This window comes from Rhizobium grahamii, from assembly GCF_009498215.1.
Taxonomy (GTDB): domain Bacteria; phylum Pseudomonadota; class Alphaproteobacteria; order Rhizobiales; family Rhizobiaceae; genus Rhizobium; species Rhizobium grahamii_A.
Window position 1 is genome coordinate 1822327 of record NZ_CP043499.1, and the last position, 57098, is coordinate 1879424.

Here is a 57098-nt window from a genome sequence, read left to right on the forward strand (position 1 = left end):
TCGCCTCAACGCGCTTGATGACGTCAATTATGCCGAATTGAAGGTCCGCTCCGCTGTTCGAAGCGGCAAATCCAAGAAGGCGATCTCGCAGAAGCTGGCCATCAAGGGCGTGGATCGCGAAATCGTCGGGAACGCGCTTGAGGAAGCCGACGATTTTCTGGCCGCATTGAATTTCGCTCGTAAGCGTGGCTTCGGTCCTTATCGCCGGCTTGATGCCGATGACGCTCGGCGGAACAAGGAACTTTCCGCGTTTGCCAGAGGAGGGTTCAGCCTCTCCATCGGCCGCAGAATATTCGAAATGACCCGCGACGAGGCGGAAGAGCTTCTTCTGCAAAGCCAGTCGCTCTGACTTCCAGTATAATCACCCCACGGACAAAGCCGCGCTGAACCTAGGCCGGAGTTTCCGCGCGACCGGGCGATCGCGTTGCCTGGAGCACTGTATCTGCCCGTACGATCTAATGTCACAAATTTTGAAGAAAATTGGATTGTCTTGTGATGTAATGAGTGCTAAATAAGTGACCGATCGGTCGGTTAATCCATTTTGGGTTTGATTGGCGTTGCGGGAGCAGGAGGAATTCGCGCATGTCGGAAGCATTCATCTGTGATGCCGTTCGTACACCCATCGGCCGCTACGGCGGCGCGCTGGCGACGGTCCGCGCAGACGATCTCGCCGCCCTTCCGCTGGCAACTCTGATGGAGCGCAATCCTCAGGTCGACTGGAGCAAGGTCGACGATCTGATCTATGGCTGCGCCAATCAGGCGGGCGAGGACAACCGCAATGTCGGCCGCATGGCCGTGCTCCTGTCCGGCATGCCGATCGCGGTCCCTGCGACCACGGTCAACCGCCTATGCGGCTCCGGCATGGACGCCGTCGGCATGGCCGCAAGAGCGATCCGCGCCGGCGACTGCGATTTGGTGATCGCCGGCGGCGTTGAAAGCATGAGCCGCGCACCATTCGTCATGCCGAAAGCAGACAGTGCCTTTTCCCGTGCCAACGCCATCTATGACACCACGATCGGTTGGCGCTTTATCAATCCCAAGATGAAGGCCGAATTCGGCGTCGATTCAATGCCGCAGACGGCCGACAACGTCGCCGCTGATTTTGGCGTCAGCCGCGCCGACCAGGATGCCTTCGCAGCCCGCAGCCAAGCTCGCTGGGCAGCCGCGCAGGAAGCCGGCCTCTTCGCGGACGAACTCGTCGCCGTGAGGGTTGCGCAGAAAAAAGGCGATCCTGTTGTCGTCGATCGCGACGAGCACCCACGCCCGGGTACGACAGTCGAGCAGCTTTCAAGATTGAAGGGCGTCAACGGCCCCGATCTCAGTGTCACGGCCGGTAATGCATCTGGCGTCAACGATGGAGCCGCCGCTCTCGTCGTTGCAAGCGAATCCGCCGCAAGAGCGCAGGGCCTGGCGCCGAAGGCGCGCATCGTCGCGATGGCGGCAGCTGGCGTCGAACCTCGCATCATGGGTATCGGCCCGGCACCCGCCGCGCGACGCGTGCTGGAGCGCGCCGGTCTTTCAATCGGGCAGATGGATGTGATCGAACTCAACGAGGCATTTGCAGCTCAGGCGCTCGCCGTGCTGCGCGATCTGGACCTCCCCGATGATGCGCCCCATGTCAATCCGAATGGCGGCGCCATCGCGATGGGCCACCCGCTCGGCATGAGTGGCGCCCGCCTGATCACGACGGCAACCTACCAATTGCATCGCCAGGGCGGCCGTTACGCGCTTTGCACAATGTGCATCGGCGTCGGCCAGGGCATTGCAATCATTCTTGAGCGCGTCTGACGCGCGACGGCAAAGGAGACGAAACCATGTATGCACAGATGGTCAAGACCGACAGCGCCCGCGTCAAGACGCTCGACGAGATGGATCCGGTGGAACGTGCCTTCCAGGAGCGCGTCGATGCCGGGCAGAAGATCGAGCCGAAGGAATGGATGCCGGAAGGCTACCGCAAAACCTTGATGCGCCAGATCAGCCAGCACGCGCATTCCGAAATCGTCGGCCAGCTGCCTGAGGGCAATTGGATCACCCGCGCGCCGACGCTCGAGCGCAAGGCCATCCTGCTTGCCAAGGTCCAGGACGAAGCTGGGCATGGCCTCTATCTCTACTGCGCCGCCGAGACACTCGGCATCAGCCGTGACGAAATGTACGAGCAGCTGCACAGCGGCAAGGCGAAGTATTCCTCGATTTTCAACTATCCGACGCTGAGCTGGGCCGACATCGGCGCTGTTGGCTGGCTGGTGGATGGTGCCGCGATCATGAACCAGGTGCCGCTGCAGCGCTGTTCGTACGGGCCCTACGCCCGCGCCATGGTCCGCATCTGCAAGGAAGAGAGCTTCCATCAGCGTCAGGGCTTCGACATCCTGATGAAGATGGTCAAGGGCACGCCGGCTCAGAAGGAAATGGTCCAGGACGCTTTGAACCGCTGGTGGTGGCCGTCGCTGATGATGTTCGGTCCCTCCGACGATGCGTCGGTTCATTCCGCTCAATCCATGTCCTGGAAGATCAAGCAGAACTCGAATGACGAACTGCGCCAGAAGTTCGTGGACCAGACGGTGCCGCAGGCACAATACCTTGGCCTCACGGTTCCCGACCCGGATCTGAAATGGAACGAGGAAAAGGGTGGCTACGATTTCGGCGAACCTGACTGGACGGAGTTCTTCGCGGTCATCGCCGGTAACGGCCCCTGCAATGCCGAACGCCTCGGCGCCAGGCAGAAGGCATGGAACGACGGCGCCTGGTTCCGTGATGGTCTCGTTGCCCACGCCGAAAAGATGAAATCGCGTCGCGCTGCTGCGCGGATCGCAGCCGAGTAAGCCGGGCGCCTCGGCGCTCGCTCCAAGCAGTCGCACTCTTAACAATATGCGATTTCCGGGCCAGGGCCCGTGAGAAGCGCAAGACGGGAGAAATATCCATGTCCAGCGAATGGCCTCTTTGGGAAGTCTTCATCCGCGGTCAGCACGGCCTCAATCACCGGCATGTCGGCAGCCTGCACGCGCCTGATGCCGAAATGGCCGTGAACAACGCCCGCGACGTCTACACTCGCCGGAACGAAGGCGTCAGCATCTGGGTAGTGCGCTCAAGCGACATCACCGCTAGCGCGCCTTCGGACAAGGGGCCCCTCTTCGATCCTTCGAATTCGAAAGTCTATCGCCATCCGACGTTCTTCGACGTTCCAGATGAAGTGGGGCATATGTGATGAGTGCCTCCTCCAACACCGCTGTCAGCCAGACAGCACTTTTCGAGTTTCTGGCCCGCATGGGCGACAATACGCTCATCCTTGGGCATCGCGTTTCTGAATGGTGCGGGCATTCGCCGGCTCTTGAAGAAGACATTGCGCTTTCCAACACCGCGCTCGATCTGATTGGTCAGACACAGCTTTGGCTCGCCCTCGCCGGCGAAGTCGAAGGACGGGGCCGCAGCGCCGACAATCTTGCCTACCTGCGCGACGCCCGCGAGTTCCGCAACGTTCTGCTGGTCGAGCGTCCAAACGGCGATTTTGGCAAGACGCTGATGCGTCAATTTCTGTTCGATGCCTGGCACTTCCTGACGCTGAAGGCGCTTTGCGGCTCGACCGACAAGCGCATTGCTGAAATTGCCGAGAAGGCGTCGAAGGAAGTTGCCTATCACCTCGACCGCAGCCGCGATCTGATCATCCGCCTTGGCGACGGCACCGCCGAAAGCCATCGGCGCATGCAGGAGGCGCTGGACGATCTCTGGGCCTATACCGGCGAACTCTTCATCGGCGATGCATCCGACACGGAGCTTTCCGTAGCTGGCATTGCACCGGAGCCGGAGAGCCTGAAGGCCGCCTGGGATGAACTGGTTGGCGAGACGCTCTTAGAGGCAACCCTCCAAAAGCCAGCCGATGGTTTCATGCACAAGGGCGGCAAGCGGGGTCTCCATACTGAACATATGGGCTTCATCCTGGCCGAGCTGCAATTCCTGCAGCGCGCCTATCCGGGCGCAACCTGGTAACGGAAGGAGACGGTCATGATGGCCGTAACTTTGCCTTCGACAACAGACGTCTGGCAGTGGCTTGCCGAGGTTCCGGATCCGGAGATTCCGGTCATCTCTCTTGTTGACCTTGGCATCATCCGCGACGTCGCCTTCGATGACGACACGCTGGTTGTGACGGTAACGCCGACCTATTCCGGCTGTCCGGCAACCGCGATCATCAATCTCGATATCGAGCAGGCGTTGCATGAAAAAGGCGTCGAAAAGCTGCGGCTGGAACGTCGGCTGTCGCCAGCCTGGACCACTGACTGGATCAGTTCCGAAGGTCGCGAAAAGCTCAAGGCCTACGGTATTGCGCCGCCTGTCGATGGCACCGCGATAGACGGCCTCCTGCGCCAGCGCGTCGATCGGCTCTCCGGCCGTTCCAACCCGACGATCGCCTGTCCGCGATGCGGATCGACCAACACCGAAAAGATCAGCCAGTTCGGCTCGACGCCCTGCAAGGCGAGCTATCGCTGCACCGACTGTCTGGAACCATTCGACTATTTCAAGTGCATCTGACGCTTTGCCCAGTGAGGTCCGCAATATGGCACGTTTCCATTCCCTTCAGGTTACCGACGTCAAGCGCGAGACGCGCGATGCGGTGGTTGTCACGCTCGCTCCGCTGGCCGAGGACCGCAATGCGTTCGATTTTACGCAGGGTCAGTATCTGACGTTCCGCCGCAAGTTCGATGGCGAAGAACTGCGCCGCTCATACTCGATCTGTGCCGGGCGTGACGAAGGTGTGTTGCGGGTCGGAATCAAGCGGGTCGACGGCGGCTGCTTCTCGACCTGGGCCAACGAAGAGCTGCGGATTGGCGATACGCTGGAGGCAATGCCGCCCATGGGCGCGTTCTTCACGGCGATTGAGCCCGAGATCTCCAAGAGCTACCTCGGTTTTGCCGCCGGCAGCGGCATTACGCCGGTGCTGTCAATTATCAAGACCACGCTTTCGCGTGAGCCCCATTCTCGCTTCACGCTCGTCTACGCAAACCGGCAGATCAGCTCGATCATGTTCCGCGAAGAGCTGGACGATCTGAAGAACACCTATCTCGGCCGCCTGTCCATTCTGCATGTACTGGAAAGCGAAGCCCAGGATATCGATCTTTTCACAGGCCGGATCGACGCCGGCAAGTGCGCGGCACTGTTCAAGCACTGGATCGACCTGAAATCCGTCGACACCGCCTTCATCTGCGGTCCGGAACCGATGATGCTGACAATCGCGGCCGCTCTTCGCGACCACGGGATGCGCGAGGAGCAGATCAAGTTCGAGCTCTTCGCCTCGTCGCAGCCGGGCCGGGCCCGCCGGAAGACGGAAAGCTCGGCCTCCGCGGATCGCGGCGCGGCCTGCGAGGCGACGGTTACTCTCGATGGCGCAACCCGCGTCTTCAAGATGCCGAAGCAGGGCCAGACGCTGCTGGAAGCGGCTATCGAGAACAACATGGACGCACCCTACGCCTGCAAGGCGGGTGTCTGTTCCACGTGCCGGGCCAAGGTGATCGAAGGTGAGACCGAGATGGAGGTCAACCATGCGCTCGAGGACTACGAAGTGCGTCAGGGCTACGTGCTGACCTGTCAGTGTTATCCGCTGAGCGACCGCGTCGTGGTGAGCTACGACCAGTAAGGCGCGAAAGCGCGGGAGGAACTGCCAATGTCCGATACGATGCCGATCGAAGAATATCTGTTGAAGGGTGGCGTGCTGACGTCGCCTGACAATGTGACCCCGCGTTATCGCGGCGAGCTCCTGCGCCTGATGGCAAGTTTCGTCGACAGCGAGCTTGCGGGTGCGGCCGGCTTTGCCGACACGATCAACGATGCGCCTGGCATCAAGGAGCGCATCGCGTCTGCCAAGATCGTGCTCGAAAAGACCGACCACGCCGGTCGCGTGCTCGAGATCATGGGCAGCTTCGGCGCCGATACCGGCCGCTATGCCGTCCATCACCCCTGGGATGCCCGGCTGACGCGTGAGGCTGATATTGGCGCGGCACGTCAAGGCGGCGATATGCGCCTCTCGGTCTTCCACTATCCTCTGCATGGCTGGGTGGACGCTGTCATCATGAATGTGCTCATGGGCGCGGCAAGCACCATCCAGCTTCGCGAGCTTACCCACGTCTCCTATCAGCCGCTTGCCGAAGTGTTTCGCGCCATCCTACCGCGCGAGGCGCACCATACCGAGCTTGGCATCGAGGGCTTGAAGCGGATTGCCGAAACGGAAGCTGGGATGTCGCAGGCGCGGGAAGCGATCGCCTATTGGCGTCCGCGCGTCGCCGCGAGCTTTGGACACTCCGGCTCGGCTCGCTACGAAACATTGGCGCGCTTCGGCCTCCGCCATACTCCCAATGAGGCGCTGCTGACCGAATGGCAGGCAGCTGTCGACGCGCAGCTCATTGCGCTTAATCTGAACTGACCCGGAAGGATACGACAATGAACGTTCTGGTAAACCCGCCGCGCCGGCTCGAAAGCTACGTCTATGGCCGCTGGGTTCCCGGTACGAAGGATGGCGCTCTGCTGCTCGATGCGTCGACGGGCGCACCGGTGGCGACAATCGATTCCACCGGCGTCGACTTTGCCGCGTCTCTTGCATACGGCCGCGAGAAGGCAGGCCCGGCCTTACGTCGCATGTCCTTCCATGAGCGCGCGGCGATGCTGAAGGCTCTCGGCCAGGCACTGATGGATCGCAAGGAAGAGTTCTATGCACTTTCCTCGGCCACCGGTGCTACGAAAGCCGACAGCTGGATCGATATCGACGGAGGCATCGGCACGTTGCTGTCCTATGCCTCGAAGGGCCGACGCGAGCTGCCCAACACACGCGTCCTTGTTGACGGCGACGTCGAATCCCTGTCGCGTGACGGTACCTTCGCTGCCCGGCACATCCTGTCGCCGCTGCAGGGCGTTGCCATTCACATCAATGCCTTCAACTTTCCGGTCTGGGGGATGCTGGAAAAGCTTGCTCCGACCCTGCTCGCCGGCATGCCTGCTATCGTCAAGCCGGCCAGCCAGACGGCCTATCTGACCGAACTGGTCGTACGCCGAATGGTCGAGACGGGTCTGCTTCCGGAAGGAGCGGTGCAACTGGTCTGCGGCTCCGTGGGCGACCTGCTGGACCATGTCGACGGGCAGGATGCGGTCACATTCACCGGCTCGGCCTGGACCGGCCGCAAGCTGAAGACGCATCCGGCGATCATCGAGAATTCGGTCCGCTTCACCATGGAGGCAGACAGCCTCAACGCCTCCGTTCTCGGCCTCGATGCAGCGCCCGGCACGGAGGAGTTCGATCTTTTCGTCAAGGAAGTCTCCCGCGAAATGACCGCGAAGGCCGGCCAGAAGTGCACGGCCATCCGCCGGGTCATCGCGCCTAGAGCCTATTGTGACGCTTTGGTTTCCGCTCTGGGCGAACGCCTAGGCAAAACCGCGCTCGGCAACGCCGCCGATGAAAATGTCCGCATGGGACCGCTCGCGAGCCTTGCCCAGCGCGAGGAGGTCCGCTCCCGCATCCGCGATCTCCTGGCTGATGCTGAGATCGTTGCCGGTGATCCGGACACTCCGCGCGTCGTTTCCGGCGACGCCAAGGCCGGTGCCTTCCTCAATCCCGTTCTGCTATATTGCGACAAGCCGTGGGAGGCGCGCGCCGTTCACGACATTGAGGCTTTCGGCCCGGTCAGCACGGTCATGCCCTATGACAGCGCCGAGGAGGCCGTCGATCTTGCACGCCGTGGCAAGGGAAGCCTTGTTTCCTCAGTCTTCACCAACGATTCCGCCTTTGCCGAAGAGGTTGTCCTTGGAATGGCGCCCTTCCACGGTCGCGTTCTGATAGGCAACCGTGTCAGTGCCAAGACCTCCACTGGGCATGGTTCGCCGCTGCCGGGTCTGGTGCACGGTGGTCCGGGTCGTGCTGGCGGCGGCGAGGAACTCGGTGGGCTTCGCGGTGTGAAGCACTACATGCAGCGCACCGCCGTACAGGGCTCGCCAACGCTTCTCTCCGCTGTGACTGGCCGCTGGGTTTCTGATGCTGACGTCCGCAAGGATGCTGAGCATCCGTTCCGCAAGTCGCTCGCTGAACTCAGGATCGGCGACCAGCTTGTTACTGGCACGCGCACCGTCACGCTTGAGGATATCGAGCACTTCGCCAACTTCACCGGCGATACCTTCTATGCCCACATGGACGAGGAGGCAGCCAAGGCCAATCCGTTCTTCGATGGACGTGTCGCCCATGGCTACCTGATTGTCTCCTTTGCCGCCGGTCTTTTCGTCGATCCGGCTCCCGGCCCGGTTCTTGCCAATTACGGCGTTGACAACCTGCGTTTCCTGACGCCGGTCAACCCGGGCGATACGCTTCAGGTGCATCTCACCTGCAAGGAAATCAATCCCCGTATCGGCGCCGAGCATGGCGAGGTCCGCTGGGATTGCCGGGTGACCAATCAGAATGCTGCGACGGTCGCACAATACGACGTGTTGACGATGGTTGCCAAGACAAGGGACTGATCGAGATGGCGCAGGTCTACTCCTATGATGGCGTCGTGCCCGTCATCCACCCGGCGGCCTTCGTCCATCCGGCCGCGGTGGTGATCGGTGACGTCATCATCGGACCGGCCTGCTATGTCGGGCCTTGCGCAGTGCTGCGTGGGGATTTCGGACGCATTGTCATGGAGCGTGGCTCCAACGTTCAGGAGACCTGCGTCGTACACAGCTTTCCCAACGTCGAAGTTGTGATCGGCGAGGAGGGCCATATTGGCCACGGCGCCGTGTTGCATGGGTGCCAAATTGGCCGGAACGCCATGGTGGGAATGAACGCGGTTGTCATGGACGAGGCGGTGATCGGCGAGAATTCGATCGTTGCCGCCATGGCCTTCGTCAAGGCCGGAGCTGAAATCCCTCCAAATAGCCTCGCCGTCGGTTCGCCGGCGCGGGTCATCCGCGAACTCAGCGAGAAGGAAATCGCCTGGAAGCGGCAGGGCACGGGCGTCTACCAGCGGCTGGCTCTCGAAGCGAAAGACAAGCTGCAGGCTGTCGAACCGCTCACCGAGCAGGAAACGGACCGCCGGCGCATCGTGGCCCCGGAATATGACCCGTTGATCCTGGAACGATTGAAGTTTGACGAATGATGCCGTTCAGCGAACAGCCTTGACGCCTTCGAGGATCAATGTCGTCGCGATATCGGCATATTCGTCGCGGCTGATCGGGCCACCGGGGCGGAACCACATATAGACCCAGTTCATCATGCCGAAGAGCGACATGGTCACCGGCATCAGCAGTGGCTTGTCGGTGTTGAGATCCGGGTTGATCTCGATGATGGTGTTGGAAAAGCGCTTGACGATCCGGCGCTCGATGGCGCGGAGTTCATCGAGCTGTTCCGCGGATAGCGCGTCGGTGCCGTTGAGCTGCACCTTGTGCTCATTGTCGGCACCACGATAGCTCTCAAGCACCTGCCGAACCAGCTGTCGAAGTCGCTCCTGCGGAGCAACATCGGGGTTGTCGGCGGAGGCGACAGCCGCCTCCAGCTCTTCCAGGTGATTGCGGATGATATCGAAGATCAGCGCGTCTTTGCTCGGATAGTAGTGGTAGAGCAGGGCTTTGGAGACATTGCTGCGCGAAGCGATGTGGGCCATGGAGGCTTTCTCCATTCCCATCTCCGCAAAAACGGCAGCGGCGCTGCTTAACAGGCTGCGTTGTTTCTCTTCAAAGTCGATCGCGCGCGTTCTTGCCATACTATTCCTGCGTTCCTGTTTCGTCCGACGCGCCCTCCACGCGATGGGTACCGAGAGTCTTATGGGCGCTTCCCAGAATGATCGTCATCCCGGGAAGCGCCGTACTCATTCCTTTGGTCGGTTATCGACGACCCGTTTTGCCTTGCCCTCGGAGCGAGCGACTCCACCCGGATCGCGAATCTCGATCTTTGTGGTAACACCAACGACGCTCTTGATGTAGTGGGCGAGGGATTTTGCCGAGGTGGCGCGCGCAATTTCGTCGGCCGCGTCAGGCGTGCACTCGACGTGAACCGTCATCTGGTCCATGCGCCCGGCCCGGCTGAGCTCGATCTGGAAATGCGGCGCCAGCCCATGACACTTTAGGATCTGTTCCTCGATCTGGGTCGGGAAGACGTTGACGCCGCGAAGGATCATCATGTCGTCTGAGCGACCGGTGATCTTTTCGATGCGCCGCATGGAGCGCGCCGTGCCGGGCAGCAGCCGCGTCAGATCGCGGGTGCGGTAGCGGATGATCGGCAGGCCTTCCTTGGTCAGCGTCGTGAAGACGAGTTCGCCCATCTCACCATCGGGAAGAACTTCGCCGGTCGAGGGATCGATGATCTCGGGGTAGAAGTGGTCTTCCCAGATATGCAGCCCGTCCTTGGTCTCGACGCATTCGCTGGCGACACCCGGCCCCATGACCTCTGAGAGGCCATAGATGTCGACGGCATGCATGTCGAATGACTGCTCGATCTCCTGGCGCATGGCGTTGGTCCAGGGCTCGGCGCCGAAGATGCCGACGGCAAGCGAGCTTTCGCGGGGATCGATACCCTGCCTGCGGAACTCGTCGAGAATCGAGAGCATGTAGGAAGGCGTGACCATGATGATGCGTGGCTTGAAATCCTGCATCAACGTGACCTGCCGCTCCGTCATGCCGCCCGACATCGGCACGACCGTGCAGCCGAGACGCTCGGCACCATAGTGGGCACCAAGCCCGCCGGTGAAGAGCCCGTATCCGTATGCAACATGGACCATATCCCCGGGACGGCCGCCGGCCGCCCGGATCGAGCGGGCGACCATATCCGCCCAGGTGTCGATGTCCTTCTGGGTGTAGCCGACGACGGTCGGCTTGCCTGTTGTGCCCGAAGAGCCATGGATTCGCACCAGTTTTTCCCGCGGCACGGCAAACATGCCGAAGGGGTAGGTGTCGCGAAGGTCTTTCTTGGTCGTGAACGGGAATTTCGCCAGATCGGCCAACGACTTCAGGTCGGAGGGGTGGACACCTGCTTCGTCAAATCGTGCACGATAGAAAGGTGAGTTCTCGTAGGCGTGGCCCAGAGACCACTTCATTCGTTCGAGCTGGAGTGCTGCAATCTCGTCGCGCGAGGCGGTCTCGAGAGCGTCGAGATCGCCGGGACGGGGGGATAGATCTTCCATGTATGTCTCCTCCGAAATAAGTGGCCGGCGGCTTACGCCTCTTCCGGCAAAAGAGTGCCCTTGACGGTGCGCGAGTGGCCGCGGAACTCGGCAATGTGCTCGCCGTTCTGATTGGTCACGTTGATATCGTAGATGCCGCCTCGACCGCGCCGCGAGACCTCGCGCGCGGAGGCGGTCAGCCGGTCGCCTTTGAATGCCGGCGCGATGTAGGTTACGGAACAGTGCTGCCCCACCGTGCGCTGGTTGTAGGTGTTGCAGGCAAAGGCGAAGGCGGAATCGGCCAGCGCGAAGATGTATCCCCCGTGGCAGGTGCCGTGGCCATTGGTCATCTCGGGCTTGACGATCATGGAGATCACCGCCGTCCCGGGTGCCACGCGCTCCATCACCATGCCTAGGTGGCGAGTGGCATTGTCCTCGCGCCACATCGCATCCGCACAGGCTTCGGCAAGCTCTTGCGCAGTCAGAACGAGCCTATTCGTCATTGCCCCTTGAACTCCGGTTTCCGCTTTTCAAGGAACGCGGCCACGCCCTCGGCATAATCGGTGCTGCGTCCCGCTTCGCGTTGCAGATCGCGCTCGAGTTCGAGTTGCTCATCCAGCGAGTTGGTCGCTGCCGCCTGGATGGCGCGCTTGGTCATGCCAAGGCCTTTTGTCGGTCCGGCAGCGAGTTTGGCGGCCAGAGCCGTTGCTTCGTCGAGAAGCGTGGCATCATTGACCGTTTTCCAGATGAGGCCCCAATTGGCTGCCGTCTCTGCGTCGAGTGGTTCGGCTGTCAGCGCCAAAGCCTTGGCCCTCGCTTCACCGAGGAGGCGAGGCAGGCTCCAGGTGCCACCGGAATCGGGCACGAGACCGATCTTGGCGAAGGCCTGAATGAAGCGCGCTGAGCGCGCTGCCAGCGTGATATCGCATGCAAGTGCGATATTGGCGCCTGCGCCCGCGGCAACGCCGTTGACCGCACAGATGACAGGTTTCTCAAGTGTCCTGATCAGGCGGATCAGCGGGTTATAGAAGAGCTCGATCGTCCGCCCGAGGTCCGGCGCCGCTCCGCCCTTGCGCGGGTCGCGGTCACCAAGATCCTGTCCTGCACAGAAGCCACGCCCGGCGCCGGTAAGAAGCACTGAACGCACTGATGCATCCTGATGCGCGCGTTCGAAGCCGGCTCGCAGTGCCAGATGCATCTCTTCGTTGAAGGCGTTGAGCTTGTCGGGCCGGTTGAGCGTCAGCGTGAGAACGCCATCGGCAAAGGCCGATAGGACGGTGTCGGATTCGGACATATTTCCTCCAGTTCCGCCAGGATCGGGCGGTTCATGAAAAAACTCTTGCATAAACCGACCGGCCGGTCAATTATAAATCCACTGCATGAGAGGAACATGTGATGGATGCCCTTTTTGACCGCCACCAGCCGACGCTTGCTGCCGCCTTGAAGGCGGTGCGGGAGCGCGGTTATTGGTCGGCTTATCCTGAAATCCCAAGCGGAAAGATTTATGGCGAAACCGCCAAGGATGATGGTCTGGCATCCTATAGTGCCCGTCTCGGCAAGCCTTTCGCTCTGCCTGGTCACCCGGGGACAGCGCACATCGGCGCGGAAGTCTCGCCGTTCGGCCCAGCGCTGGGCATTACTTATCCAGCCGCCGATGTCGACACGCTGATTGCTGCCTCGCAGGCTGCTGGGTCCGCGTGGGCCGAGGCCTCGGCGGAAATGCGAGTCGGCATCTGCATCGAAGTTCTTGCCCGCCTCAATCGCATGAGCTTCGAAATTGCCAATGCTGTCATGCATACGACAGGGCAGGCTTTTGCCATGGCATTCCAGGCGGGCGGACCGCATGCTCAGGATCGTGGCCTAGAGGCGGTCGCCTATGCCTACGCAGAAATGACCCGCACGCCGGCACAGGCGATCTGGACCAAGCCGCAAGGCAAGGGTGAGCCGATCGTTCTGGAAAAGCAGTGGCGGATCGTGCCGCGCGGCATCTCGCTTGTCATCGGCTGCCAGACCTTCCCGACGTGGAACAGCTATCCTGGCCTTTTCGCCAGCCTGGCAACCGGCAACACCATCATCGTCAAGCCGCATCCGGCTGCAATCCTGCCGTTGGCGATCACCGTTTCCGTTATTCGTGACGTGCTCGCCGAACAGGGATTTGACCCCAATGTTGTGCTTCTGGCAGCGGATGCTCCGGCCGCTGAAGTCACCGTTGATCTCGTGAAGAATAGGGCCGTGTCGATCATCGATTATACGGGCTCGAATGCCTTCGGTGATTGGGTACGCCGGAATGCCGGCGAGGCGCAGGTCTACACCGAAGAGGCGGGTGTCAATTCGATCGTCGTCGCGGCGACGGACGACTTCGCTGGCATGTGCGCCAACATTGCATTCTCGCTCTCGCTCTACAGCGGCCAGATGTGCACCGCGCCGCAGAACATCTTCGTTCCAAGGAGCGGTATCGAGACCGATCAGGGCCACAAGAGCTTTGACGACGTCGCAGGGGGAATCGCAGCCGCGATCGACGAACTTCTTGCAGATCCGGCGCGCGCTGCCGGTGTCTGTGGCGCGATTGCCAATCCGGCGACCGTGGCACGGATCGAGGCAGCCCGCGGACTCGGAAGGGTCATTCGTGACTCCGCTCCCGTCACTGTCGGGGATGTGCGCACGGCAACGCCGCTCATCATTGCCGTCGATGACGATAAGACGGACGCTCATGAGGAAGAACGCTTTGGTCCGATCGCCTTCATTGTCGCGGTCGCTGATGCAGGCGCTGGTATCGAAAAGGCTGCAAGCCTTGCCCGCCGCAAGGGCGCGATCACCGCGGCGCTCTACGACAACGACGAGCACCGGATAGACGCTGCGGTCGACGCGTCTGCCAAGGCCGGCGTCAACCTCTCGATCAATCTGACGGGCGGCATCTTTATCAATCAGAGTGCTGCTTTCAGCGATTTCCACGTCACCGGCGCCAACCCGGCCGGCAATGCCAGCCTGACCGACGCCGCTTTCGTTGCCAACCGCTTCCGCACCGTCATGTGGCGTCGCCCGAAGGCGGCGTGAACGGCGGGTGGTCGCGAACGAAGCCCAGCAATAATATTCTATCGGGGGAGACGATGATGAACCTTGCCATCAAGAAGCGTGACGGAATCGCCGTCGTTACTGTCGATAATCCGCCGGTGAATGCGCTTTCGCAGGCACTGAGGCAGGATTTACTGACCGCCGCGGAGACGCTCGACCACGATAGCGATGTTCAAGCTGTGGTACTGATCTGCGCTGGCCGAACTTTCATCGCCGGGGCCGATGTCAACGAGTTCGGAAAGCCGCCAATGCCGCCGCATCTGCCTGATGTCGTTGCGCGGATCGAGGCATCCCGAAAGCCTTGGGTCGCCGCAATTCACGGCAGTGCGCTCGGTGGCGGCCTTGAAATTGCTCTCGGCTGTCGTTTCCGCGTAGCGGCCGCTTCTGCCACCCTCGGGTTGCCGGAAGTTCGGCTTGGCATCGTGCCGGGAGCCGGCGGCACCGTCCGGCTGCCGCGTCTTGTCGGCCCGGCGCTCGCCGCGGATCTTGTGACAACAGGAAAGCCGATCAGTGCAACGGAAGCCCGGTCGCAGGGTCTGGTGGACGCTCTTATTGAGCACGATCTCGAGGACGGTGCCGTCGCTTTCGCGAGGTCGACCTTGCAACACACGCTGCCGCTGCCGCTTCGAGAACGGGCGGTCGCTGCTGTCGACGATGGTTTCTGGGGGACGACGACGAAGGCTGTCGCGGCACGTTCCAAACGCGAGGAAGCGCCGCTGCGGGCACTCGCCTGCGTCAGGAAGGCAGCCGAGGTCGACTTCGATGCGGCAATGGCTTTCGAGCGGGAAACATTTCTTTACCTGCGCGGTTCATCCCAGGCGGCAGCGCTGAGGCACGTCTTCTTTGCCGAACGTGGAGCGGCGCGTCCGCCGGAGCTTGCCGGCGTCCGTGCGCGAGACGTCAGGTCCGCCGCGGTCGTTGGTGGGGGAACGATGGGAGCCGGGATTGCCGCAACGCTGCGGGACGCGGGCTTGCCGGTCATACTGGTTGAAAGAGATGAAAGTGCGGTCGCACGCGGTCTGGCCAATCTGAAATCGATCTACGACGGCGCGGCTAAGAAGGGCCGGATAAGCGCGAGCGCTGCGGCCGAAAAGATCGGTGGTGTGACAGGAACAACCGACTACCGGGCGCTAGCCGATACCGATCTCGTGATCGAGGCTGTTTTTGAGGATCTTGACGTCAAGCGGCAGGTTTTTGCGCTATTGGCTGACAACTGCCGCGAGGACGCAATTCTCGCAACCAACACCTCTTATCTCAATCCGCAGGAGATCGCCGCGGAGATCCGCGGTCAGGATCGCTTCCTTGGCCTGCATTTCTTCAGTCCTGCGCATGTCATGAAACTGCTTGAGATCGTGCCCACGGCAGGCACGGCGCCGGAAGTTCTCGCAACCGCTTTTTCATTGGCGCGCATTCTCGGGAAAATTCCAGTACGGGCCGGGATTTGTGATGGCTTCATCGGCAATCGCATCCTCAAGGTAACACGCGCGCAGGCAGAAAGGCTGCTGTTATCAGGAGCAACGCCGGCCGCAGTCGATGCGGCGATGCGGACTTTCGGATTGCCGATGGGGCCGTTTGAAGCGCAGGATCTCGGCGGACTCGATATTGCCGGCTTTCAGCGTCGGGCCGCGCGTGGTCGCGGCGAAACGCCGTTTGCGCCGATTGCCGACCGGCTGTGCGAAATGGAACGGTTTGGCCAGAAGACCGGCGGCGGATGGTACGATTACGCGAAGGGAGATCGAACCCCGCAACCTTCGCCAGTGGTGGCGTCGGTGATCGCTGAAGCTGCACGCGGATTGGCCCAACGGGACTGGAGCGAGGAGGCAATCGCGGATTGCATCATCCTGCCCGTCGTCAATGAAGCGGCCGCGATACTCGACGAGGGCATCGCACTCAGAGCTACCGATATCGACCTCGTGAAAATACACGGTTACGGTTTCCCCCGCTGGAGGGGTGGGCCGATGCACTATGCTGAATACCGCGGCCTGAACGATGTCGTCGATCGCCTTGAGCAGTTGTCGCGCGACGGGTTGGCGACGCCGCCATGCGATTTGCTGCGGCGCGCTGCGAAAGCAGGCGGGTGGGCGGAGATTAATCAGGGGTAAAGTGCTAGATTAGAGCAATCTGCAGAGACCAGGGAGGGGATGATGCAGTCGTTGGTCACACCGGTTCACACGCCGATGGCGGTGGAGGATCTTGAAGCCAGGATACGCAAGGCCTGCGGCGCGTTCGATTTGGAGCCAATGGCGCCAACCGGCATCGTCGCGGGCGACGTTTCCACGCGGCGGATCGGTTTTTTTGACACGGTCGTCGTCGCGCTTGACGCTCGCCATGTGGCGCGCGGTGCGCGGGCAATACGCCAGGATCCGGGTGAGCATCTTTTTCTGCTGATCCAGGATGAGGGCCACTGCCGGATCGATCAGGGTGAACGTTCCACCCGCCTGTCGCCCGGCGACATGTTTTTGGTCGATTCTGTCCAGCCATCGTCCTTTGTCTATGACGGTGCGCGCTCAAACCAGCTTTCAATTCACATGCCACGCGCCGAAATGGTGCACCGCTTCGGCGCCATGTGCACGGGCGGTATCGCCTTCAGCCAGAGTGACCCACTCTGGTTGGCGATGCGCGCGGTAATCACGAAGTTGCTTGAGGAGCCCCTGGCCACGCAGCAGTTGAGCGAGGCACTGCTCAGCCTGATGGGCGCATATCTTCAGGGAATGGAGAGAGGCGAACAGCCGCGCTCCGGGCAGACTCTTCTTTCCCGTGCTCTGGCGATGATCGACCTCAACTGCGCGGATCCGACGTTCGGTGCCAGCGAATTGGCGCGGCGCTTGAATGTGTCCGAACGCATGCTGCAGCGACATTTCGAGGCGCTCGGCGAGACACCACGCCATCGCCTCCTCAATCGCCGGCTGGAACTCGCCAGAACGCGCCTGACAACTACCAGCTCCAAGAATGGCATCGCCGGAATTGCCTATGACTGCGGGTTCAACGACCTTTCCTATTTCTATCGCGAGTTTCGGAAGAAATATGGTCTGACGCCGGGCAGCGCCGTCCGCTGTCATTGACGGAATTGTCCAACGACCTCGACGTTTGCGTCCAAGTCGCTGACCATCTCTTTGCATAGTCTCCCCTGTCGAATGACTGGCTTGCCGCCGGTCTCTGGAGGAGGAAGAACATGACGGTTCACACGGCGACGATCAATGGAAAGCCGATCACCGGCGAGCGCAGCTTCAGTGTGCTGAATCCAGCCACGGGCGCCGAAGTCGCTCGGGCGCCGAACATGGGACTGGATGAGCTCAATGCTGCCGTAGCCGCCGCCAAAGCGGCCTTTCCGGCATGGTCGGCCAAGAGCGACCAGGAATTGCAGGCCGCTTGTGCGGCTGTCACGGCTCGCATCGAGGCACATGCCGAGGAGATCGCACAGCTGATTACCCTCGAGCAGGGTAAGCCGCTGAACGGTCTTGGCTCGCGCTGGGAGATGGGAGGAACGGTCGCCTGGGCAGGATACACGACGGCCCTCTCGCTGCCGCCGAAAATTCTTCAGGATAACAGCGAGGGCCAGATCGAGCTTCACCGCAAGCCGCTTGGCGTCGTGGGTTCGATCACGCCCTGGAATTTTCCGGTGATGATTGCGATCTGGCACGTCATGCCGGCGCTGCGCACCGGCAACACTGTTGTCATCAAGCCTTCGCCGCTGACGCCGCTCGCGACCCTTCGGCTGGTCGAAATCATGAACGAGGTTCTGCCGCCGGGTGTCCTGAATATCGTCACCGGCGATGATGGCGTGTTCAATATCGGCGCGGCAATGTCCGCGCACCCCGATATCAGCAAAATCGTCTTTACCGGTTCCTGCGCTACGGGGCAGAAAGTCATGCGCTCGGCCGCCGAGACCATGAAGCGCCTGACGCTCGAGCTTGGAGGTAACGACGCAGGGATCGTTCTGCCCGACGCCGACCCGCAGGCGATTGCCGAGGGCCTGTTCTGGGGCGCCTTCATCAACAACGGCCAGACCTGCGCGGCGATGAAACGCCTCTACGTCCATGAATCGATCCACGACGCTGTCTGCGACGCGCTCGTCGCTTATGCACGCAACATTCCGGTCGGTAACGGCATGGAGGAAGGCAGCGTTCTCGGCCCGGTGCAGAACCGCATGCAGTTCGAAAAGCTGTCGCGCCTCGTCCGAGATGCCAGGGAGCGCGGCAAGGTGTTGCTTGGTGGCGAGCCGGGCGAAGGCCTGTTCTTCCCGCCGACCATCATTGCCGGCCTGAAGAACGGCGACCCGCTCGTCGACGAGGAGCAGTTCGGGCCGGCGCTTCCGGTCATCAAATACGCGAGTGTCGACGAGGCGATCGCATTTGCAAACGACAGCGCCAACGGTCTCGGCGGCTCGGTCTGGTCGTCCGACATTTCAGCGGCGAAGGTGGTTGCAGGGCGCATGCAATGCGGTTCTGTCTGGATCAACAAGCATGGCGCAATTCAGCCGAACGCTCCGTTCGGCGGCGTGAAAGCCTCCGGTTTCGGCGTCGAATTCGCCGAGGAGGGGCTGCAGGAATACACGAATATCCAGGTGGTGTTCGCTTGATCATTGAAGGAATGCGATAGGGAGGATGCAATGAACATACGGCGATATCTGGCTTCGGCCGGCTTGCTCGTGGCGCTAGGCGCGCCGGCTGCCATGGCTCATCCGTTGGATGGACTGACAGCGGAAGAATATCAGAAGATCAACAAGATCCTGCGCGATCAGAAGGTTGTCGACGACAACACGCTCTACCCGCTGATCGAGCTCAAGGAGCCGACCAAGGAAACCGTTCTTTCCTGGAAGGAAGGCGACCAGCTCGATCGCGAGGCGAAAGTGCAGCTGACGAGCCCGCAGGGCTTCAAGGAAGCGGTCGTCAACATCACCAAGGGCACAGTTGAAAGCACGACGCCGATCAAGGGCCAGCCAATGGTGCTCTTTACGGAGTTCATGGATGCCCTCCAGGGCGCGCTTGCCAATCCCGAAATGATCGCCGGCTTGAAGAAGCGCGGTCTGACGCCGGAGCAGGCTTTCTGTTTGCCGCTGACGGCAGGCAACTTCTTCACCGATGAGTACGAGAATTCGCGCCTTATGAAGGTCCCTTGCTACAAGGTACCGGAGGGATCGAACTTTTACGCAAAGCCGATCGAGGGACTGTTTGCGGTTTACGACATCGGCAAGAAGAAGGTGCTCCGGGTCATCGATACCGGTGCCATCGAGGGTCCGAAGGACAATTGGGGCTATACCGAAAAGGAAGTCGCCGAGCGCGAACCGTTGCGTCCGGAAATGAACCCCGCGAAGCTCTCCCAGCCCGGTGGGCCGAACTACAAGATCTCAGGCAGCCATCTGGAATGGGATATCTGGCGCATGAACTTCCGCGTCGACAAGCGCCCGGGCCTTGTCGTCTCCAATCTTGACGTCAAGGACGGAGAAAAGTGGCGTTCGGTGATCTACCAGTCGCACCTGTCTGAAGTATTCGTGCCCTACATGGATCCGACCGAAGGCTGGTACTGGCGAACCTACATGGACAGCGGGGAGTACGGCTTCGGCTTGTTCCTCAGCCCGTTGCGCGCCGGCATCGATTGCCCGGACTATGCAACCTTCATGCCGGCGACGATCGCTGACGACAAGGGAAATCCGCTGACCATCCCGAACGCCATCTGCGTGTTTGAACGCAGCATCGGCGATCCGGCCTGGCGCCACTTCGAAGTCTTCGCGCAGACGCCGGAGAAGCCAATCCCGGCAGAGGGACGGCCGGCGACCGAGCTTGTCGTGCGTACGGCCTCGGAAGTCGGGAACTATGACTACCTGATGGACTATCGGCTGCAGCAGGATGGTCAGATCCGGATCATGATCGGGGCCACCGGTCTGGATGCCGTGAAGGGCGTCGCATCGACGTCGATGAATGACCCGACCGCTGCGGAAGACACGGCGCATGGCACGCTGATCGCACCGAATCTGGTGGCGGCGAACCATGATCACTACTTCAACTTCCGCATCGACTTCGACGTCGACCAGCCGGCCAATCATTTCGGAACGATGGACATCGTGCCTGCCAAGGTCGATGCCAAGAACCCGCGGCGGTCGATGTGGGCGGTGCAACACACGATGCCAAAGACGGAAATGGAGGCGCGCTATCAGCTATCGGCGATGAAGCCGCGCTACTTCATGATCTCCGATCCGTCTCGTGAGGGCTACCTCGGGCAGGAACCCGGCTGGATGATCCATCATGGCGATGTTGCCTATGGCCCATTCGACTTCGCCAAGGATCCGCCGATGAAGCGTAATGCCTACATCGAGTACTCGGTCTGGAACACGGTGTACAACATCGATCAGCAGTACGCAGGCGGTAAGTACGCGATGCAGAGCGACGGTTCCGACACGCTGCCGGAATGGGTGAAGGCCAACAAGCCGCTCATGGGCAAGGATATCGTGACGTGGTTCACGGCCGGCTTCCATCACATCCCGCGCATGGAGGATTGGCCCGTCATGTCGACCGAATGGAAGACGATCCATATCGAGCCTCATAACTTCTTCGCCCACAATCCGGCTCTGACGATCCGTGAATTGAAGCAGTAAGAAAAGCGCGGCCGCCGGTTTCGGCGGCCGCGATTTTTTAGATGTGCAGTGCATGCCCCAGCGCCTTAAGTGCCGCCTCGTGAAATGCCTCGCTGCGGGTTGGATGCGCATGAATGGTTCCGGCAATATCTTCCAGTCTTGCGCCCATCTCGATCGCCAGCGCGAAGGCTGCCGACAGCTCCGACACGCCTTGGCCGACAGCGTGTAGGCCAAGGATCAGATTGGTGTCTCTGCGGGCGACGACGCGGACAAATCCTTCCTCGGATTGCATCGTCAGGGCGCGACCATTCGCGCTGAATGGAAACTGGCCGATTTCGATATCATAGCCCTGGCTGCGTGCCTCGCCTGGGGTGAGGCCCGCGGAAATGATCTCCGGATCGGTAAAGCAGATCGCCGGAATGCAGCGCTTGTCCCAGGCGCGTTTCCGACCGGCCACGATCTCGGCGACCATTTCGCCTTGCGCCATCGCTCTATGCGCCAGCATCGGTTCGCCGGTTACATCGCCGATGGCGTACACGCCACGCATCGACGTCCTGCAGCGATCATCGATGCGAATGAAGGGACCGGAACGGTCGAGGTCCAGCTCATCCAGGCCGGCTGCGCTTGCCCGCGGCTTGCGTCCGACCGCAACGAGAATGCGATCGGCGTCCAGCTGCTCTTCCCGACCTTCCGCAGTACTGACGATCAGTGCGCCCTCCGAAACACGCGTCGCTTTTGTCGACGTCATGACGCGAACGCCGAGGTCGGCGAGCCTGCGGGCGACCGGCCTTACGAGATCGGCATCATATTGCGGCAGCAGCTGCGCCGTTGCCTCGACGATACTGACCTCAGAACCGAGCTTGGCGAAGGCCGTGCCCAACTCAAGGCCGATGTAGCCGCCGCCGATGACCACCAGCTTCTGCGGCACCTCGCGCAGCGCCAGCGCGTCGCTGGAGGAAATGACGATACCCCCGAAAGGGATATCGGCCAGTTCGACGGGTTCCGATCCGGTGGCGATCACGATCGTCTCGGCCCTGACAAGCTGCAGGCCGAGCTCGGTGTCAACCTCGACAGTCTTGCCGTCCCGGAACGTGGCTGTGCCATGAACGATCTTGACTGTTGATTTCTGCAGAAGCGTCGTGACACCGGAAGACAGCTTTCCGACAATCCCGTCTTTCCAGCTGACGGCCTTGCCGAAGTCGATCGCCGGCTGCTGGACGGTGATGCCAGCGGCGTTCTTGCCAGCAGCCATTCGTTTTGCATCGAAGAACTGCTCGCTGACATGGATAAGCGCTTTCGACGGGATGCACCCGACCGTCAGGCAGGTTCCTCCCGGTCTTGCGGCCTCGACGATAACAGCGTCGATCCCAAGTTGGCCTGCCCGGATCGCGCAGACATAGCCGCCGGGGCCCGACCCTATGATGAGAAGCTTGCAGATGATCTCCTTCATCGATCAGCCTTCCATGAAAATGAGGGCCGGTGTCTCAAGCAGCACCCGGATACGCTGAATGAATGTTGCTGCGTCCCAACCGTCCACAATACGGTGATCGAAGCTCGAAGAGAGATTCATCATTTTCCTCGGTATGAATTGCGAGCCATCCCATATCGGTCTGACTGCGATCTTGTTGATGCCGATGATCGCCACTTCCGGGTGGTTGATGATGGGTGTGGAGGCGATGCCTCCAAGGGCGCCGAGCGAGCTGACCGTAATGGTGGACCCGCTCAGTTCGTCGCGGGTAGCCGTGCCGGCCCGCGCCGCTTCCGCGAGCCTGCCCATCTCTGCCGCGCAGTCCCAGATGCCGCGCGCCTCGGCATGCTTGACGACCGCGACGACGAGGCCCACGGGCGTTTGCGTCGCCATCCCGATATTGACAGCGCCGTGGCGCGTCAGAACGCCTGCCTCGTCATCGAACGTCGCGTTGAGTGTCGGTTGCTCGGCAACTGCCTTGACGAGCGCCCGCATGATGAAGGGCAGAACGGTAAGCTTCGGCTGTTCCTCCTTGCGGTCGCGGTTCATCGTCGCCCTCAGCTCCTCCAGAGCCGTCATGTCGATTTCCTCGACATAGGTGATGTGCGGGATACGCGATGTCGAAAACGACATCTTCTCGGCAATTCGCCGGCGCAATCCTGTGAGCTTGATCTCTTTGGTCGCAGTCCTCGCGACATTGCCTGATGGAGCCGAAGGCGCCTGTGGCCCGCGCGCAAGCCATCGTTCTACGTCTTCGCGCAACACCCTGTTTGCAGGGCCGCTTCCTTGCACTTGCCGAAGGTCGACGCCGTGCTCACGCGCAAAGAGGCGCACTGCTGGTGATGCAATCGGCCGTTCTGCGGGGTCTTGCTTAGGCGGAGATACGCGTGCAGCGGAAGGTGCCTCGGCGCTCTTTTCCTGTGCCGGTACCGGCGTTTTCGGTTCAGGCGCGGGCGAGGACTTCTCGGCTGCAGTGGGAGCGGAAGGAGTGGCGCCTGAGGCCGTCTCGATCCGCATGAGCGGAGCTTTAACCGCGATCTTTTCGCCGACCTCGGCAGCCAGCCAGACCACAGTGCCAGCAACAGGCGAGGGGATCTCGACGGTCGCCTTATCCGTCATCACGGCGGCAATCACCATGTCTTCGCGGACAGGATCGCCCGCCTTCACATGCCATTCAACCAGTTCCGCTTCCGCGACGCCTTCGCCGACATCCGGCATCTTGATCACGAATTCACTCATGCTCAAGCCTCCATCACTTCGGTCAGCGCGCGCCCGACGCGGAGCGGTCCGGGAAAGTAATCCCACTCCTGGGCATGCGGGTAGGGCGTATCCCAGCCGGCGACGCGCACAACGGGCGTTTCGAGATGGTAGAAGCAATGCTCCTGCACGAGCGCCACGATCTCTGCCCCGAAACCCGACGTCAGTGTCGCCTCGTGGACAACGACGCAGCGCCCGGTCTTGGTCACCGACTGGACGATCGTATCAAGATCGAGAGGCAGGAGACTTCTGAGATCGATCACCTCGGCGTCGATCCCTGTTTCTTCCACCGCAGCTAGCGCGACATGGACCATGGTTCCATAGGCGATGACGCTGACGGCGGATCCGGCGCGGCGGATCTCGGCCTTGCCGATCGGGATCGTGTAGTGGCCTTCGGGGACTTCGCCGAGGTCATGCTTCGACCAAGGCGTCACCGGTCGCTCATGATGGCCATCAAACGGCCCGTTGTAGAGCCGCTTGGGCTCCAGAAACATCACCGGGTCGGGATCCTCGATGGCCGAGATCAGCAGGCCCTTTGCATCATAGGGATTGGAGGGAACAACGACCTTCAGCCCGCACACATGCGTAAACAACGCTTCCGGGCTTTGACTGTGTGTCTGCCCCCGAAGATGCCGCCGCCCGTCGGCATGCGGATGACGATCGGGCAGGTGAAGTCACCGTTCGACCTGTACCTTATGCGTGCGGCTTCCTGGGTGATCTGGTCGTAGGCCGGGTACATGTAATCGGCGAACTGGATTTCCACGCACGGTCTGAGGCCATAGGCGGCCATGCCGATTGCAGTCCCGACAATGCCGGATTCGCTGATCGGAGCGTCGAAGCAGCGTGTCCTGCCATACTTTGCCTGCAGGCCTTGCGTGCAGCGAAACACGCCGCCGAAATAGCCGACATCCTCTCCATAAACCACGACGTTCTCGTCTCGGTCCATGGATATGTCCATGGCGCTGCGGACTGCTTCGATCATCGTCATCCGGGCCATATCAATACCCCGCCTTCTGGCGCTGCCGGCGAACATGCGGCGGCATCTCCGCGTAGACACCTTCGAAGATGTCCCTCACCGACGGTCGTCCGCCAGCGTGCAGGGTTCCATGCTCCTCTGCCTGCTTTTGCGCGTCGATCACTTCATCCATGATCTCGGCTTCTGCCTGAGTATGGCGCTCCTCCGACCAGACGCCCTTTAGGATCAGATGGTTCTTCAGCCGCAGCACGGGGTCTCCAAGCGGCCATGACTCCGACTCCGTCTTCGGCCGGTAGACGCTTGGATCATCCGAGGTCGAATGCGCGCCGACGCGATAGGTCACGTACTCGATCAAGGTGGGGCCGAGGTTGCGCCTCGCCCGCTCGATGGCCCAGCGGGCGACGGCATAGACGGCGAGATAGTCGTTCCCGTCGACGCGCAGCGCCGGCAGACCGAACCCGAGTCCACGGGCCGCGAATGTTCCCGAACCGCCGCGCGCGATGCCCTGAAATGTCGAGATCGCCCACTGGTTGTTGACGATGTTCAGGATGACCGGCGCCTTGTAGGTCGACGCAAAGACCAACGCGGAATGAAAGTCGGATTCCGCCGTCGATCCGTCGCCGATCCAGGCTGCGGCAACGCGTGTGTCGCCCTTGATCGCCGAGGCCATGGCCCAGCCGACGGCTTGGACGTACTGCGTGGCGAGATTGCCCGAAACAGTGAAGAAGCCATGTTCCTTGGAGGAGTGAAGGACGGGCATCTGCCGGCCGTGCAGAGGGTCCGCCTCGTTGGAAAAGATCTGGTTCATCATCGTCACGAGCGGATAGTCGTCCGCGATGAGCAATCCGGCCTGTCGATAGGTCGGAAAGTTCATGTCGCCTTTCTGCAAGGCCTTGCGAAAGGCGCAACTGACGGCCTCCTCACCGAGATGCTGCATGTAGAATGACGTCTTGCCCTGCCGCTGGGCCATCAGCATTCGCGTGTCGAAGGCGCGTAGTGTCATCATGTTGCGCAGGCCGACCAACAGCTCTTCGTCGGACAATTGTCCTGCCCAGGGGCCGACAGCCTGGCCCTCGCGATTGAGAACACGGATGATCGAGTAAGCGAGGTCGCGAATATCTTCAGGCGCGACATCGACGTCAGGTCGCGCTATGGCGCCGGCCCGTGCGATCTTCACATTGGAGAAATCAGGCTGTCCGCCCGGGCGAACAGCCGGCTCCGGGACATGCAGGCTCAACGGGGCATTGTCCGTCATGAATGTCATTTCCTCCCTTTGGCAACCCTCTGTCTCCTCCAGACAATCGGGGCGCTCGTCTAAAGATTGCGTGCGATCACCATCCGTTGCACGTCGCTTGTTCCCTCATAGATCTGGCAAATTCGAACGTCGCGGTAGATCCGCTCGACCGGATAGTCGGCGATGTAGCCGTAACCTCCATGGATCTGGATGGCATCCGAACAAACCCGCTCGGCCATCTCGGATGCAAACAATTTGGCCATGGAAGCCTCCGCCAGACAGGGCTGCCCCGCCTCCCGCAAGGCGGCGGCGTGATAGACGAGTTGCCGTGCGGCCTCGATCTGGGTCGCCATGTCGGCAAGACGAAACGCCACTGCCTGATGCTGGATGATGGGCTTCCCGAAAGCGATACGCTCGCTGGCATAGCTGCGTGCTGCCTCGAATGCAGCCCGCGCCATGCCGACAGCCTGCGCCGCGATGCCGATCCGGCCTCCTTCCAGATTGGCAAGCGCGATCCGATAACCCTGTCCCTCCTCGCCAAGCCGCAGGCTCGCGGGCACGATCATGCCGTCGAAGGCGATCTGGCAGGTGTCTGACGAATGCAGGCCAAGCTTGTCCTCGACATGGATCACCTGATAGCCGGGCGTATCCGTGGGGACGATGAAGGCAGTTATTCCCTTCTTTCCCGCATGCGGATCGGTAACCGCAAAGACAATGATCACCTGGCCGTTCTTGCCTGAGGTGATGAACTGCTTGGAGCCATCAAGGACATAATGGTCCTTCTCTCGTCGCGCTCGCGTCTTCAGGTTGGAGGCTTCGGAGCCTGCCTGCGGTTCCGTCAGGGCAAACCCGCCGATCCATTCTCCCGTTGCAAGCTTCGGCAGGAAACGGTCCTTTTGCTCTTCGGATCCGAATGTCAGGATAGGCACGCAGGCCACCGAACTGTGGACGCTCATGATCGTCGAGCAGGCCCCATCACCGGCGGCGATTTCCTCAAGTGCAGCGGCGTAGGCGAGCGTGCCCGTCTCCGAACCGCCATAGGCTTCCGGCAGCAGCATGCCAAGCAACCCAAGTTCGCCCATCTGCTTGAGTTCTTCCCGCGGAAAGCGGTGCTCGCGATCGCGGGCGGCGGCTCCGGGCGCCAGGCGCTCGACGGCGAAGTCATGGGCAAGATCGCGGATCTGTTGCTGGAGCTCGGACAGGATCACCAGGCTCTCCTATGGTCGCTCGATTGCAATCGCCGTGGCTTCGCCGCCGCCGATACAGACGGCAGCCATGCCGCGTTTCAGATCGTAGCGCTCAAGCGCTGCGAGAAGCGTCACAATCACTCGCGCGCCCGATGCGCCAATCGGATGGCCGAGGGCGCAGGCTCCGCCGTGGACGTTGATCTTGTCGGCGGGCAGGTCGAGCTCCCTCATTGCCGCCATCGGCACGACCGCGAAGGCTTCGTTGATCTCGAACAGATCGACATCCCTGAGGGACCAGCCGATCTTCTCCGACAGCTTCGTCAAGGCTCCGACCGGCGCGGTGGCAAACAGGTTGGGTGCCTGGGAGTGGGTCGCGTGGCCGACGATGCGAGCAAGCGGGCGGGCGCCGTCTCGTTCGGCCTGCGAGGCGCGCACCATGACGATTGCCGCTGCGCCATCCGAAATGGAGCTTGAATTGGCAGCCGTTACCGTTCCGCCGTCCCGGAATGCGGGTTTCAGTTGCGGTATCTTTTCGACGTTTGCCTTGCCGGGTTGTTCATCCCGATCGACAGTTCGGGTCTCCTTGCCTGCCTTGGCCGAAACCGGGGCGATTTCCTGTTCAAAGCTGCCGTCGGCTATCGCTTTCTGCGACCTCGCAAGCGAGGTGATCGCGTAGGTATCCTGCATCTCCCGCGTGAACTGGTAGGCTTCGGCGCAATCCTCGGCAAAACTTCCCATCAGCCGACCCTTGTCGTAAGCGTCCTCCAGCCCGTCGAGAAACATGTGGTCGATCACGCGATCATGGCCGAGCCGGTAGCCGCCGCGCGCCCTATCTAGGAGATAGGGCGCATTCGTCATGCTTTCCATGCCGCCGGCCACAACCAGCGATGCGCTCTCGGCGGCGATGAGATCATGGGCGATCATGGCGGCCTTCATGCCGGAACCGCACATCTTGTTGACCGTTGTGGCTCCGGTCGCAAACGGCAGATCGGCCTTGATCGCCGCCTGGCGCGCGGGAGCCTGTCCCTGTCCGGCCGACAGAACGCATCCGAACACCAGCTCGTCGATGCTGTCCGGCGAAAGGCCGCTCCGCTCGAGTGCTGCGCGGATGGCGACGGCACCAAGATCCGGTGCCTTGAGATCGCGAAAATTGCCTTGGAAGCTGCCGATCGGGGTTCGGGCTGAGCCGACGATGACGGTGGGGTCAGTTCTCAAAGCTTGTCCTCCCTGCCACGCTCAGCGCGGCGCCATTCTCAGTGCGCCGTCCAGGCGTATGGTCTCGCCGTTCAGCATGCTGTTCTCGATAATGTGAGTGACGAGCGCGGCGAATTCCGCAGGCCTGCCGAGACGAGGTGGGAACGGCACGTTCCTGCCAAGCGCCTCCCGGACCTCCGTCGGCATGCCAGCCATCATGGGCGTCTCGAAAATCCCCGGTGCGATGGTCACCACGCGAATGCCATAGCGAGCAAGTTCGCGCGCGAGGGGTAGCGTCATCGCCGCCACGCCACCTTTCGAGGCGGCATAGGCTGCCTGCCCGATCTGGCCCTCGAATGCAGCGATAGAGGCTGTATTGATGATAACGCCGCGTTCTCCGCTTGCGTCAGGTGGACGCTTCTCGATCGCACAGGCGGCAAGCCGGATCATGTTGAAGGTCCCGACGAGGTTGATCGAGACGGCGCGGCGGAAGCTGTCCAATGCGTGCGGGCCATTGCGCCCGACAATCTTTTCGGCCGGAGCGATCCCCGCGCAATTGACGAGGCCACGGAGGTCGCCGAACCACTCAAGCGCGGCGCCGACGGCGCGCTCAGCATCCGCTTCGCTCGTCACATCGGTCTGAAGGTAGCGAACGGCACCACCGTCGTCGGCCTTCTCCACAGCCGCTTGAACGTCACAAACAACGACGTTTGCTCCCTGTCGCGCGAGCGACCTCACGCATTCGGCGCCAAGGCCGGACGCGCCTCCAGTGACGACGAATGTTCCTCCATCTATCTGCATGGCTCACTCCCATTCGCCCCTGCAGTCGAATAGTACGCCGCGCGATTGTTGCAATCGATGACAAAATTGCTTCAATATTCCGGCCAGTTTTGCCATAGGGGTGCCCACATGAGCGACCTGGACCGAAGAATGATCGCACCGGCTTTTGTCGAGGAGGCGCTCGACAGCTTGCGGCGGTTGGGCAAGCCGGTCGGGCCCGCGCTGGAGCGGGCGGGATTGCCGGCCGCGGTAACGCAACCTGTTTCCGCGGAGAGCTATGGGGCCTTGTGGCTGGCAATTGCCGACGAGCTTGACGATGAGTTCTTTGGCATGGGCGGGCGCCCGATGCGCAGCGGCAGCTTCACCCTGTTATGTCATTGCGTGCTGCATGCCGAGACATTGGGGCAGGCGCTTCGGCGGGCCTTGCGATTCATGGATGTGGTCCTGGACGATCCGTGCGGCGCGTTGGTCGTGCGCGATGGCCTCGCATTGATCGAGTTGAGCGATTGCGGCCCGGCGCGGTCGGCATTTGCCTATCGCACCTACTGGATCATTCTTCATGGCATCGCTTGCTGGCTGGTCGGTCGCCGTCTGCCGATCAAGCTCGTGGATTTCCGATGCGCGGAGCCCGAACAGGGAGCGGACTATCGCCTGTTCTTCGGAGCGCCTGTCCGCTTCTCGCAAGGCTGCAGCCGCCTGGGGTTTGATCGCGCTCTCCTCGACCTGCCGATTTCCCGTAGCGAGGATGCGTTGAAGCAGTTCCTGCGAGCGGCGCCTGCGAATATCCTCGTTCGCTATCGCTACGATGCTGGCGCGGCAGCTGCCGTCCGCCGCAAGCTGGGGCAAATGCCGCCAACCGCATGGCCGAACTTTGCGACGCTTGCCGAGGACATGCGGAGTTCCCCATCGACGCTACGCCACCGACTGCACGCCGAAGGACAAAGCTATGCCGGGATCAAGGACGACATCAGGCGGGACCTTGCTATCAGCAAACTCGCGGATACGTCGGCCGCGATAGCCGACATCGCCGCGCAGCTCGGCTATTCCGAGCCGAGCGCGTTCTATCGGGCCTTCCGGAAGTGGACATCACGAACACCCGATGCGTTCCGCAAGGAGCGGATCGTGATCACCCTCACGACTGAGGGGCCATATCCGAGAAATTGAACTGCGGCTTGAGCAGGACCTGTCGATCGGCGCTGTCATCGCCCGCAATCCGCGCCAGGAGCACGCGCCCCATCTGCTCGCCCGCTTCCGTCAAGTCCTCATAGATAGTCTCGACCTTCGGCTGAATCTGGCTGAGCAGCTTCGACGTCCGCTTCGCGACAACATCGTATTCCCTGCCAAGCGTCAGCCCGTGGTCGCTCATGCCGGTGATCGTGGCGAGTGCCGAGACCTCGCCGCCGCAGGCGAAACCGTCGGGCGCATCAGGTTGTCCGGCGCGTGCGCTCATATAGCTTCTGATCTGCTCGACGGGACAGTCCAGGTCGATTTCCTCGGGAATTTCGTAGGCAACGCCGGCCTCCCGTACCGCGGTCATGAAGCCATGCAGCAGATGCTGGGAGAATGTCAGGCGCTTCGGCGGCAGGATGATCAGCGGCTTGCGGCGACCGCGCTTGATCAGCCACTTCGTCGCCTCGTAGGCGAAGCTGAAATTGTCGTAGTCGACATAGCAATGCTCGGTCGAAAATTCGGTCCGCCCGTGGCAGACGAAGGGGAACTCACTTTCGAGCAGCAGCCGCACGCGTGGGTCGAACGGCTCTGTACGCGAGAAGATGATGCCGTCTGCCATGCCGTTGCGAACGATATGGCGCACGGCGTCGACATTGCTGTCGTTGACGAAATTCGGCGTAATGATCAGGTGATAGGGCGTATCCTTCAGTGCCGTCGCAAGGCCATGCATGATTGAAATGCCGTAGCCCAGAATTTCCTCGTGTGGATCGAGCAGAACGCTGATGACATTGGTCCGCCCCGTTTTCAAACGCTGGGCCGCACGGTCGGGCAGGTAACCGATATTGGCCGCGACCTCGTGGACGCGCTTGCGAGTCTCGATGGAGATCTGCGGCGCGTTGCTCAGCGCGCGCGAAACGGTCGTCACCGCAAAGCCCGTGATCTGCGAGATCGTCCGCAATGTCGGCTTGCCGCGCTTGAGGATGGGTGGCGAGGCGAAATCCTTGGGCGTGTCGGTCACGGGGTTCCTCTCGTGATCTGGAGCAAGTCTATGTAACCCCTGGCGAACCTATAGGCAATCCATCACCGAAAACGTTTATTGTCATCGATTGCATAATTTTCCCCAGGAACTAAAGGGTCGTGCATGCAGTATTTCCGGCAGTAAATCAGTTGGTTAGACCCGACGCGATCGGAAATTTCTGGGCGCTTGACTTGCTGCAACTTATAACGTTTTAAATAGCGAAGCGGCGAGGAGGCCGCATGCCGTCAGCGTACTTCGGACGCGACGGTCTCGATGGCGGAGGAGGGAGCCTCCGTCACGATCACTTGCACGATGGGAGGATTTTCATGTTGAAGTTGATGAGTTCGACGGCGATTGCGGGAATGCTTTTGCTTGGGGCTGGTATTGCGCATGCTGCTGACGTCAAGGAAGTGCAGATGCTGCACTGGTGGACGTCTGGCGGCGAGGCTGCTGCGTTGAACGTGCTGAAGGGCGATCTTTCGAAGGAGGGGTATGCCTGGAAGGACGTTCCGGTTGCCGGTGGTGGCGGTGACGCGGCGATGACGGCGCTGAAGGCGATGGTTGCGGCCGGCAACTATCCGACGGCATCGCAGATGCTGGGCTATACGGTTCTCGATTATGCCCAGGCGGGCGTGATGGGCGACTTGACGGAGACGGCGAAGAAGGAAGGCTGGGACAAGTCGGTTCCGGCAGCCCTGCAGAAGTTCTCGGTCTATGACGGCAAGTGGGTCGCAGCCCCCGTCAACGTGCACTCGGTCAACTGGCTGTGGATCAACAAGGCTGTCATGGACAAGATCGGCGGCACCGAGCCGAAGACCTTCGACGACCTGATCGCACTTCTCGACAAGGCGAAGGCGGCCGGTGTCGTGCCGCTGGCGCTCGGCGGCCAGAACTGGCAGGAAGCGACGATGTTCGATTCCATCGTGCTGTCGACCGGTGGGCCGGAGTTCTACAAGAAGGCCTTCAACGACCTCGACGAGGAATCGCTGAAGTCGGACACGATGAAGAAGTCGTTCGACAACCTTGCCAAGATCGTCACCTACGTCGACCCGAACTTCTCCGGCCGTGACTGGAACCTTGCGACCGCCATGGTCATCAAGGGCGATGCACTGGTGCAGGTGATGGGCGACTGGGCCAAGGGTGAGTTCGTGGCGGCCAAGAAGACGCCGGGCAACGACTTCCTGTGCTACCGCTTCCCCGGCACCGACGGCAGCGTGATCTACAACTCCGACATGTTCGGCATGTTCAACGTCCCCGAGGACCGCAAGGCGGCACAGGTGGCGCTGGCGACGGCAACGCTGTCGAAGAGCTTCCAGTCGGCCTTCAACGTCGTCAAGGGCTCAGTTCCTGCTCGCACCGACGTTCCCGATACCGACTTCGACGCCTGCGGCAAGAAGGGGATCGCGGATCTGAAGGCGGCAAACGACGGCGGTACGCTGTTCGGTTCGCTGGCCCAGGGCTATGGCGCGCCTCCGGCAATCGCCAATGCCTACAAGGACGTGGTGTCGAAGTTCGTGCACGGCCAGATCAAGAGCTCCGACGAGGCTGTGAAGCAGCTCGTCCAGGCGATCGACGACGCCAAGTAAGTCAGGCCCAGGAACTCGGCCCAGTAAGTCGGGCCAAGTAGTCACGCCGGGTCAGTTCCCGGCGTCCATGACGAGCCCTTCTCCGGCCATGGTCGGGGAAGGTGCGCTCGCCAGTGTCTTTCTGAAGCCAGTACCTTCTGAAGTCAGTGCTTTTCTGAAGAACGTGCCTTTCTGGAGAATGCCAATGAGTTCTGTTGCGACAACAGAACCCGCCATCGCGCGCGGGACAAGAGCTTCCATTCGAGGGCGGATGCAGGACGCGCTGCCGAAGATCGTGCTTGCGCCGAGCTTCGCGATCACCGTCATCTTCGTCTACGGCTTCATCCTCTGGACGATCTATCTGTCCTTTACCAATTCCAAGACCTTTCCGTCCTACGCGATCACTGGGGCGCGCTCCTACCAGCGCCTGTGGCGGTGGACCTTCGAGAGCGACCCGCCGTCCAGCTGGTACACCTCGATCACCAACATGGGGATCTTCGGCGTCCTCTATATCGGCATCTGCCTGGCGCTCGGCCTGCTGCTGGCGATCCTGCTCGACCAGAAGATCCGCGGCGAGGGCATCCTGCGGCCGATCTTCCTCTATCCGATGGCGCTGTCCTTCATCGTCACGGGCGTTGCCTGGAAGTGGTTCCTCGATCCCGGCCTCGGGCTTGAGCAGACGCTGCACCAGCTCGGCTGGACGAGCTTCCACTTCGACTGGATCAAGAACAAGGACTTCGTCATCTACACCGTGGTCATCGCCGGCGTCTGGCAGGCGTCGGGCTTCGTGATGGCGATGTTCCTGGCGGGGCTGCGCGGCATCGACGGCGAGATCATGAAGGCGGCCCAGATCGACGGGGCAACGACGGTGCAGCTTTACCGCCGCATCATCATCCCGCTGCTCAGACCGATCTTCCTGTCGGCCTTCATCGTGCTCGCGCACATGGCGATCAAGTCCTACGATCTGGTGGTGGCGCTGACCTCGGGCGGGCCCGGCGGCTCGGCCTGGCTGCCCTCCAACTTCATGTACGAATACACCTTCAAGCGCAACGAGATGGCGGTCGGCTCCGCAAGTGCTGTGATCATGCTGATGACGATCTCGGCGATCATCGTTCCCTACCTCTATTCCGAACTGAAGGAGAAGGGCCGATGAGCGCGCTCTCCACTGCGCTGGCGCCCTCGCGCAGCACCGCAAGCAGCCGCTGGATCAGCCGGGTCGTCATCTACGGACTGCTGGTCGGCTTTGCCCTGTTCTACCTGACGCCGCTGTTCGTCATGCTGGTCACCTCGTTCAAGACCATGGACGAGATCCAGAACGGTAACATGCTGGCCCTACCGCAATCGCCGACGATCGAGCCCTGGTTCAAGGCCTGGGGCGAGGCCTGCGTCGGGCTCACCTGCGCCGGCATCAAGGGCTACTTCTGGAACTCGATCAAGATGGTGGTGCCGGCGGTGGCGATCTCCACCCTGGTCGGGGCGCTGAACGGCTATGTCCTGACCAAGTGGCGCTTTCCCGGCCATACGCTGGTCTTCGGACTGATGCTGTTTGCCTGCTTCATTCCCTTCCAGTCGGTGCTGTTGCCGATGGCGACCATCTTGGGCAGCCTCGGGCGCTTCGGCGTCACCCTGCAGAACCTGACCGGCTTTGCCTTCGGGCTTGGCAATTCCACCGTCAACCTGGTGTTCGTCCATGTCGTCTACGGGCTGGGCTTCACGACGCTGTTCTTCCGCAACTACTACGAGGCCTTCCCGAGCGAACTGGTGAAGGCGGCCCAGGTCGACGGCGCCGGCTTCTTCCAGATCTTTTACCGCATCATGCTGCCGAACTCGCTGCCGATCATCGTCGTCACCGTCATCTACCAGTTCACCAACATCTGGAACGACTTCCTGTTTGCCTCCGCCTATGCCGGCACCGGGGACGTCATGCCGATGACGGTGGCGCTGAACAACGTCGTCAACACCTCGACCGGGGTGGTGGAATACAACGTCAACATGGCAGCGGCGATGATTGCCGCGCTGCCCACGCTCCTCGTCTACATTCTCGCCGGCCGCTACTTCGTGCGCGGACTGATGGCGGGCGCCGTCAAAGGATAAACCATGACCTTTCTCAAGATCACCGGCCTCAGAAAGCGCTTCGGCGCCCTTGAAATCCTCAAGGGGATCGATCTCGAACTGGAAAAGGGCGGCTTCCTCGTCCTGGTCGGCCCGTCCGGCTGCGGCAAGTCGACGTTGCTGAACACCATTGCCGGGCTGGAGACGATCACCGAGGGCGACATCCGGGTCGAGGAGCGCAGCATCGCCGACCTGCATCCCTCCAAGCGCGATATCGCCATGGTGTTCCAGAGCTACGCGCTCTATCCGAACATGACGGTGGCGGGCAACATCGCCTTCGGCATGGAGATGCGCGGCGTGCCGGCCGCCGAGCGCAAGCAGGCGATCGACAAGGTCGCCAAGGTGCTGCAGATCGGCCATCTGCTCGAGCGCAAGCCGAGCCAGCTGTCGGGCGGCCAGCGCCAGCGCGTCGCCATGGGCCGCGCCCTGGTGCGCGATCCGAAGCTCTTCCTGTTCGACGAACCGCTGTCGAACCTCGACGCCAAGCTGCGCGTCGACATGCGCACCGAGATCAAGCGCCTGCACCAGACGACGGGCAAGACCATCGTCTACGTCACCCACGACCAGATCGAGGCGATGACGCTCGCCACCAAGATCGCCGTCATGCGCGACGGCGAGGTCCAGCAGTTCGGCACCCCCGCCGAGATCTACAACAACCCGGCAAACCTCTTCGTCGCCGACTTCATGGGATCACCCGCCATGAACCTCCTCGCAGGGACAATCGTCAACGAACAGAACGGGCTGGCTGTTTCGCTCCAGAGGCCGGGCGGCGAGGCGATGAAGCTGCCGGTGTCGCCGGCGATGATGTCGCTCACGACCTATGCGAACCGCAACGTGATCTTCGGCATTCGCCCGGAAGCGCTGACCGACCCTGAAGGGGCCGACCGGAATGCGCAATCCGTCAGCGAAAACGACTGCCTGATCGACGTCGTCGAGCCCGCCGGATCCGACACCTTCGCCGTCACCAAGCTCGGCGGCAAGGAGGTCGTGGCAAGGCTCCGGGCCGACGCCCGCATCCGCGCCGGCGAAACCGCACGCCTCGCCTTCAATCTCGACAAGGCTGTCTTCTTCGATCCCGAAAGCCAGAAGCGTATCGCGTGAGACGAGCCACTCCGGTTTGGTCCGCCGGTTGAACAGGCGCGGTCGGCAATACGCTCCGCGCCATAATGCGGAGCGTATTGCCCTGTATGCAGTCTTGCCGGAATTATTAACGCGACAGAGTGCTTAACCTGTGGAGGCTACCAGCAAGTCCGCGGCGTTCCTGCCGGACATGAATGCCTGGTTCGACCAGAGATAATCCCACTCCCCGAAGCGGCCGGCCAGGGCAATTCCTTGGGAGCGAACCCAGTCGCGAACGGGGTTCCGCCGCGCTTCCATGCCGAGATCGAAGACCACGTTGCCGAATGGGAGCCGCTTGTGATGGGTGAGCACGATGTCGTCGCGCGATGCGAGCTGCATCTTCTCAAGCGCTAAGATGCAGTCCTCGACGAGCTGATCCGGCGAAAGGGCAAACGTCTTTGTGCGCGAAGAATAGATCTCGAATTGTAGCGACGAGTATCCCTCGGGGGCGTTGTGTGGCGACTTGATACTCGGCGAGTAGACGCGTGAAGCGAGAATATCCTCGTCGTAGATGTAGAACCAAAGGCTCGGCGAGACGGTTGGCTTTCGAAAGCCGATCGAGATGATATCGATCGACGTTGCGAAGAGTGTCTCGGCGGCTTTTCGGATCTCATCTGGGACATCGCTCATCAGCTCGATGAGAACGGGCAGCGGAATGGTCGAGATTAGTTGATTGTAGGAGCGCGTCTCGCCGTTGCTGAAGGTGACCTCGCGTCGCTGGTTGTCGATCGCGGTCGCCCGGAAGCCACACTGCGTTTCGACGCTCTCCAGCAGTGGCGTCAGGAAGCTGCGATAGCCGCCGCGTTCCGGATAGCGCATCGTCGACACGTAGTAGGTATTTGGCGGGTTTTCGCTGACCGCGCCGAACACGACCTCGCGGAGATCGGCTCGGCGCATGCGGTTGCCGATCCAGTCCGTTCCGAGCCCCGATGCGTCAAGCGTCCAGTATTTGCGCGTATAGCGAAGCGGCCATCGCTCGGCGATCTTCTCTCCGTACTGATGCAGCAACCATTCCCGGTAGTTCGCCGGTTTGAAATCGGCAGAGGTCTGGGCGAGATGGTCAGCCAGATCGACGATCAGATCAGCCTTCTCGTCGGCTGCGAGCGGGAACATGTTGTTCTGCACCGGATGCGGCAGCCAGTAGCGTCCGTCGCGGTTCAGCGAACGCGCCTCATGGTTGAGGTATGGGGTGCGGTCGAAGACGGAACGCACTTCCGGCTCGCTTGCGAATGAGAGATGGACCGCGTTGTCGAAGGTCCAGCTTCCCTCGCTGGTGTTGAGCGTGAAGCTATCGAGCAGCCCTCCGGGACGCTCGCCGGCTTCATAAACAGGCGCGTGGATTCCGTGCTCGCGCAGTCGCGATGCTGCGGCAAGGCCGGCAATGCCACCGCCGAGTATCATGAAGCCTTCATTCGACATTGGGTTGGTGCCCCTCATCTGCGAGCAGGGATGCAACATAGGCGGAGACGCCCTCGTCCCAGGTGGGCATCTTGTTGAGACCCAGGAGATTGAGCTTGTCGTTGACCGCGGACTCGTTTTCGGAAACCGGCGCCAGGCGCTGAAAACGGGTCGGAACGAGGCGCGGAAAGAGACCGGCGCTACGTAGGATATGCCTGACGTAGTCGAAGCGGGAAACAGCGCCTGTTGCGACGCAGTTGAAGGTTCCGCCGATGCGGGCCTCCAGAAGTGCCAGGGTTTGCACGACGACGTCGTCGACGTTTGTCGGCGAGCCTGTCTGGTACGGATCGGATGCCAGTTCCGTTTTCTGGCGTGCTTCGGCAATCCGGGCGCGGACGAAATTCTTCCGATGCGTTGCGCTGCCGCCGTAGAGCCAGCCGAGACGCAGGATGAGATGCCGGCACGCCGCTTCACGAATGGCGATCTCGCCAGCCGCCTTGCTCTTGTGATGCACAGTGGTCGGCGAAAGGGGAGCGAAGTCGGAATGGGGCGCCGCGTTTTCGTCGGAACTGCGGCCGTAGCATCCCGTCGACGAGAAATGCACCAGCATCGCGCCGGCTGCCGCCTGTGCGAGCAGGCCCGGCAAGATTGCGTTTATCGAGAAGGAGGATGCGGGATTTGCTTCTGCACCCTCGACGTCGGTGTCGGCGGCACAGTTGATGATAACAGACGCCTGGGTTAGGGCGACGGTGTCCATAAGCTCGCGTGGTCGCGCGACCTCAAGCTGCTCGCGCGAGAGCGTCACGATATCTTTGTCAGCGAGGGCCAGCGCAAATCGGCTGCCGAGCATGCCGCCCGCGCCCAACAGCAGGATCCGGCTGTCCGTCATTCCACCCACCCGAAGAACTCCACGGGCCGCGTCTCCGCTTCATCGGGATCGTGCGGGATCGAGGCGATATTCAGGAGCGCGGATGCGCCGGGCGCGCAGCCCTGGAACGCGACGAAGTAGCCTGGCGGTATGGTCAGGCGGTTATAGAGGTCGGAGACATCGGGAGACAGTTGCGTATCGAACACGCATAGACCGGTCTCGTCCCTCACGGCGACGCGTATGCGGCCCGACGAGCACACGAAGTTGAGCGTCATCCGGAAGTGGCGCTTCCATCCCTTGATCTCGCCTTCGTTGACTAGCGAGAAATAGGCCTCGCCAAAACCCGCATAGCCGGGATCGGAGGCTTTCATGCCGTGCATCACGTCGCCCTTCGGTGTCGCGATACGCTTGAGAGGCGTGAGGAATGGTTCGGTCATCTCACTGTTCCAGTGACCATACTCTGCGACGATCGCGAGCAGCCGCGCTGAATTCGGCGATCTGCTCCAGTGTCACGGTGAGAGCGTCTGCTGCGTCCTTGACCACGCGACGATACCACGAGCCGGTCATGCTGACACACTCGCCGTATTGCAGGTTGGCTTCCCAGTTCAGGTCCAGCAGGGCCTTGTCGCAGTTGAGCTTGAGGAGGCTGGCTTCGTGGAAGGGTATGTTGCCCGTCGTGGTGTAGGCTTCCGCTTGGGAGCGCAGACCCCAGATCTGCCCGAGGTCGCCGATGAGGTCGACAACCGTCCGATTCTGTTCGGCGCGCGGACCGAAATTGTAGGCCTCTCCATTGTGCTTGTCGGATGTGGCCAGCGCGGCCGCGAGCGTCAGATAACCGCTCAGCGGCTCCAGCACATGCTGCCACGGTCTTGTTGCTGCGGGAGATCTTATCTCCACGGTGCGTCCATCCTGCCAGGCCCGGATGCAGTCTGCGACGATCCGGTCTGCGGCCCAGTCTCCACCGCCGATGACGTTGCCGGCTCGCGCCATTGCCAGGCGAACGGGGTGTTCCTTACCCTTGAAGAACGAATGATAGTAGGATTTTGCAATAAGCTCGGCGGCACCCTTCGAGCCCGAGTAAATGTCCTTGCCGCCGAGAGCATCGGTCTCGCGGTATCCCCACACCCACTCGACATTGTCATAGCACTTGTCGGAGGTGATGATGATCGCGGTGCAAGGCCAATCGACCGCGCGAAGGACTTCGAGCACATGGGCAGTGCCGGTGACGTTACTGGTAATCGTGTCGATCGGGTTCTGGTAGGACGTCGAGACGATTGCCTGTGCGGCGAGGTGGAAGACGAAATCCGGGCGGAAAGCCTTCACCGTTTCGCGGAGCTGCTCCAGATCGCGGATGTCACCGATGTGATGCTCGATCTGACCTGCGAGACCGGCGAGCTCAAACAGGGAGGGCTTTGTCGGTATTTCCCGCGAGTAGCCGCAGACCGTCGCTCCAAGGCTCATCAGCCAGGTGGTCAACCACGCCCCCTTGAAACCGGTATGGCCGGTAATCAGTACGCGGGCGCCGGAGAAAATATTGTTGAAGCTCACGATCGTCTCTGCAGTTTCGGGCGATATCGTCCCGCGGTTTCTGTGTCTTTGTATTGTTCCGGCGCCGGATTGGCCCGCCGACGGGATATGGAAGGCAACTGAGCGCGCCCAACGCGCGCTCCTCTTGCTTACCAGATCTTCCACGGGGCGCGTCCGCTGTCCCAGTGCTTTTCGAGCTGCGTCTTGTCTCGAAGGCTGTCCATCGGCTGCCAGAAATTCGAGTGGCGATAGATCGATAACTGACCGTCTTGCGCCAGCTTTTCCAGGGGCTCCTGCTCCCATGTCGTCTCGTCACCGGCGATCAGGGACGCTACATCGGGCGTGAGCACGAAAAATCCGCCGTTGATCCAGTTGCCGTCGCCGACCGGTTTCTCCTTGAACGAAACAACGCGATCTTCATCGAGCTTCAGCGCTCCGAAGCGTCCGGGTGGTTGCGTTCCGGTCATGGTCGCCCGCAAGCCCTGTTCCTTGTGAAATTCAATGAGGCGGGTGATGTCGATATCGCCGACACCGTCGCCATAGGTCATGCAGAAATAGGGGTCGTTCTGGACATAGGGCATGACGCGCTTCAAGCGGCCACCAGTCATCGTCAGCTCGCCGGTGTCGACAAGCGTGATGCGCCAGGGTTCGGCCTTCGCGGAGTGCGTCTCGATCCGGTTGTTCGCGAGATCGATGGTGATATCAGACATATGAACGAAGTAGTTCGAGAAATACTCCTTGATCACGTGCCCCTTGTATCCGAGGCAGATGATGAAGTCGTTGATGCCGTGCGCACTATAGATCTTCATGATGTGCCAGAGGATCGGGCGCCCGCCAATCTCCACCATGGGCTTGGGCTTCGTCGAGGTTTCTTCGGCCAGTCTGGTGCCCAGGCCCCCGGCGAGAATGACAGCCTTTGGCTTGAAGTGCATTTTCTTGTTCTCTCCGGTATAAGGCTCAGCCGAACGCGTAGGGGCGCTGTATGCCGCCGAACGTTTCGTAGGACTTCGATGAATTGTAGAGACCCGAAATGGCGTTCTCTTCCATTATCGCGGCAATGACATTGTAGTTCTTGTTCGCGGGTCTCGTGTGGGCGACGGCGATGTCGTCGATGATCGCGATCCGGCCCGGCACACGGCCACCGATCGATGACCAGAGGTGATCCAGTCCGAAGCCGCTGATCGATGCCTCGAAGGTCGGAAGGCAGAGTTGCAGGAAGTCGCGGGTAAACACCGGGCACATGAGCTCGACGAAGCTCGTGTAGCGCAGGAAGAAGTCCGGGTTCTGCGCGGTGATCGGATGCGTGACGTAGGAGGTCGGCACCAGCGACGGCTGCGCAAGGTCGAAATTGCCCATGCGGAAGATGTTGAACAGCTTGTTGATGTCGCCCCATGAGGTCATGAGGTCATCGTCGGGCATGTAGATGTTGTCGTAGTCCCGCAGAGGGCTGCCTTCGAGGAACAGCTTGTAGATGGCCGAAAACTTGCGGTCGTTCGGCTGATGCGTGAAGTATTCGCATCCGCTGATGTCGGCCGGCACTTCCTTCCCATACCAGCTGACACACAGGTCCCAGTTGCGATCGGCATCAGCAATGTTGGCTGGCCATTGCGAATGCAGCGACTGCTCGTTGGCGCGAAGAACGACCAGATTGCGTCGACGTTTCGCACCGAGCTCGCGCGGCATGGTGAATTCTGCAACGTCGGGCGAGGCGGACTGACCAAAATCGCGAGCAGATGGCATCCGGCTGCGCTCGAGCACATGCACGACGCTCGGATCGACCCGGGATCTTCCCTTCAGAAGATAGGGGCCGTCGCTGTCGATGATGCATTCATCGAACTCCGTCGTCGTCTGGCCGTAGATGTTCTTGAACCGCAATGTGTTGTCTTCGAGGCTCCAGACGCGTTCGAAACTATGGATATATCCCCCGACGATTCCATCGGGCAGGAACTTCAGCACCGGCGCGATAAGCTGACCGTTCTCCCTGGAAAATTTCCAGGTGCTGGAAAGCAGGTCGCTTTCTTCAATCTTCATTTCGATGGTTTCGTATTTCCGTGCCGCGGAGGTCAAAATTGTGTCCGATCGATTGAGGGGCGCAGCGACCGCAGACGGCTTGCACCGCCGCGGCGTCGGTGGTCATGCGAGGGGTGCGATTGGCCGGCTGAACTCGGCGCCGAAGAAATGCAGCCACATACGCTCGAGGATATAGCCATAGGCGGCAACGCCGCCCATCGCGAACTGATAGAGCAGATCGAGTGAGTCGCGAGACATCGAGGCGACACGGTCGTTTCGGACGCCGAAAATCGCGCCGTAGGAGAACGAGCCCACCATGTGTTTCTCGGCTTTTTCAGCGACGTGGTCGAGCTTGCACTGGCGCAATAGGTGCGCGGCGATGTTGGTGCCATCCGGGAGATTGCCCTGAACGATGCGGTAGACCAGTCCCATGTTGGAGGCGCCGTTGTCGGTGAATTCGAGCGGCCCCCAGTTCGTCAGCGAGAAAAGCTCGGGACGAACCTTGAGGCGGCCGGGAAGACCGAGCTCGTAGTTTTCAAGAAGCTGAAGCGGTGGAATGTTACGATCCGCGCGCCACTGCCAAGACAGCGGCTGGACGTCGTCCCAATTGCGCCAATTCTTAAGAAGCTGGATGAAATCAGGGCTATGCGTCATGGGTCACCTTGCGCGTAGACGGTGAACCCCTGATTGAAACGCACGCTCTTCATGTGATGAAGATAGGTTTCCGATTCACGACCGACATTCGGCCGTTCAATGATGCTGGTTGCCCGGGCGACAACATCGGGATCCGTGATCGGCTCCCCCTTGTTGTAGATGATGACGTCAAAATCATCAGGAATTTCGACGATCCAGTCGAGAGTTTCACTATATCGCGCGAGCACAACGCTATGCATTGCAGAATCCACATCTAGGAATTTATGTCCGGACTTCGGCCGCCGGCACGCCCGCAAAACACAGCGGGCCGTCGATGAAGATGGGGAGAAACTGAATACTTAACCTTGTGCCAGTCTGGACTTATTTAGCGTGAGCTGATCGCGCTTCCGGACCGGTCGATGGCGCCCGTTTTGCGTCTGTCAAACTCCACTATATTCCGAGACTTAAGGTCCAATGTGTCGCTGATGGACGATTTCGAGGATGACCAGTCCGCGTCGCCGCTCACCATCCGGGCATAGGCGTAGGCGACGAATCGCTCGGCGATATCGGCGGCTCCCGTATTGTAAAACAACGCAGGGCAATCCGTCCGTAGGAGCGCCGGGGCTGCCGTCGTCACGCCCGCAGTCACTGGCGTGCAGGTTCCGTTTTCTTAGCGCTTGACGGCTGGGTAAAATAAGAACAAAATAAGAACATGTGAACGGAGGTTCTTATGACGCATGCTGAGCAAGTAATCGAGCGGGCATTGGCTGTCGTTGCCGCAAGTCGTGCTGAACGCGAGCGCGATGCCGAGCGCCGCAAACGGGTGTTTGGCAAGATCGAGGTCGGTCGCCCGCTTCCGAAATTGCCCGGGCAACAGTTAGGTCTCGATCTGCATTGAGATGCGGTGACGACCGCGGTTTTGGCTGATCTTTTCATGGTTACATAACGGCTTGCTTGTATGTTCGCCCCGCGTTGCAGCGAGGACCATGATGAAATACGCAGAAGACGGTATCGGCCAGCAGTACGAAAACACTAGAGATCCGATCCAGACCTGCAAGACGCTGCAGGAAATCGTCCAAAGGCTGCAGTCCGAACAGTCATCATTGGTCGAGCGTTACGAGTGGCTGGAAGCCATGATCAATCACGTGCCCGATTTCATCTACGCGAAGGATCGAGAGGGTCGTTTCCTGTTCGCGAACAGGGCGATCGTATCGAACAACGGCTTCCGGACTGTTGACGACCTGATCGGTCTGACGGATTTCGACATTCATCCGAGCGAAGCGGCGCGCGATATCGCCGAGGTCGAGCGCCGTGTGATGGAGGAAGGCAGACCCGACCTCGGAATAGAGGAGGAGCGCCTTACCGGTGAAGGTTGGCTGATGATGTCGAGGGTGCCGCTGCGCGATCGCTCCGGCAAAGTGATCGGAATTGTCGGAGCATCAAGGGACATTTCGGCGCGCAAACGCGACGAGCGGTTGATGAAGGCTCAGGCGACCCTATTACAGTCCGTCGCACGGGGCGTTGAGCTTCCGGATTTGCTGGCGCAACTTAAATCTCTTCTGCAAGCGCTCCTTCCAACGCGGCGAGCCAATGTTTGGCTCGATACGGGGCTGTCCACCATCGCCAGAGAAAGCGAGCACGAATTCGCAATTCCGGCACGTGACGGAACACTGCACGGTTTGCTCGTTGTCGGGGCTGACGCGACCGACGATCCAGCGCTTCTGGAATTCCTGGCCGGTGTGGCGCAGACCGTCGGGATCGCAATCGATCGCCATCGCGACGCGGAACGCATTGCGTTTCTGGCGGAGCATGACGCGTTGACCGGCCTGCCCAATCGCGCATCGCTCGACCGCCGGCTACAAGCGCTCTTGGCAGCGACATCGCACCTCCCGCGTGGCGTTGCCGTCGCATTTGTCGATCTCGATCATTTCAAGCTGGTCAACGACAGTCTCGGGCATGCGGCAGGCGACGAGCTCGGTCCGGCGGGACTGGTGTCGCGTGTGGGCGGTGACGAGTTCATCGTCGTGCTGACGCCCACTCCGATCGAGTTCGACCAGCGGCTGAACGACATTCGCGAGGCGATCGCCATGCCGCTGCATCTGTGCGGCATGGAACTGCGAGTGACGTCGAGTATAGGCTTTGCGTGTTCCATAGAGCACGGACTGACCGCAGCCGAGCTTTTTGCCAACGCCGACATGGCGCTCTATAGGGTGAAGGCGAACGGTCGCAATGGCGTTCATCTCTTCTCGCCGGCCTTGGCCGAGGAGGGGCCACAAGCTTGCGCGCATAGAAGAGCTTCGTCGCGCAATCGAACTGGATGAGTTCGTGCTCCATTACCAGCCGCAACGGCAGATGCAGACCGGAAAGGTCATCGGCGTCGAGGCGCTTGTCCGTTGGCAACATCCGGCGAAAGGACTGGTCGCGCCCGGCGACTTCATCCCCCTTGCTGAGGAGACAGGTCTAATTCTCGCAATCGGCGAGATGGTGCTGCGCAAAGCGTGCGCGCAAGCCAGGGCGTGGCAGAACGCTGGACTTGCGCCGATCAGGATCGCAGTGAACATGTCGGCCAGACAGTTTCACGAGCCGGCATTGGCCAGCCAGGTTGCCGCTGCACTCGCGGCAGCGCGCCTTGATCCCCAATGGCTTGAGATAGAGGTGACCGAAAGCCTGATCATGCAGGACGTCGAGGGCGCCATTGAGCGCATGCAGGACCTGAAGGAACTCGGCATCACCCTGTCGATCGATGATTTCGGCACCGGCTATTCGAGCCTGAGCATGTTGAAGCGGTTCCCGTTGTCACGATTGAAGATCGATCGATCCTTCATCGCCGATATTCCGGCCGATCCCGGCGATATGGCGATCACCAGCGCTATTCTTGCCCTTGCGAAGCTGCTCGGCCTTGAAGTCGTGGCGGAGGGTGTCGAAACCGCGGATCAGGCCGATTTTCTGACACAGGCAGGGTGCGACTTTCTGCAGGGCTATCTGTTCTCTCGACCGCTTCCGGCACACGAAATGGATGCCTTTTTGCTTGGTCGGTGAATTGGTGAGGAGAATAGCCCGCCACGAGTGGCAGCGGGCCTCGTCTTGTGCGCGATACGGCAAGACGGGGGAAGAGCCGTCTGAGGCCGGTCCAGAATCAATTTCTTCACATTCCCGGGCGCGATAGCACGGCTCTCCCGGAATGCGGGTACCCAATTCGGCGTACCGGAAACGGCTGTGCTTCAGTGTTGCCGCCGCTTGCCTCTCTGGACGGTGACGACTTCATTATTGAGAAGAATGAGAAAGTGACTTTCATCAAGACGGCTGACGATCTCGCCCTGCTCGGTCATATAGTCCGTCTTCGGCTCGACGGTTTGACGACTGGCGATGCGCATCTGCTCGATAATCACGTATGATTTTCCCGCATTGCTCTCGCAATAAAACCGGCGCTTGTCTTTGTAATGTGACATTGCCTCACCTCCGTGCCGGCGCCTATCATTTGCTTTGTGGCCGCGAATGCAAGCTCGTTAGATTAGGTACTTCTGTTAGCCCTTCGTGTGACTTGCATTACGGCGATCGTCATAGCCGGTCCGGCTTGTCGATTGTAAATCTCGGTTGGACATCGGTTCAGATGTTGCAGCGAAGGCCGAAGTCAACGTGGACGGCGCGAATCCGCTGTCTCAGGTTCCGTTTTGCTGGACCTTCAAGCCATCCATCAGCAGGCCGATGAGGCGATCGGAGCGCTCCCGCCATTCGGGCGAGGAGGGCAGAGAATAGATGCTGGACAGGGCGTGCAGCAGGTCCGTCGTATCGATGTCTCTTCGAATGAACCCTTGCTCGGCCGCCGCCGTCAGCAGGCTGTCGGCTGCGGTGCGCAGAACGCCGCTACCCTCGGCAAAAAGGGACGCGTTCGACGCTACGAGGATCTTGAGGCTGTTTGCCATGCCACGCTTGGCGGCGATGTAGTCGACAAACCGGCGCATCCACTCCTCGAGCGCGACGTCCGGTCTCTTGTCCGCGGCCAGCTCCTGCGCTGCCGCCGCGAGGCTCTCCAGCTCGCGGCGATAGACCACTTCGACGAGATGCTCGCGCGTCGGAAAATGCCGATAGAGCGTGCCGATGCCGACCCCCGCCCGGCGGGCGATGTCCTCGAGTGAAGCTTCCACGCCGCTATCCGCGAAAGCAGCCGCAGCGGTCTCGACGAGCTTTTCGCGGTTGCGCCGCGCGTCCGCGCGCAACGGTGCTGCACCTCCTGCTTCCGGCCGGGCTGACGGCAAAACAAGCTCCAAACGCATTCGGCCCTTGACGCAAAGCGACAAGTGACTAGATTAAACGGAGGCGCCTCCGTTTACGCGGCGCCTACCATTTCTTAATCCAGGCGGAGAAAAATGTCATGTCGAAACGCGGCCCGAAAGCGCACCCGTGGCATCAGATAGCGCACATGGCCCGGATGACCACCTTTCAACACCCCAGTATCCATTCTCGTGACGACGGCAGGAGCTCAATTCATGACACGATCCGTCCATCTCTCTCTCGACATCAACACGCGACGGCACGAACTCGCCGTCGAGCCGCGGGTCACCCTGCTCGATGCCCTACGTGAAGAACTTGGCCTGACGGGCACCAAGAAGGGCTGCGATCAGGGACAATGCGGAGCCTGCACCGTTCACATCGACGGTAAGCGTGTACTCGCCTGCCTGACGCTGGCGGCGCAGGCCGAGGGCAAAGCCATTACGACAATTGAAGGTCTTTCAACGACCAGCGGCGATCTTCATCCGGTACAGCAGGCTTTCCTCGATCATGATGCCTTTCAATGCGGCTACTGCACGCCCGGCCAGATCATGTCGGCCGTAGCCTGCATCCGCGAAGGACGCGCGGGCTCGGAGGACGAGATCCGCGAATATATGGCCGGCAATCTCTGTCGGTGCGGAGCCTACAACCACATCGTCGCGGCGGTGCGCGACGCTGCGGAGGCGGCGCGATGAAGGACTTCGATTACATCAGGGCCGCGTCGCTCGAAGACGCTTGCCAGCGCGCCATGCAATCCGGCGCGATGTTCCTCGCCGGCGGCACGACGCTCCTTGATCTCGCCAAGTGCGGAGTCGCCGAGCCGGAGGTCGTTGTCGACATCAGCCACGTCGCAGGCCTGTCGCAGATATCGGCCGATGGAAACGGCGTCACGATCGGCGCGCTCGCGCGGATGGAGGACGTTGCCGGCAGCCCGGGCATCAAGGCGGACTATCCGGCGGTTGCGCAGTCCCTCTCCCTGGCGGCATCACCGCAGTTGCGCAACATGGCGACGATCGGCGGCAACCTCCTGCAGAGGACACGCTGTCCCTACTTCCGGGATCCCGGCACCTTCGACGCCTGCAACAAACGAAACCCGGGCTCCGGCTGTGCGGCGATCGGCGGCGTCACGCGCAATCATGCCGTGCTCGGGACAAGCTCGGCCTGCATCGCATCCTACCCGGGAGATCTTGCCGTCGCTCTGGTCGCGCTCGACGCGACGATCAGCCTCGGTGAACGCACGGTGAGCGCTGAAGACTTCTTCCTACTCCCCGGCGATACCCCAGAGCGCGAAACGATACTTGAGCGGGGCGAGATGGTGACAGCCGTCTTTATCCCGTCGTCGCCGGTCGCCAAGAACTCGACCTATCTCAAGATCCGTGACCGGCAGTCCTATGAATTCGCCGCGGCAAGCGCTGCCGTTGGATTGGAACTGGAGGCGGATCGCAGGACCATCAAGGACATCCGCGTTGTCCTCGGCGGTGTTGCCACCAAGCCCTGGCACGCGCGTTCTGTTGAAAAGGCGCTGACCGGGAAAGCAATCGACATTGCTACAGTCGAGACGGCGAGCCGTCTTGCGGTGGAGGGCGCGGTCTCTTCCGGCGGCAATCAGTACAAGATCGAATTGGCACCACGCGTCGTGACGCGTGCCATTCTGACGATGGGAGGTCTCCTATGACCATCATGGAACCACGCGGCAAGCGTGGGGACGCTTCCGACGGCACGATCGGCGGTCGTCTGTCGCGCTTTGACGGAAAGCTCAAGATCACCGGTGGAGCGACCTACGCATTGGAACAGCCGGTTGAAGGGCTGGCATATGCCGTTCTGGTGCAAAGCCGCATCGCGGCAGGACGCATTACCGGTATCGACATCGGCAAGGCGCAGGGGGCACCCGGTGTGCTCATGGTCGTGACGCCAGACGTCGACCTCGGCTTGACGGTCGCGTCCGACTGGTACGGAAACCGGCCGGACAACCAACCGTTCCGGCCTCTGTCGCGTGAAATCACCTTCAACGGTCAGGCGGTCGCGGCGGTCGTGGCGGAAACGCTTGAACAGGCGACGGAGGCGGCAAGGCTTGTTGAGATAAGTTATGACGCGGGCGCAGCGATCGTCGATCTCGATGACCCGAACGCCGGTGAAGCCAAGCCGCTTGATGCGCTTTCGGTACGCTGGGGCGATGCCGAGACGGCGCTTGCCGAGGCCGCAGTACGTGTTGAAGGACAATATCGAACGCCGCGCGAATATCACGTGGCGATCGAGCCGCATGGCCTGACCGCGAAATGGGAAGGCGACCAGCTGACCGTTTGGGAGCCGAGCCAGTGGACCCACGGCATGGCCCGGACCTATGCCGAATGGTACGGATTGCCTGTCGAGAACGTGCGGATCGTCTCTCCATTCATCGGCGGCGGCTTCGGCTCCAAGGCGACAGCCTACACCTACGGGGCTGTCGCAACGGCGGCGGCCCGCATGCTCGGCCGGCCGGTCAAGCTTGCTGTGGCGCGCTCGCAAAGCTTTACGGCATTCGGCGGCCGCGCCGCGACGCGCCAAACGATCGCTCTTGGCGCCGATGCCGATGGCAAGCTGCAATCGATCGTCCAATCGGGGGTGAGCGAGACCGCGACCTATGCGGACTTTCCGGAGCAGACGAATGCAGCCACGCCGCTGATGTATGCCGTCGAGAACTTCAGCGCGAAGCATGGGTTGGTTGCGGTCAACACCGTCGTCCCGGGCGCGCTTCGCGCCCCCGGCAAGAATCCAAGCACCTTCGGGCTCGAATGCGCGATGGATGAACTCGCCTATGCGACCGGCGTCGATCCAGTCGAGCTTCGGCTTCGCAATTACGCAGAGCGCGATCCGCAATCCGGCAAACCCTGGTCGACGCGTCGGCTGCGGGAGGCGCTTGCCCAGGGAGGCGAAGCCTTCGGATGGCCGCGGCGCAGCTTTGCACCGCGTTCGATGCGGGATGGCCGGCGCCTGATCGGGTGGGGTGTGGCCTGCGGCACGTTCCCTGTTCTGCGAGCCTCCAGCGAGGCGTTGATCCGGATCCTCGCGGATGGCACGGTCGATGTGGTCAGTGGTGCCATCGATATGGGGCAGGGTACCTACACCATCCTCGCCCAGACGGCAGCCGAAGTGCTCGGAATACCGGTGGACCAGGTGAACGTACATCTCGGTGACTCGTCACTGCCGGGGGCAACCGTTGCTGGCGGCTCGATGCTGGCCGGTGCGATCACTGGCGCGGTTCATAAGGCGGCATCGGCGGCGCGTGACGAGCTTGTACAGCTTGCGCTCAATGATGGCGCGTCGCCGTTTCGCGATACGGGTGCGAATACGCTCGTCGTCGCCGAAGGGCGCCTCTCCATACCGCGCGATGGTGGCCTGTCACTTTCAATCGCGGAACTGATGACGGCGCTCGGTCGCGACAATCTCGAAGTACGGCGCAACACGCTGCCGGAGGGGGAACAGGGTCCCGAAAGCCATCGCAAGGCATGGACGACGATGGGCAGCATCCAGGGGCCCACGGCAGGCGAGTACTCCATGTACAGCTGGTGCGCGCACTTCGTTGAAGTGCAGGTGGACGAGGACTTCGGAACGGTCCGCGTTGCCCGCGTCGTTTCGGCCTTCGATTGTGGGAGGATCTACAATCCGAAACTCGCCGAAAGCCAATGGCGCGGCGGGATCATCATGGGGATCGGGCAGGCGCTGCTCGAAGAAGGGATCGTCGACCGCCGCAACGGCCGCGTCATGAACAACAATCTCGGTGACTATCTCGTCGCAACGAACGCCGATATTCCGCCAATCGAGGTGATTTCGGTTGGCATTCCCGACGCCCACGCCTCCGTGCTCGGCGGAAAGGGTGTCGGTGAAGTCGGTATCGTGGGTGTCGCGCCGGCCATTGCCAACGCCGTTTTCCACGCAACCGGAAAGCGGGTTCGGGATCTGCCGATCACCCTGGAGAAGCTGCTCTAATGTGTTGGGCGCCCGTGACCCTCGCGGGCGCCCTGCCGATCAAGGTTTGAAGATGACAGGACGGGCGTTCTGGAACGTCGGGCGGCCGCGCCGACATCCCCAGAGCGGACGTGCGTTCTGTCGGACGGCATCCTCAGGTGTATGGCAGTCGAGAAGGATAATGTCAGCGCTCTGGCCCGGCCGGATGCCATGCGGCTTGTTCATCAGGCGGGCGGCTGACGACCCGATCATGTCGAAAGCGAGCCGCAAGTCGGCTGCGCGCGAGATCTGCAGAACATTGGCGTAGAGGTTCGCCATGCGGATCAGCGAGGCGTCGCCATAAGGCGTGAACGGGTTCAGAATGTTGTTGCTGGCGATCGAGGTGACGACGCCGTGATGGGCAAGCACGTGTGCCGGTGCCACGCCGCGCGGCACCAGCCGATCATGATCTCTGCCGTTCAGGAAAAGGTCCGTCGACGGCAGAACCGTGACTGCAATTCCGGCTTCAGCCAACCGCTTGGCCAGCGCAACCACGTCGTCGGGCGCAAGCGCGGATAAGCTCGTCATATGCCCAAGAGAGATACGCCCTTGCCAACCACGAGCGATCGTCTCTTCAATGACGGCCGAAAGATTGCTTCTCTCGGGAGAAAGGTCGAAGTCGAGATGGAAGTCCACGGTGACGTCGTGCTTTTCCGCGAGATCGAAGATCATTGCGATATGCCCGCGCGGATCGCGATCGATATATGGCGCACCTCCAACGAGGTCGGCGCCATCGGATAGAGCATGATCGATCATCGCTAGCGTTTCCGGCTCGTTGGTCAGGCCGTCCTGCGCGAAGGCGCAGATCTCGATATCGATCGCAAACGCATAGTCCTGGCCGATGCGCTTGATGGCATCAAAGGACCGCAGCCCAGCACGTGGGTCGATTTCAACGAATGTCCGCATTCGCATCGTACCGTTGGCAATCGCCTTTTCGACGACATCAGCGGCGCGATCATAGACGTCCTGCTCCGAAAACCCCGCCTTCGCCCGTGCCGTTTCCTGCACCGCTTCCGTCAGCGTGCCGTGACAAATCGTGCAGCGGCCGAGAATGCCTGCTTTGTCGAGATGGATATGGCTCTCGACCAGCCCGCCGCAGGCAAGTGCACCTTGCGCATCCAAGGTTTCGATGGCTTCGCAGCGAAAGTTCGTCTCGACGGAGGCAATCGTGCCTTCACGGATCGCAATGTCGAAAAGCCGATCACTGCCGTCGAGGCGGGCGTTGCGGATAAGGAGGTCGACGCCGTGCTCGTTCATTCAGATGCCGATTGCTCCGCCATCACTCCGGGGGTCATGCGCGCCATCGATCATGCCATCGGCTCCGATGCGAATGATGCCGGCCTGGCCAGCCAATTGACTGAGCGCATCGATGATCGCCACTTCGTGACCAAGGGAGGCGAGACTGGCAGCAACGGCCTCTCCCACATTCTTCTCGATCTTCAGGCTGTCGCGACTGTCGGAGAACGTTCGCCCGAGCAGGAAACGCGGATGCGACAAGGCTTCGAGCGGGTCGAAATCGTGGTCCAGCAGCAGACTGAGCAGCAGTGCCAAAGTTTGCGGTTGGCCGTCGGCGCCCTGTGTACCGTAGAGGAGATGCGGACGCCCGTCCTTGAGCGCGATGCCCGGGTTCAGCGTATAGAAGGGGCGCTTGCCGGGTTGAAGACAGTTGGGACTTGCCGGGTCAAGGCTGAAGGCAGCACCCCGGTTCTGCCAGAGGATACCGGTGTCGCCGACAACGACGCCGCTACCCCAGTCATAGTAAATGCTCTGCAGCATTGCCACGCTGCGGCCTTCGCGGTCCGTTGCCGCTAGGAAGGCGGTGTCGGCACGCGAAAGCGGCTGCGGCCAGGCCAGGGCGCTATCAGGATCGATGGCTCGTGCCTTGTTGTCGAGATGAGCAGCCGAGAGCAACGTTGCGACATCGATCTGCATCGAAGCGGGGTCTGCAATGGCTGGCCGGTCCATGAAGGCCTGTTTTACAGCTTCGACCAGATGATGATAAAAATCGGCGCTGCGCGGATCGAAGTTCTTCATCCCGACGCGAGCAAGGACACCCATGATCGAGAGGGTTGTGATCCCTTGTGTCGGCGGCGGCGGCGCCAATAGCGTCACGTCTCGATAATCGAGGGCGAGTGGCTGCTCGACGTGCGTGGCGGTGGCCGCCAGATCTTCGAGCGTCAGCGGAGATCCAACGGCTGCGAACCCTTTGGCAAGGCGTCTCGCCAGATTTCCTTCATAAAATGCGCGTGCGCCCTGATCCGCTATCTCACGGAGCGTGCGGGCGAGATCGGGTTGACGTTGTATCCCATGGCCGACGAAAGCCTCAGCAAAACCGGGCCAACTGTCACGCTCCCCGTTTCGGAACTGATGCCAGAACGCCTGCGATGGACTGATCGGAAACCCTTCATCGGCAAGAAGGATCGCGTCCTCCAACAGCGCTGCAAGGCTCTTTTGTCCGTGCCAGTTCCGCGCGGAGTAGTTTAGCACCTCCTGCCAGCTGTCGACGAGACATGCCGTCGTTAGCATAGACTGCGGGCCGCGTGTCGGGATCGAGGCCAAGCCGGCGGTGGCGGCGCGCGCCGCCTGCCCGATCCCAAGGAAGGCCTTTGTATTGCCGGAGCGGTCGGCAACCAGCCAGACAGCGTCGCCGCCAAGGCCGCAAAAGTGCGGATAGACGACGCTTAGCGCCGCGCCCGCCGCGACGATGGCTTCAATCGCGTTGCCGCCCGCCTCAAGTACCTTGGCGCCGGCGCGCGCTGAGAGCCAATGCGGGGAGGTGACCATGCCTGACCCCGCGATTGCCGCGGAGGATGGGGTTTGTGGGCGGGCGTCCATCATTGCCTGATAACCGTGGCGTTCTCAGCGACCAGCCGCCCCTCCTTGAACACCTTGCGAGGCTTCGGCACGGCGACGACGGCTTCCGGAACGTGGGCGGCCTGCAGCGTGACGAAATCCGCCTTGGCGCCGACGGCTATGCCGTATCCTTCCAGCCGAAGCGCGCGGGCGCCCGAATATGTCACTATATCGAACGCGGCTTCCAGTTCCTCATCGGTATAGAAGCCCGAGCGATATCCGATCATCATCGCACGCCCGAGCATGTCGCCGTCTCCGTACGGCCACCAGGAATCGCGAATGTTGTCGCTTCCGCTGAAGACAGTTGCGCCAGCGCTGCGAAGCAAGGCGACCGGTGGAAAATTGTGGTTTCCGGGCGCATTGGTCATGATTGCGACGCCGCTTGCGGCAATCAGTTCCGCGGCCTTGCGTGTCTGGTCTGGCGCCAGATCGCCGAGACCATAGGCATGGCTGATCGCGACGTGCCCGCCCATCCCAAGCGCCTTTGTCCGACGGCAGATTTCCTCAATCGTGAAAAGACCAAGGGTGCCGGCGTCGTGCAGATGGATGTCGATATCGACCCCATGTCTCTCGGCTACACCGAAGACCACATCGAGGTGGGCGGAGGCGTTGCGATCGAAACTCGCCGGATCGAGGCCGCCGACAAGATCGGCCCCCAGCTTGATCGCCTCGTCCAGCAGTTCCGGCGTGCCCGGGCTTTTCAGGATGCCGCTTTGCGGAAAGGCAACGAGCTGAATGTCGATCAGATCGCGATACTCCTCGCGAACGGCAAGGATCGTCTCGAGCGATTTCAAACCAACGGAGCCATCCACCATCACGTGGCTTCGCATCTGCGTCGAACCGTTTGCGATGCACAGATCGAGCTGATTGCGGGCTCGCACGGCCATCGGCGCGGATTGGGCCATGTTCCCGGCCTGAAACGCAACGCGCTCATGTACGTCAAAGCCGTTGGTGCAGGGCTTGTGCGGTATCCAGACGTCGCCGTAGAAGCTGGTGTCGAGGTGGATGTGTCCCTCGACGAAACCCGGCACGACAAGTGCATTCCCGAGATCAACAGCCTGGCCTGACGCGGTGGCGGATCCGGAGGGCACGATCGCGGAAAAACGGCCCTCCGTGACAATCAGATCGACGTGCGACCCATCGGCCAGTTTTGCGTTGGTGAAAGTTGTCTCGCGGCTCATCTCTTTTCCTTCATTGCCGTCGCACACGCGGAACGACGACGCATACCGCTGCTATATGCGAGCTCGATTGCTCTTCACACGGCAAGCGGTTCTGGTTTCAGCTCTGCAAGATGGATGCCAAACGCCGTAATCGCCGAGATCGCGCTATCGGACGGCTGTAGAAGGCCTTTCTGCGCGAACAGGGCATACTTGGACGCTCATCATTGCGAGACGAAGAGATAAATCATGTCCACAAGATAGGCAATATCATGTATACAAGATAAAAAGGCGGCAATTAGCCGGAGCTGCCAACGCCGCTATATCGGGAAAGAACCGTCGCGAGATCCGGCGCATCCTTGCCCTTGTCGTCCAGCAATGCTCGTGCCTCCACCGAGACCAGGTGTTCGTCCATCAAATCTTCAGCCCGCGTGATATCTCCACCCCGCAATGCGTGAACAAGATTGGAATGCTCGCTGATGGCGCAGGCGCTGGAGTGGGGCCTGCCATACAGGGAAAGGATCAGGGAGCACCGGGAGACCAGTTCCAGCAGATAGCGTTCCAGCAGGGCGTTGCCGGCGAGCGCCGCCAACTTGAGATGGAACTCACCCGCCAGCCGCATCGATAGCCTGACGTCGCCGGTTGCCTGTGCGCGTTCCTCCTGCTGGATATGGCTGCGCAAGGCATTCTCAATGTCGGGCGACCATCTGGAGGCTATGGTGTTGATGACTTCCCGCTCGAGGGCGCGTCGGACCGCAAACACCTCACGGGCTTCGTCGAGGCTTGGCTGAGCGACGGTTGCCGTGCGCTTGTGAGATGTATCGACCAAACCCTGCGTCTGGAGCTTTGCGAGAACGGCGCGCACAAGCGTGCGGCTCATGGCGAAGTGCCGGCCAATTTCGTCTTCCGGCAGCTTTGTGCCGGCCTTCAGCGCCTGTTCGATGATGGCGCGTCGAAGGGCGAGATAGGCCGCTTCGACGCGGTCGGAATTTGAGGACATGCCACCGCCTGTTTAAAGTATACGTCAGCTTGTGTTTCTGCATACCATGAAGCGGCATGGAGGCACAGGTGCTGCGCCTGGTCTGGCACCGGTGCTTATCGCTGCTCGAGCTTGCTCAGGCTGGACGATGCCACGGCGAGAACGATGATCGTGCCGACCAGAATTTCGCGAACATAGGAATCGACACTCATCTGGGTGAGCCCGTTATCGAGGACACCAAGGATGAGAACCCCAAAAAACGTAGCGAGTACGCGCGGCTCACCTTCTTCGCTCATTGTCATGCCGAGGAAAACGGCTGCAATTGCCGAGAGCATCAGTCCGCTGCCCTGTGTCGGATTGGCAGACGCGACGCGGCTGGCGTACATCAGCCCTGCGGCGGCGGCGCCCAGGCCGGTAAGGCCGAATGCGGAAAAGCGGAGGAAGCGAACTCTCACTCCAGCCAGGCGAGCTGCCTCGGTATTGCCGCCGATCGCGTAAAGGCGGCGCCCATAGACTGTGTGTTCGAGAAGAAGCCAGACGACCAGCAAGACGATCAGCGCGAGCAGGGTCAGATATGGCAGAAAGACCCATTGCTCGCCGGCGGGAAACAGCGGAACGCCGCTGCGCGCAAAGCCGCTGAAGCTTGCTGGAATATCGGTACCGAAGATCGTTTTGCCGCCGCTGATCAGGAATGCGAAGCCGGAAAATATCGTCAGCGTTCCCAGGGTCGCGACGAACGGGAGAATGCCGACGTAGCTGACAAGAGCACCATTGATCAGGCCGCCGAGGACGCCGACGCCAAGGGCAAGGATGATTGCGGCCGGCACCGGTACGCCGGCTTTGAAGGCAAGCGCCGCGACGATCCCGGAAAGACTGGCCATGGAGCCGACAGACAGATCGAAATCCCCCATTGCCATGACGATCGTCATGGTGAAGGCGGTAACGGCAAGCATTGAAACCTGCTGCGATATGTTCAGCCAGTTGCGCGCCGTCATGAACGTGTCGGGGATGTTTATCCAGAAGAACAGGATCACGGCGATGATGCCGATCAGGGTTCCATATCTGCGAATAGTCCGGATCACTTGAATGTCCTCGGGAAATCAGGCGGGTTCGCCGAACGAGAGCGCCAGCAATCTCGTCTGGGTGAGGCCATCGGTTGGCACGATGGCGACCTGGCGTCCCTCGCGCATGACAAGAATACGATCGGTCATGCCGATCAGCTCCGACAGGTCGGAGGAAGCAAGAAGAATACCGACGCCGCTGGCCGCCAGTTCTCTGACGAGCGTGTGAATATCGAACTTCGCGGCGACGTCGACGCCCCGTGTCGGCTCGTCCAGCAGGAGAACCCGCGGCGCGCCGAGAATGGCGCGCGCCAGCACGACCTTTTGCTGGTTGCCACCGGAAAGCTGGAAGACGGGCTGCGTGACGCCGGTGGACTTCAGTTTCACCCGTGAGGCGATGTCCGCGGATCTCTTGAGTTCGGCGCGGCGGTTGCGAAGGATGCCTGCCCGGCTAAGCGTTCTGAGGTGGGCAAGAACGGTGTTGTCAGCGACCGAGCCGCGCGGCAGCAGACCTTCGCGCCGCCGCTCGCGCGGCAC

General features: G+C 61.2%; 53 protein-coding genes and 1 pseudogene (2 of these 54 only partly in view). 26 read left to right on the plus strand and 28 right to left on the minus strand.

The window, feature by feature from the left end:
- From recX to FZ934_RS27125, 10 genes are all read left to right on the plus strand, one after another.
- Positions 1-349: the 3' portion of a recombination regulator RecX gene (recX, locus tag FZ934_RS27080; protein ID WP_153273850.1), read on the plus strand. It extends 203 nt beyond the left edge of the window; the window shows 349 of its 552 coding nt (coding positions 204-552); its start codon lies beyond the left edge, outside the window; the stop codon is at positions 347-349.
- Between the two features lie 233 nt (positions 350-582).
- Positions 583-1788, plus strand: a complete 1206-nt coding sequence (pcaF, locus tag FZ934_RS27085; RefSeq protein WP_153273851.1) for a 3-oxoadipyl-CoA thiolase — start codon at positions 583-585, stop codon at positions 1786-1788.
- A gap of 26 nt (positions 1789-1814) precedes the next feature.
- A complete protein-coding gene (gene paaA, locus FZ934_RS27090; protein WP_153273852.1) occupies positions 1815-2819 on the plus strand; it encodes a 1,2-phenylacetyl-CoA epoxidase subunit PaaA in 1005 nt (334 codons plus the stop codon).
- A 98-nt stretch (positions 2820-2917) separates the two neighbouring features.
- Positions 2918-3202: a 1,2-phenylacetyl-CoA epoxidase subunit PaaB gene (gene paaB, locus FZ934_RS27095; RefSeq protein WP_037136679.1), complete on the plus strand. Its 285-nt coding sequence runs from the start codon at positions 2918-2920 to the stop codon at positions 3200-3202.
- Positions 3202-3981, plus strand: a complete 780-nt coding sequence (paaC, locus tag FZ934_RS27100) for a 1,2-phenylacetyl-CoA epoxidase subunit PaaC (protein ID WP_153273853.1) — start codon at positions 3202-3204, stop codon at positions 3979-3981. Before paaB ends, paaC begins: the two co-directional genes overlap by 1 nt.
- Before the next feature lie 15 nt (positions 3982-3996).
- On the plus strand, positions 3997-4521 hold the full coding sequence (gene paaD, locus FZ934_RS27105) for a 1,2-phenylacetyl-CoA epoxidase subunit PaaD (RefSeq protein ID WP_153273854.1): 525 nt from the start codon (positions 3997-3999) through the stop codon (positions 4519-4521).
- A gap of 25 nt (positions 4522-4546) precedes the next feature.
- Positions 4547-5623 carry a 1,2-phenylacetyl-CoA epoxidase subunit PaaE gene (gene paaE / locus FZ934_RS27110; RefSeq protein WP_153273855.1) on the plus strand — a complete coding sequence of 359 codons (1077 nt, stop codon included), beginning with the start codon at positions 4547-4549 and terminating at the stop codon, positions 5621-5623.
- A gap of 27 nt (positions 5624-5650) precedes the next feature.
- Positions 5651-6406, plus strand: a complete 756-nt coding sequence (locus FZ934_RS27115; protein WP_153273856.1) for a Phenylacetic acid catabolic protein — start codon at positions 5651-5653, stop codon at positions 6404-6406.
- A 17-nt stretch (positions 6407-6423) separates the two neighbouring features.
- Complete coding sequence (paaZ, locus tag FZ934_RS27120) at positions 6424-8481, plus strand: phenylacetic acid degradation bifunctional protein PaaZ (protein WP_153273857.1); 2058 nt, start codon at positions 6424-6426, stop codon at positions 8479-8481.
- A 5-nt stretch (positions 8482-8486) separates the two neighbouring features.
- On the plus strand, positions 8487-9101 hold the full coding sequence (locus FZ934_RS27125) for a transferase hexapeptide repeat family protein (RefSeq protein ID WP_153273858.1): 615 nt from the start codon (positions 8487-8489) through the stop codon (positions 9099-9101).
- Positions 9102-9107: 6 nt separating this feature from the next.
- Here the strand turns inward: FZ934_RS27125 and FZ934_RS27130 are convergent, their stop codons facing one another.
- The 4 genes from FZ934_RS27130 to paaG all read right to left on the minus strand — a co-directional run bounded on the left by FZ934_RS27130 (position 9108) and on the right by paaG (position 12393).
- Positions 9108-9704 (minus strand): TetR/AcrR family transcriptional regulator, encoded by a 597-nt coding sequence (locus tag FZ934_RS27130; protein ID WP_153273859.1) that lies wholly within the window; start codon positions 9702-9704, stop codon positions 9108-9110.
- Positions 9705-9809: 105 nt separating this feature from the next.
- Positions 9810-11120 carry a phenylacetate--CoA ligase PaaK gene (gene paaK / locus FZ934_RS27135; protein ID WP_153273860.1) on the minus strand — a complete coding sequence of 437 codons (1311 nt, stop codon included), beginning with the start codon at positions 11118-11120 and terminating at the stop codon, positions 9810-9812.
- Between the two features lie 32 nt (positions 11121-11152).
- Positions 11153-11602: a hydroxyphenylacetyl-CoA thioesterase PaaI gene (gene paaI / locus FZ934_RS27140; RefSeq protein ID WP_153273861.1), complete on the minus strand. Its 450-nt coding sequence runs from the start codon at positions 11600-11602 to the stop codon at positions 11153-11155.
- The gene (paaG, locus tag FZ934_RS27145; protein WP_153273862.1) at positions 11599-12393 is read right to left on the minus strand and encodes a 2-(1,2-epoxy-1,2-dihydrophenyl)acetyl-CoA isomerase PaaG; all 795 of its coding nucleotides are present in this window, start codon (positions 12391-12393) and stop codon (positions 11599-11601) included. Before paaG ends, paaI begins: the two co-directional genes overlap by 4 nt.
- Before the next feature lie 101 nt (positions 12394-12494).
- Here paaG and paaN point away from each other — a divergent pair, with 101 nt between their 5' ends.
- The 5 genes from paaN to FZ934_RS27170 all read left to right on the plus strand — a co-directional run bounded on the left by paaN (position 12495) and on the right by FZ934_RS27170 (position 20763).
- Entirely contained in the window at positions 12495-14153 is a 1659-nt protein-coding gene (paaN, locus tag FZ934_RS27150; protein WP_153273863.1) for a phenylacetic acid degradation protein PaaN, read from the plus strand.
- Between the two features lie 56 nt (positions 14154-14209).
- On the plus strand, positions 14210-16273 hold the full coding sequence (locus FZ934_RS27155; RefSeq protein WP_153273864.1) for a 3-hydroxyacyl-CoA dehydrogenase NAD-binding domain-containing protein: 2064 nt from the start codon (positions 14210-14212) through the stop codon (positions 16271-16273).
- Between the two features lie 42 nt (positions 16274-16315).
- Positions 16316-17233, plus strand: a complete 918-nt coding sequence (locus tag FZ934_RS27160; protein ID WP_153273865.1) for a helix-turn-helix domain-containing protein — start codon at positions 16316-16318, stop codon at positions 17231-17233.
- A gap of 110 nt (positions 17234-17343) precedes the next feature.
- Positions 17344-18750, plus strand: coding sequence for an aldehyde dehydrogenase family protein (locus FZ934_RS27165; protein WP_153273866.1), 1407 nt, complete (start codon positions 17344-17346; stop codon positions 18748-18750).
- Between the two features lie 30 nt (positions 18751-18780).
- Positions 18781-20763, plus strand: a complete 1983-nt coding sequence (locus FZ934_RS27170) for a tyramine oxidase (protein WP_194273843.1) — start codon at positions 18781-18783, stop codon at positions 20761-20763.
- A gap of 37 nt (positions 20764-20800) precedes the next feature.
- Here FZ934_RS27170 and lpdA read toward each other — a convergent pair whose 3' ends face one another.
- The 7 genes and pseudogenes from lpdA to FZ934_RS27205 all read right to left on the minus strand — a co-directional run bounded on the left by lpdA (position 20801) and on the right by FZ934_RS27205 (position 28859).
- Positions 20801-22192, minus strand: a complete 1392-nt coding sequence (lpdA, locus tag FZ934_RS27175) for a dihydrolipoyl dehydrogenase (RefSeq protein WP_153273867.1) — start codon at positions 22190-22192, stop codon at positions 20801-20803.
- Between the two features lie 3 nt (positions 22193-22195).
- Positions 22196-23449: a dihydrolipoamide acetyltransferase family protein gene (locus FZ934_RS27180; RefSeq protein ID WP_153273868.1), complete on the minus strand. Its 1254-nt coding sequence runs from the start codon at positions 23447-23449 to the stop codon at positions 22196-22198.
- Positions 23450-23451: 2 nt separating this feature from the next.
- A pseudogene (locus tag FZ934_RS27185) lies at positions 23452-24464 on the minus strand (alpha-ketoacid dehydrogenase subunit beta).
- A 1-nt stretch (position 24465) separates the two neighbouring features.
- A complete protein-coding gene (locus tag FZ934_RS27190; protein WP_153273869.1) occupies positions 24466-25698 on the minus strand; it encodes a 3-methyl-2-oxobutanoate dehydrogenase (2-methylpropanoyl-transferring) subunit alpha in 1233 nt (410 codons plus the stop codon).
- A gap of 59 nt (positions 25699-25757) precedes the next feature.
- A complete protein-coding gene (locus FZ934_RS27195) occupies positions 25758-26885 on the minus strand; it encodes an acyl-CoA dehydrogenase family protein (protein ID WP_153273870.1) in 1128 nt (375 codons plus the stop codon).
- 9 nt (positions 26886-26894) lie between these two features.
- The gene (locus tag FZ934_RS27200; RefSeq protein WP_153273871.1) at positions 26895-28079 is read right to left on the minus strand and encodes an acetyl-CoA C-acyltransferase; all 1185 of its coding nucleotides are present in this window, start codon (positions 28077-28079) and stop codon (positions 26895-26897) included.
- Positions 28080-28100: 21 nt separating this feature from the next.
- On the minus strand, positions 28101-28859 hold the full coding sequence (locus FZ934_RS27205; protein WP_153273872.1) for a 3-hydroxyacyl-CoA dehydrogenase: 759 nt from the start codon (positions 28857-28859) through the stop codon (positions 28101-28103).
- Positions 28860-28916: 57 nt separating this feature from the next.
- On the opposite strand from FZ934_RS27205, the gene FZ934_RS27210 reads away from it, so the two are divergent.
- Positions 28917-30002 (plus strand): AraC family transcriptional regulator, encoded by a 1086-nt coding sequence (locus FZ934_RS27210; RefSeq protein WP_153273873.1) that lies wholly within the window; start codon positions 28917-28919, stop codon positions 30000-30002.
- Here FZ934_RS27210 and FZ934_RS27215 read toward each other — a convergent pair.
- The gene (locus FZ934_RS27215; RefSeq protein ID WP_246737969.1) at positions 29971-31026 is read right to left on the minus strand and encodes a LacI family transcriptional regulator; all 1056 of its coding nucleotides are present in this window, start codon (positions 31024-31026) and stop codon (positions 29971-29973) included. The genes FZ934_RS27210 and FZ934_RS27215 overlap by 32 nt on opposite strands.
- Before the next feature lie 326 nt (positions 31027-31352).
- On the opposite strand from FZ934_RS27215, the gene FZ934_RS27220 reads away from it, so the two are divergent.
- The 4 genes from FZ934_RS27220 (at position 31353) to FZ934_RS27235 (ending at position 35804) form a co-directional block, all read left to right on the plus strand.
- Positions 31353-32612 carry an ABC transporter substrate-binding protein gene (locus FZ934_RS27220; protein ID WP_153272948.1) on the plus strand — a complete coding sequence of 420 codons (1260 nt, stop codon included), beginning with the start codon at positions 31353-31355 and terminating at the stop codon, positions 32610-32612.
- 184 nt (positions 32613-32796) lie between these two features.
- Entirely contained in the window at positions 32797-33744 is a 948-nt protein-coding gene (locus FZ934_RS27225) for a carbohydrate ABC transporter permease (protein WP_153272949.1), read from the plus strand.
- On the plus strand, positions 33741-34685 hold the full coding sequence (locus FZ934_RS27230) for a carbohydrate ABC transporter permease (RefSeq protein WP_153272950.1): 945 nt from the start codon (positions 33741-33743) through the stop codon (positions 34683-34685). Before FZ934_RS27225 ends, FZ934_RS27230 begins: the two co-directional genes overlap by 4 nt.
- Positions 34686-34688: 3 nt before the next feature.
- Positions 34689-35804, plus strand: a complete 1116-nt coding sequence (locus FZ934_RS27235) for an ABC transporter ATP-binding protein (RefSeq protein WP_153273874.1) — start codon at positions 34689-34691, stop codon at positions 35802-35804.
- A 123-nt stretch (positions 35805-35927) separates the two neighbouring features.
- Here the strand turns inward: FZ934_RS27235 and FZ934_RS27240 are convergent, their stop codons facing one another.
- The 8 genes from FZ934_RS27240 to FZ934_RS27275 all read right to left on the minus strand — a co-directional run bounded on the left by FZ934_RS27240 (position 35928) and on the right by FZ934_RS27275 (position 42518).
- Positions 35928-37241 (minus strand): protoporphyrinogen/coproporphyrinogen oxidase, encoded by a 1314-nt coding sequence (locus FZ934_RS27240; protein ID WP_153273875.1) that lies wholly within the window; start codon positions 37239-37241, stop codon positions 35928-35930.
- Positions 37231-38109: an SDR family oxidoreductase gene (locus FZ934_RS27245; RefSeq protein ID WP_153273876.1), complete on the minus strand. Its 879-nt coding sequence runs from the start codon at positions 38107-38109 to the stop codon at positions 37231-37233. The genes FZ934_RS27240 and FZ934_RS27245 overlap by 11 nt, the downstream gene beginning before the upstream one ends.
- Positions 38106-38525 carry a dTDP-4-dehydrorhamnose 3,5-epimerase gene (locus FZ934_RS27250; RefSeq protein ID WP_153273877.1) on the minus strand — a complete coding sequence of 140 codons (420 nt, stop codon included), beginning with the start codon at positions 38523-38525 and terminating at the stop codon, positions 38106-38108. The genes FZ934_RS27245 and FZ934_RS27250 overlap by 4 nt, the downstream gene beginning before the upstream one ends.
- Position 38526: 1 nt before the next feature.
- A complete protein-coding gene (rfbG, locus tag FZ934_RS27255; protein WP_153273878.1) occupies positions 38527-39636 on the minus strand; it encodes a CDP-glucose 4,6-dehydratase in 1110 nt (369 codons plus the stop codon).
- Between the two features lie 128 nt (positions 39637-39764).
- The gene (rfbF, locus tag FZ934_RS27260; RefSeq protein ID WP_153273879.1) at positions 39765-40547 is read right to left on the minus strand and encodes a glucose-1-phosphate cytidylyltransferase; all 783 of its coding nucleotides are present in this window, start codon (positions 40545-40547) and stop codon (positions 39765-39767) included.
- Positions 40548-40572: 25 nt separating this feature from the next.
- Complete coding sequence (locus FZ934_RS27265) at positions 40573-41646, minus strand: hypothetical protein (protein ID WP_153273880.1); 1074 nt, start codon at positions 41644-41646, stop codon at positions 40573-40575.
- A 102-nt stretch (positions 41647-41748) separates the two neighbouring features.
- On the minus strand, positions 41749-42279 hold the full coding sequence (locus FZ934_RS27270) for a hypothetical protein (RefSeq protein ID WP_153273881.1): 531 nt from the start codon (positions 42277-42279) through the stop codon (positions 41749-41751).
- Complete coding sequence (locus FZ934_RS27275) at positions 42276-42518, minus strand: hypothetical protein (protein WP_153273882.1); 243 nt, start codon at positions 42516-42518, stop codon at positions 42276-42278. Before FZ934_RS27275 ends, FZ934_RS27270 begins: the two co-directional genes overlap by 4 nt.
- Before the next feature lie 470 nt (positions 42519-42988).
- On the opposite strand from FZ934_RS27275, the gene FZ934_RS27925 reads away from it, so the two are divergent.
- The 3 genes from FZ934_RS27925 to FZ934_RS28365 all read left to right on the plus strand — a co-directional run bounded on the left by FZ934_RS27925 (position 42989) and on the right by FZ934_RS28365 (position 45297).
- Positions 42989-43156 carry a hypothetical protein gene (locus FZ934_RS27925; RefSeq protein WP_194273845.1) on the plus strand — a complete coding sequence of 56 codons (168 nt, stop codon included), beginning with the start codon at positions 42989-42991 and terminating at the stop codon, positions 43154-43156.
- Positions 43157-43244: 88 nt separating this feature from the next.
- A complete protein-coding gene (locus FZ934_RS28360) occupies positions 43245-44579 on the plus strand; it encodes a GGDEF domain-containing protein (protein ID WP_246737970.1) in 1335 nt (444 codons plus the stop codon).
- Positions 44580-44583: 4 nt separating this feature from the next.
- On the plus strand, positions 44584-45297 hold the full coding sequence (locus FZ934_RS28365; RefSeq protein WP_246737971.1) for a putative bifunctional diguanylate cyclase/phosphodiesterase: 714 nt from the start codon (positions 44584-44586) through the stop codon (positions 45295-45297).
- Between the two features lie 182 nt (positions 45298-45479).
- On the opposite strand, the gene FZ934_RS27285 is transcribed toward FZ934_RS28365, so the two are convergent.
- Both FZ934_RS27285 and FZ934_RS27290 read right to left on the minus strand, forming a co-directional pair.
- Positions 45480-45707: a hypothetical protein gene (locus FZ934_RS27285; RefSeq protein WP_113364887.1), complete on the minus strand. Its 228-nt coding sequence runs from the start codon at positions 45705-45707 to the stop codon at positions 45480-45482.
- Between the two features lie 210 nt (positions 45708-45917).
- The gene (locus FZ934_RS27290; protein WP_153273883.1) at positions 45918-46532 is read right to left on the minus strand and encodes a TetR/AcrR family transcriptional regulator; all 615 of its coding nucleotides are present in this window, start codon (positions 46530-46532) and stop codon (positions 45918-45920) included.
- A 213-nt stretch (positions 46533-46745) separates the two neighbouring features.
- Between FZ934_RS27290 and FZ934_RS27295 the strand changes: the two genes are divergently transcribed.
- The 3 genes from FZ934_RS27295 to FZ934_RS27305 are packed head-to-tail and all read left to right on the plus strand — an operon-like array spanning position 46746 to position 50493.
- A complete protein-coding gene (locus FZ934_RS27295; protein WP_153273884.1) occupies positions 46746-47222 on the plus strand; it encodes a (2Fe-2S)-binding protein in 477 nt (158 codons plus the stop codon).
- Complete coding sequence (locus FZ934_RS27300; RefSeq protein WP_153273885.1) at positions 47219-48202, plus strand: FAD binding domain-containing protein; 984 nt, start codon at positions 47219-47221, stop codon at positions 48200-48202. Before FZ934_RS27295 ends, FZ934_RS27300 begins: the two co-directional genes overlap by 4 nt.
- Positions 48199-50493 (plus strand): xanthine dehydrogenase family protein molybdopterin-binding subunit, encoded by a 2295-nt coding sequence (locus FZ934_RS27305; protein ID WP_153273886.1) that lies wholly within the window; start codon positions 48199-48201, stop codon positions 50491-50493. The genes FZ934_RS27300 and FZ934_RS27305 overlap by 4 nt, the downstream gene beginning before the upstream one ends.
- 39 nt (positions 50494-50532) lie before the next feature.
- Here the strand turns inward: FZ934_RS27305 and FZ934_RS27310 are convergent, their stop codons facing one another.
- From FZ934_RS27310 to FZ934_RS27335, 6 genes are all read right to left on the minus strand, one after another.
- On the minus strand, positions 50533-51768 hold the full coding sequence (locus FZ934_RS27310) for an amidohydrolase family protein (RefSeq protein WP_153273887.1): 1236 nt from the start codon (positions 51766-51768) through the stop codon (positions 50533-50535).
- A complete protein-coding gene (locus FZ934_RS27315; RefSeq protein WP_153273888.1) occupies positions 51769-53295 on the minus strand; it encodes a gamma-glutamyltransferase family protein in 1527 nt (508 codons plus the stop codon). It lies immediately after the preceding gene.
- Positions 53296-53345: 50 nt separating this feature from the next.
- Complete coding sequence (locus FZ934_RS27320) at positions 53346-54545, minus strand: amidohydrolase family protein (RefSeq protein WP_153273889.1); 1200 nt, start codon at positions 54543-54545, stop codon at positions 53346-53348.
- Positions 54546-54819: 274 nt separating this feature from the next.
- Positions 54820-55521 (minus strand): GntR family transcriptional regulator, encoded by a 702-nt coding sequence (locus FZ934_RS27325; protein ID WP_153273890.1) that lies wholly within the window; start codon positions 55519-55521, stop codon positions 54820-54822.
- 95 nt (positions 55522-55616) lie between these two features.
- Positions 55617-56582 carry an ABC transporter permease gene (locus tag FZ934_RS27330; RefSeq protein ID WP_153273891.1) on the minus strand — a complete coding sequence of 322 codons (966 nt, stop codon included), beginning with the start codon at positions 56580-56582 and terminating at the stop codon, positions 55617-55619.
- Positions 56583-56600: 18 nt separating this feature from the next.
- On the minus strand, positions 56601-57098 hold the final stretch of the coding sequence (locus tag FZ934_RS27335; protein ID WP_153273892.1) for a sugar ABC transporter ATP-binding protein. 1017 nt of this gene lie beyond the right edge of the window; only the last 498 of its 1515 coding nucleotides appear in the window; its start codon lies off the right edge, out of view; the stop codon is at positions 56601-56603.

Excerpts from the sequence above, each read along its gene's own strand:
- lpdA (WP_153273867.1), bottom strand. The coding sequence starts at position 22,192 with ATGAAGGAGATCATCTGCAAGCTTCTCATCATAGGGTCGGGCCCCGGC.
- FZ934_RS27295 (WP_153273884.1), top strand. The coding sequence starts at position 46,746 with ATGACACGATCCGTCCATCTCTCTCTCGACATCAACACGCGACGGCAC.
- FZ934_RS27230 (WP_153272950.1), top strand. The coding sequence starts at position 33,741 with ATGAGCGCGCTCTCCACTGCGCTGGCGCCCTCGCGCAGCACCGCAAGC.
- FZ934_RS27125 (WP_153273858.1), top strand. The coding sequence starts at position 8,487 with ATGGCGCAGGTCTACTCCTATGATGGCGTCGTGCCCGTCATCCACCCG.
- FZ934_RS27925 (WP_194273845.1), top strand. The coding sequence starts at position 42,989 with ATGACGCATGCTGAGCAAGTAATCGAGCGGGCATTGGCTGTCGTTGCC.
- paaA (WP_153273852.1), top strand. The coding sequence starts at position 1,815 with ATGTATGCACAGATGGTCAAGACCGACAGCGCCCGCGTCAAGACGCTC.
- FZ934_RS27240 (WP_153273875.1), bottom strand. The coding sequence starts at position 37,241 with ATGTCGAATGAAGGCTTCATGATACTCGGCGGTGGCATTGCCGGCCTT.
- FZ934_RS27325 (WP_153273890.1), bottom strand. The coding sequence starts at position 55,521 with ATGTCCTCAAATTCCGACCGCGTCGAAGCGGCCTATCTCGCCCTTCGA.
- paaI (WP_153273861.1), bottom strand. The coding sequence starts at position 11,602 with ATGACGAATAGGCTCGTTCTGACTGCGCAAGAGCTTGCCGAAGCCTGT.
- FZ934_RS27300 (WP_153273885.1), top strand. The coding sequence starts at position 47,219 with ATGAAGGACTTCGATTACATCAGGGCCGCGTCGCTCGAAGACGCTTGC.
- FZ934_RS27270 (WP_153273881.1), bottom strand. The coding sequence starts at position 42,279 with ATGACGCATAGCCCTGATTTCATCCAGCTTCTTAAGAATTGGCGCAAT.
- paaG (WP_153273862.1), bottom strand. The coding sequence starts at position 12,393 with ATGTCCGAATCCGACACCGTCCTATCGGCCTTTGCCGATGGCGTTCTC.
- FZ934_RS27165 (WP_153273866.1), top strand. The coding sequence starts at position 17,344 with ATGACGGTTCACACGGCGACGATCAATGGAAAGCCGATCACCGGCGAG.
- FZ934_RS27320 (WP_153273889.1), bottom strand. The coding sequence starts at position 54,545 with ATGAGCCGCGAGACAACTTTCACCAACGCAAAACTGGCCGATGGGTCG.
- FZ934_RS27210 (WP_153273873.1), top strand. The coding sequence starts at position 28,917 with ATGACAAAATTGCTTCAATATTCCGGCCAGTTTTGCCATAGGGGTGCC.
- FZ934_RS27170 (WP_194273843.1), top strand. The coding sequence starts at position 18,781 with ATGAACATACGGCGATATCTGGCTTCGGCCGGCTTGCTCGTGGCGCTA.
- FZ934_RS27225 (WP_153272949.1), top strand. The coding sequence starts at position 32,797 with ATGAGTTCTGTTGCGACAACAGAACCCGCCATCGCGCGCGGGACAAGA.
- FZ934_RS27155 (WP_153273864.1), top strand. The coding sequence starts at position 14,210 with ATGAACCTTGCCATCAAGAAGCGTGACGGAATCGCCGTCGTTACTGTC.
- FZ934_RS27220 (WP_153272948.1), top strand. The coding sequence starts at position 31,353 with ATGTTGAAGTTGATGAGTTCGACGGCGATTGCGGGAATGCTTTTGCTT.
- pcaF (WP_153273851.1), top strand. The coding sequence starts at position 583 with ATGTCGGAAGCATTCATCTGTGATGCCGTTCGTACACCCATCGGCCGC.
- paaZ (WP_153273857.1), top strand. The coding sequence starts at position 6,424 with ATGAACGTTCTGGTAAACCCGCCGCGCCGGCTCGAAAGCTACGTCTAT.
- FZ934_RS27180 (WP_153273868.1), bottom strand. The coding sequence starts at position 23,449 with ATGAGTGAATTCGTGATCAAGATGCCGGATGTCGGCGAAGGCGTCGCG.
- FZ934_RS27245 (WP_153273876.1), bottom strand. The coding sequence starts at position 38,109 with ATGACGGACAGCCGGATCCTGCTGTTGGGCGCGGGCGGCATGCTCGGC.
- FZ934_RS27275 (WP_153273882.1), bottom strand. The coding sequence starts at position 42,518 with ATGCATAGCGTTGTGCTCGCGCGATATAGTGAAACTCTCGACTGGATC.
- FZ934_RS27205 (WP_153273872.1), bottom strand. The coding sequence starts at position 28,859 with ATGCAGATAGATGGAGGAACATTCGTCGTCACTGGAGGCGCGTCCGGC.
- paaK (WP_153273860.1), bottom strand. The coding sequence starts at position 11,120 with ATGGAAGATCTATCCCCCCGTCCCGGCGATCTCGACGCTCTCGAGACC.
- FZ934_RS28360 (WP_246737970.1), top strand. The coding sequence starts at position 43,245 with ATGATGAAATACGCAGAAGACGGTATCGGCCAGCAGTACGAAAACACT.
- paaD (WP_153273854.1), top strand. The coding sequence starts at position 3,997 with ATGATGGCCGTAACTTTGCCTTCGACAACAGACGTCTGGCAGTGGCTT.
- FZ934_RS27115 (WP_153273856.1), top strand. The coding sequence starts at position 5,651 with ATGTCCGATACGATGCCGATCGAAGAATATCTGTTGAAGGGTGGCGTG.
- FZ934_RS27315 (WP_153273888.1), bottom strand. The coding sequence starts at position 53,295 with ATGGTCACCTCCCCGCATTGGCTCTCAGCGCGCGCCGGCGCCAAGGTA.
- paaB (WP_037136679.1), top strand. The coding sequence starts at position 2,918 with ATGTCCAGCGAATGGCCTCTTTGGGAAGTCTTCATCCGCGGTCAGCAC.
- FZ934_RS27235 (WP_153273874.1), top strand. The coding sequence starts at position 34,689 with ATGACCTTTCTCAAGATCACCGGCCTCAGAAAGCGCTTCGGCGCCCTT.
- FZ934_RS27290 (WP_153273883.1), bottom strand. The coding sequence starts at position 46,532 with ATGCGTTTGGAGCTTGTTTTGCCGTCAGCCCGGCCGGAAGCAGGAGGT.
- FZ934_RS27310 (WP_153273887.1), bottom strand. The coding sequence starts at position 51,768 with ATGAACGAGCACGGCGTCGACCTCCTTATCCGCAACGCCCGCCTCGAC.
- FZ934_RS27130 (WP_153273859.1), bottom strand. The coding sequence starts at position 9,704 with ATGGCAAGAACGCGCGCGATCGACTTTGAAGAGAAACAACGCAGCCTG.
- FZ934_RS27250 (WP_153273877.1), bottom strand. The coding sequence starts at position 38,525 with ATGACCGAACCATTCCTCACGCCTCTCAAGCGTATCGCGACACCGAAG.
- FZ934_RS27190 (WP_153273869.1), bottom strand. The coding sequence starts at position 25,698 with ATGACGGACAATGCCCCGTTGAGCCTGCATGTCCCGGAGCCGGCTGTT.
- rfbF (WP_153273879.1), bottom strand. The coding sequence starts at position 40,547 with ATGCACTTCAAGCCAAAGGCTGTCATTCTCGCCGGGGGCCTGGGCACC.
- paaE (WP_153273855.1), top strand. The coding sequence starts at position 4,547 with ATGGCACGTTTCCATTCCCTTCAGGTTACCGACGTCAAGCGCGAGACG.
- paaC (WP_153273853.1), top strand. The coding sequence starts at position 3,202 with ATGAGTGCCTCCTCCAACACCGCTGTCAGCCAGACAGCACTTTTCGAG.
- FZ934_RS27160 (WP_153273865.1), top strand. The coding sequence starts at position 16,316 with ATGCAGTCGTTGGTCACACCGGTTCACACGCCGATGGCGGTGGAGGAT.
- paaN (WP_153273863.1), top strand. The coding sequence starts at position 12,495 with ATGGATGCCCTTTTTGACCGCCACCAGCCGACGCTTGCTGCCGCCTTG.
- FZ934_RS27305 (WP_153273886.1), top strand. The coding sequence starts at position 48,199 with ATGACCATCATGGAACCACGCGGCAAGCGTGGGGACGCTTCCGACGGC.
- FZ934_RS27285 (WP_113364887.1), bottom strand. The coding sequence starts at position 45,707 with ATGTCACATTACAAAGACAAGCGCCGGTTTTATTGCGAGAGCAATGCG.
- FZ934_RS27265 (WP_153273880.1), bottom strand. The coding sequence starts at position 41,646 with ATGAAGATTGAAGAAAGCGACCTGCTTTCCAGCACCTGGAAATTTTCC.